Source organism: Pseudomonas sp. MT3 (assembly GCF_054720805.1).
Genome location: NZ_JBTVPY010000007.1, coordinates 111,984 through 168,570 on the forward strand (window position 1 = coordinate 111,984; position 56,587 = coordinate 168,570).

The 56,587-nt window shown below is 64.7% G+C and carries 51 protein-coding genes, 1 other RNA gene, 1 pseudogene and 1 riboswitch (2 of these 54 only partly in view); of the genes and pseudogenes, 40 read left to right on the top strand and 13 right to left on the bottom strand.

The genetic code is table 11. The annotated features are described in order from the left end of the window. A protein-coding gene (locus ACYCAX_RS09435) for a penicillin-binding protein activator (RefSeq protein ID WP_460247856.1) crosses the window boundary here: on the bottom strand, positions 1-949 show its 5' portion. 866 nt of this gene lie to the left of the window's left edge; only the first 949 of its 1,815 coding nucleotides appear in the window; its start codon is at positions 947-949; its stop codon lies off the left edge, out of view. 127 nt (positions 950-1,076) lie between these two features. On the opposite strand from ACYCAX_RS09435, the gene rsmI reads away from it, so the two are divergent. The 18 genes from rsmI to lpxC all read left to right on the top strand — a co-directional run bounded on the left by rsmI (position 1,077) and on the right by lpxC (position 20,394). Continuing rightward, positions 1,077-1,925: a 16S rRNA (cytidine(1402)-2'-O)-methyltransferase gene (rsmI, locus tag ACYCAX_RS09440; RefSeq protein WP_015475868.1), complete on the top strand. Its 849-nt coding sequence runs from the start codon at positions 1,077-1,079 to the stop codon at positions 1,923-1,925. A gap of 40 nt (positions 1,926-1,965) precedes the next feature. Next, positions 1,966-2,322, top strand: an RNA gene (gene rnpB / locus ACYCAX_RS09445) — RNase P RNA component class A. 308 nt (positions 2,323-2,630) lie between these two features. Continuing rightward, entirely contained in the window at positions 2,631-3,086 is a 456-nt protein-coding gene (mraZ, locus tag ACYCAX_RS09450) for a division/cell wall cluster transcriptional repressor MraZ (RefSeq protein WP_015475869.1), read from the top strand. 8 nt (positions 3,087-3,094) lie between these two features. Beyond that, positions 3,095-4,036 carry a 16S rRNA (cytosine(1402)-N(4))-methyltransferase RsmH gene (rsmH, locus tag ACYCAX_RS09455; RefSeq protein ID WP_015475870.1) on the top strand — a complete coding sequence of 314 codons (942 nt, stop codon included), beginning with the start codon at positions 3,095-3,097 and terminating at the stop codon, positions 4,034-4,036. After that, complete coding sequence (gene ftsL, locus ACYCAX_RS09460) at positions 4,033-4,326, top strand: cell division protein FtsL (RefSeq protein ID WP_015475871.1); 294 nt, start codon at positions 4,033-4,035, stop codon at positions 4,324-4,326. The genes rsmH and ftsL overlap by 4 nt, the downstream gene beginning before the upstream one ends. Then, positions 4,323-6,068, top strand: coding sequence for a peptidoglycan D,D-transpeptidase FtsI family protein (locus tag ACYCAX_RS09465; protein ID WP_460247857.1), 1,746 nt, complete (start codon positions 4,323-4,325; stop codon positions 6,066-6,068). Before ftsL ends, ACYCAX_RS09465 begins: the two co-directional genes overlap by 4 nt. Then, complete coding sequence (locus tag ACYCAX_RS09470; RefSeq protein WP_015475873.1) at positions 6,068-7,531, top strand: UDP-N-acetylmuramoyl-L-alanyl-D-glutamate--2,6-diaminopimelate ligase; 1,464 nt, start codon at positions 6,068-6,070, stop codon at positions 7,529-7,531. The genes ACYCAX_RS09465 and ACYCAX_RS09470 overlap by 1 nt, the downstream gene beginning before the upstream one ends. After that, positions 7,524-8,888: a UDP-N-acetylmuramoyl-tripeptide--D-alanyl-D-alanine ligase gene (locus tag ACYCAX_RS09475; RefSeq protein ID WP_294971306.1), complete on the top strand. Its 1,365-nt coding sequence runs from the start codon at positions 7,524-7,526 to the stop codon at positions 8,886-8,888. The genes ACYCAX_RS09470 and ACYCAX_RS09475 overlap by 8 nt, the downstream gene beginning before the upstream one ends. Next, entirely contained in the window at positions 8,889-9,971 is a 1,083-nt protein-coding gene (gene mraY / locus ACYCAX_RS09480) for a phospho-N-acetylmuramoyl-pentapeptide-transferase (protein ID WP_015475875.1), read from the top strand. A 13-nt stretch (positions 9,972-9,984) separates the two neighbouring features. After that, the gene (murD, locus tag ACYCAX_RS09485) at positions 9,985-11,343 is read left to right on the top strand and encodes a UDP-N-acetylmuramoyl-L-alanine--D-glutamate ligase (protein WP_015475876.1); all 1,359 of its coding nucleotides are present in this window, start codon (positions 9,985-9,987) and stop codon (positions 11,341-11,343) included. Further along, positions 11,343-12,542: a putative lipid II flippase FtsW gene (gene ftsW, locus ACYCAX_RS09490; protein ID WP_015475877.1), complete on the top strand. Its 1,200-nt coding sequence runs from the start codon at positions 11,343-11,345 to the stop codon at positions 12,540-12,542. Before murD ends, ftsW begins: the two co-directional genes overlap by 1 nt. Beyond that, complete coding sequence (gene murG / locus ACYCAX_RS09495) at positions 12,532-13,605, top strand: undecaprenyldiphospho-muramoylpentapeptide beta-N-acetylglucosaminyltransferase (RefSeq protein WP_294971316.1); 1,074 nt, start codon at positions 12,532-12,534, stop codon at positions 13,603-13,605. Before ftsW ends, murG begins: the two co-directional genes overlap by 11 nt. After that, a complete protein-coding gene (gene murC, locus ACYCAX_RS09500) occupies positions 13,598-15,052 on the top strand; it encodes a UDP-N-acetylmuramate--L-alanine ligase (protein WP_460247858.1) in 1,455 nt (484 codons plus the stop codon). Before murG ends, murC begins: the two co-directional genes overlap by 8 nt. Next, a complete protein-coding gene (locus ACYCAX_RS09505; RefSeq protein ID WP_294971323.1) occupies positions 15,049-15,996 on the top strand; it encodes a D-alanine--D-alanine ligase in 948 nt (315 codons plus the stop codon). The genes murC and ACYCAX_RS09505 overlap by 4 nt, the downstream gene beginning before the upstream one ends. Before the next feature lie 3 nt (positions 15,997-15,999). Next, positions 16,000-16,863 (top strand): cell division protein FtsQ/DivIB, encoded by an 864-nt coding sequence (locus ACYCAX_RS09510; RefSeq protein WP_015475881.1) that lies wholly within the window; start codon positions 16,000-16,002, stop codon positions 16,861-16,863. Positions 16,864-16,884: 21 nt separating this feature from the next. Then, positions 16,885-18,132, top strand: coding sequence for a cell division protein FtsA (ftsA, locus tag ACYCAX_RS09515; protein ID WP_015475882.1), 1,248 nt, complete (start codon positions 16,885-16,887; stop codon positions 18,130-18,132). Positions 18,133-18,185: 53 nt separating this feature from the next. Next, positions 18,186-19,370 (top strand): cell division protein FtsZ, encoded by a 1,185-nt coding sequence (gene ftsZ, locus ACYCAX_RS09520; RefSeq protein ID WP_015475883.1) that lies wholly within the window; start codon positions 18,186-18,188, stop codon positions 19,368-19,370. 112 nt (positions 19,371-19,482) lie between these two features. Then, on the top strand, positions 19,483-20,394 hold the full coding sequence (gene lpxC / locus ACYCAX_RS09525) for a UDP-3-O-acyl-N-acetylglucosamine deacetylase (RefSeq protein WP_015475884.1): 912 nt from the start codon (positions 19,483-19,485) through the stop codon (positions 20,392-20,394). A gap of 81 nt (positions 20,395-20,475) precedes the next feature. Here the strand turns inward: lpxC and ACYCAX_RS09530 are convergent, their stop codons facing one another. Then, entirely contained in the window at positions 20,476-20,931 is a 456-nt protein-coding gene (locus ACYCAX_RS09530; protein WP_460247859.1) for a DUF721 domain-containing protein, read from the bottom strand. Positions 20,932-21,231: 300 nt separating this feature from the next. On the opposite strand from ACYCAX_RS09530, the gene secA reads away from it, so the two are divergent. The 4 genes from secA to ACYCAX_RS09550 all read left to right on the top strand — a co-directional run bounded on the left by secA (position 21,232) and on the right by ACYCAX_RS09550 (position 27,099). Further along, positions 21,232-23,985 (top strand): preprotein translocase subunit SecA, encoded by a 2,754-nt coding sequence (secA, locus tag ACYCAX_RS09535; RefSeq protein WP_460247860.1) that lies wholly within the window; start codon positions 21,232-21,234, stop codon positions 23,983-23,985. 92 nt (positions 23,986-24,077) lie between these two features. Then, positions 24,078-25,295 (top strand): bifunctional glutamate N-acetyltransferase/amino-acid acetyltransferase ArgJ, encoded by a 1,218-nt coding sequence (gene argJ / locus ACYCAX_RS09540; RefSeq protein ID WP_460247861.1) that lies wholly within the window; start codon positions 24,078-24,080, stop codon positions 25,293-25,295. Positions 25,296-25,457: 162 nt separating this feature from the next. Beyond that, positions 25,458-26,087, top strand: coding sequence for a glutathione S-transferase family protein (locus ACYCAX_RS09545; RefSeq protein ID WP_460247862.1), 630 nt, complete (start codon positions 25,458-25,460; stop codon positions 26,085-26,087). A 61-nt stretch (positions 26,088-26,148) separates the two neighbouring features. Then, entirely contained in the window at positions 26,149-27,099 is a 951-nt protein-coding gene (locus ACYCAX_RS09550; protein ID WP_294971344.1) for a Nudix family hydrolase, read from the top strand. A 126-nt stretch (positions 27,100-27,225) separates the two neighbouring features. Here the strand turns inward: ACYCAX_RS09550 and ACYCAX_RS09555 are convergent, their stop codons facing one another. From ACYCAX_RS09555 to ACYCAX_RS09570, 4 genes and pseudogenes are all read right to left on the bottom strand, one after another. Beyond that, a complete protein-coding gene (locus ACYCAX_RS09555; RefSeq protein ID WP_460247863.1) occupies positions 27,226-27,798 on the bottom strand; it encodes a cob(I)yrinic acid a,c-diamide adenosyltransferase in 573 nt (190 codons plus the stop codon). A 3-nt stretch (positions 27,799-27,801) separates the two neighbouring features. Beyond that, complete coding sequence (locus ACYCAX_RS09560) at positions 27,802-29,853, bottom strand: sensor histidine kinase (protein WP_294971459.1); 2,052 nt, start codon at positions 29,851-29,853, stop codon at positions 27,802-27,804. 58 nt (positions 29,854-29,911) lie between these two features. Further along, entirely contained in the window at positions 29,912-30,823 is a 912-nt protein-coding gene (locus ACYCAX_RS09565) for a putative 2-dehydropantoate 2-reductase (protein WP_015475892.1), read from the bottom strand. A 39-nt stretch (positions 30,824-30,862) separates the two neighbouring features. Then, a pseudogene (locus tag ACYCAX_RS09570) lies at positions 30,863-31,882 on the bottom strand (response regulator); the annotation flags it as partial. A gap of 115 nt (positions 31,883-31,997) precedes the next feature. Here ACYCAX_RS09570 and ACYCAX_RS09575 point away from each other — a divergent pair. Both ACYCAX_RS09575 and ACYCAX_RS09580 read left to right on the top strand, forming a co-directional pair. Next, the gene (locus ACYCAX_RS09575) at positions 31,998-32,477 is read left to right on the top strand and encodes a YajQ family cyclic di-GMP-binding protein (protein ID WP_015475894.1); all 480 of its coding nucleotides are present in this window, start codon (positions 31,998-32,000) and stop codon (positions 32,475-32,477) included. Between the two features lie 152 nt (positions 32,478-32,629). Then, positions 32,630-33,472 (top strand): mechanosensitive ion channel family protein, encoded by an 843-nt coding sequence (locus ACYCAX_RS09580; RefSeq protein ID WP_015475895.1) that lies wholly within the window; start codon positions 32,630-32,632, stop codon positions 33,470-33,472. 54 nt (positions 33,473-33,526) lie between these two features. Here ACYCAX_RS09580 and ACYCAX_RS09585 read toward each other — a convergent pair whose 3' ends face one another. Then, entirely contained in the window at positions 33,527-35,332 is a 1,806-nt protein-coding gene (locus ACYCAX_RS09585; RefSeq protein ID WP_015475896.1) for an AmpG family muropeptide MFS transporter, read from the bottom strand. Positions 35,333-35,374: 42 nt separating this feature from the next. Then, on the bottom strand, positions 35,375-35,749 hold the full coding sequence (locus tag ACYCAX_RS09590) for an MGMT family protein (RefSeq protein WP_015475897.1): 375 nt from the start codon (positions 35,747-35,749) through the stop codon (positions 35,375-35,377). Between the two features lie 193 nt (positions 35,750-35,942). On the opposite strand from ACYCAX_RS09590, the gene ACYCAX_RS09595 reads away from it, so the two are divergent. Continuing rightward, positions 35,943-36,944, top strand: coding sequence for a DUF481 domain-containing protein (locus ACYCAX_RS09595; protein WP_015475898.1), 1,002 nt, complete (start codon positions 35,943-35,945; stop codon positions 36,942-36,944). 354 nt (positions 36,945-37,298) lie between these two features. Here ACYCAX_RS09595 and ACYCAX_RS09600 read toward each other — a convergent pair whose 3' ends face one another. After that, positions 37,299-38,057, bottom strand: coding sequence for an SDR family oxidoreductase (locus ACYCAX_RS09600; RefSeq protein ID WP_460247864.1), 759 nt, complete (start codon positions 38,055-38,057; stop codon positions 37,299-37,301). Positions 38,058-38,163: 106 nt separating this feature from the next. Here ACYCAX_RS09600 and ACYCAX_RS09605 point away from each other — a divergent pair, with 106 nt between their 5' ends. The 6 genes from ACYCAX_RS09605 (at position 38,164) to ACYCAX_RS09630 (ending at position 42,599) form a co-directional block, all read left to right on the top strand. Further along, positions 38,164-38,901 carry a HugZ family pyridoxamine 5'-phosphate oxidase gene (locus ACYCAX_RS09605; protein WP_460247865.1) on the top strand — a complete coding sequence of 246 codons (738 nt, stop codon included), beginning with the start codon at positions 38,164-38,166 and terminating at the stop codon, positions 38,899-38,901. A 98-nt stretch (positions 38,902-38,999) separates the two neighbouring features. Then, positions 39,000-39,467: an FxsA family protein gene (locus tag ACYCAX_RS09610; protein ID WP_015475901.1), complete on the top strand. Its 468-nt coding sequence runs from the start codon at positions 39,000-39,002 to the stop codon at positions 39,465-39,467. A 237-nt stretch (positions 39,468-39,704) separates the two neighbouring features. Continuing rightward, entirely contained in the window at positions 39,705-39,998 is a 294-nt protein-coding gene (locus ACYCAX_RS09615) for a co-chaperone GroES (protein WP_009617968.1), read from the top strand. Positions 39,999-40,046: 48 nt separating this feature from the next. Continuing rightward, a complete protein-coding gene (gene groL, locus ACYCAX_RS09620) occupies positions 40,047-41,687 on the top strand; it encodes a chaperonin GroEL (protein ID WP_015475902.1) in 1,641 nt (546 codons plus the stop codon). 64 nt (positions 41,688-41,751) lie between these two features. Continuing rightward, positions 41,752-41,814: riboswitch (Fluoride riboswitch) on the top strand. A 64-nt stretch (positions 41,815-41,878) separates the two neighbouring features. After that, positions 41,879-42,262 carry a fluoride efflux transporter CrcB gene (gene crcB / locus ACYCAX_RS09625; protein WP_294971373.1) on the top strand — a complete coding sequence of 128 codons (384 nt, stop codon included), beginning with the start codon at positions 41,879-41,881 and terminating at the stop codon, positions 42,260-42,262. Between the two features lie 16 nt (positions 42,263-42,278). Next, positions 42,279-42,599, top strand: coding sequence for a DUF190 domain-containing protein (locus ACYCAX_RS09630; RefSeq protein WP_015475904.1), 321 nt, complete (start codon positions 42,279-42,281; stop codon positions 42,597-42,599). Between the two features lie 7 nt (positions 42,600-42,606). Here the strand turns inward: ACYCAX_RS09630 and ACYCAX_RS09635 are convergent, their stop codons facing one another. Beyond that, on the bottom strand, positions 42,607-43,356 hold the full coding sequence (locus ACYCAX_RS09635; protein ID WP_460247866.1) for a phosphatase PAP2 family protein: 750 nt from the start codon (positions 43,354-43,356) through the stop codon (positions 42,607-42,609). 187 nt (positions 43,357-43,543) lie between these two features. Here ACYCAX_RS09635 and ACYCAX_RS09640 point away from each other — a divergent pair, with 187 nt between their 5' ends. The 7 genes from ACYCAX_RS09640 to ACYCAX_RS09670 all read left to right on the top strand — a co-directional run bounded on the left by ACYCAX_RS09640 (position 43,544) and on the right by ACYCAX_RS09670 (position 50,036). Continuing rightward, complete coding sequence (locus tag ACYCAX_RS09640) at positions 43,544-44,227, top strand: response regulator transcription factor (protein ID WP_015475906.1); 684 nt, start codon at positions 43,544-43,546, stop codon at positions 44,225-44,227. Next, on the top strand, positions 44,217-45,491 hold the full coding sequence (locus ACYCAX_RS09645) for a sensor histidine kinase (RefSeq protein ID WP_460247867.1): 1,275 nt from the start codon (positions 44,217-44,219) through the stop codon (positions 45,489-45,491). Before ACYCAX_RS09640 ends, ACYCAX_RS09645 begins: the two co-directional genes overlap by 11 nt. 83 nt (positions 45,492-45,574) lie before the next feature. Next, on the top strand, positions 45,575-46,246 hold the full coding sequence (locus tag ACYCAX_RS09650) for a class I SAM-dependent methyltransferase (RefSeq protein ID WP_015475908.1): 672 nt from the start codon (positions 45,575-45,577) through the stop codon (positions 46,244-46,246). 2 nt (positions 46,247-46,248) lie between these two features. Then, a complete protein-coding gene (locus tag ACYCAX_RS09655; RefSeq protein WP_015475909.1) occupies positions 46,249-46,953 on the top strand; it encodes a lipopolysaccharide kinase InaA family protein in 705 nt (234 codons plus the stop codon). Further along, positions 46,950-47,180: a hypothetical protein gene (locus tag ACYCAX_RS09660; RefSeq protein WP_460247868.1), complete on the top strand. Its 231-nt coding sequence runs from the start codon at positions 46,950-46,952 to the stop codon at positions 47,178-47,180. The genes ACYCAX_RS09655 and ACYCAX_RS09660 overlap by 4 nt, the downstream gene beginning before the upstream one ends. Before the next feature lie 91 nt (positions 47,181-47,271). Next, positions 47,272-48,465 (top strand): nicotinate phosphoribosyltransferase, encoded by a 1,194-nt coding sequence (gene pncB, locus ACYCAX_RS09665; RefSeq protein ID WP_294971389.1) that lies wholly within the window; start codon positions 47,272-47,274, stop codon positions 48,463-48,465. An 83-nt stretch (positions 48,466-48,548) separates the two neighbouring features. Then, positions 48,549-50,036 carry a helicase HerA-like domain-containing protein gene (locus ACYCAX_RS09670; protein WP_294971391.1) on the top strand — a complete coding sequence of 496 codons (1,488 nt, stop codon included), beginning with the start codon at positions 48,549-48,551 and terminating at the stop codon, positions 50,034-50,036. A 103-nt stretch (positions 50,037-50,139) separates the two neighbouring features. Here ACYCAX_RS09670 and ACYCAX_RS09675 read toward each other — a convergent pair whose 3' ends face one another. From ACYCAX_RS09675 to ACYCAX_RS09685, 3 genes are all read right to left on the bottom strand, one after another. Next, positions 50,140-52,029 carry a methyl-accepting chemotaxis protein gene (locus ACYCAX_RS09675; protein WP_460247869.1) on the bottom strand — a complete coding sequence of 630 codons (1,890 nt, stop codon included), beginning with the start codon at positions 52,027-52,029 and terminating at the stop codon, positions 50,140-50,142. A 423-nt stretch (positions 52,030-52,452) separates the two neighbouring features. After that, positions 52,453-54,348: a methyl-accepting chemotaxis protein gene (locus ACYCAX_RS09680; RefSeq protein ID WP_015475913.1), complete on the bottom strand. Its 1,896-nt coding sequence runs from the start codon at positions 54,346-54,348 to the stop codon at positions 52,453-52,455. A gap of 157 nt (positions 54,349-54,505) precedes the next feature. Further along, on the bottom strand, positions 54,506-54,697 hold the full coding sequence (locus ACYCAX_RS09685) for a Flp family type IVb pilin (protein WP_294971461.1): 192 nt from the start codon (positions 54,695-54,697) through the stop codon (positions 54,506-54,508). Between the two features lie 376 nt (positions 54,698-55,073). On the opposite strand from ACYCAX_RS09685, the gene cpaB reads away from it, so the two are divergent. Both cpaB and ACYCAX_RS09695 read left to right on the top strand, forming a co-directional pair. Continuing rightward, a complete protein-coding gene (gene cpaB, locus ACYCAX_RS09690) occupies positions 55,074-55,988 on the top strand; it encodes a Flp pilus assembly protein CpaB (protein ID WP_460247870.1) in 915 nt (304 codons plus the stop codon). Positions 55,989-56,003: 15 nt separating this feature from the next. Then, a protein-coding gene (locus ACYCAX_RS09695; RefSeq protein ID WP_460247871.1) for a type II and III secretion system protein family protein crosses the window boundary here: on the top strand, positions 56,004-56,587 show its beginning. 649 nt of this gene lie beyond the right edge of the window; the window shows 584 of its 1,233 coding nt (coding positions 1-584); it begins with the start codon at positions 56,004-56,006; its stop codon lies beyond the right edge, outside the window.

Genomic DNA, 56,587 nt, shown 5'->3' on the forward strand with positions numbered 1-56,587 from the left:
CGACCAGTTGGACGCCGTCGGCCTGGGCCTGACGATAGAACTCGTCCAGCGAGCGAACCTGGGTGCTGTCGTAGAGCTTGATCGCCGGCTGTGCCTGGCCGCTTTGCTGGGCCTGGTAGTGGGCGGCGAGGAAGCCGTCCTGCAGTGCGCGGGACACCGACGCCAATTGGCCTTGCTGCGGCAGCAGCAGGGCGATGGTATTCAGCGGCTGGGCGGCCAGCGACTTGATCTTCTGCAGTGCGTCGGGCAGCCGCTTGGCGGCCGGGTGGTCGGGGTTCCGGGCGACCCAGTTGTCGATGTTGGACTGCTGTTCCTTCAGCGTCGACGAGGTCTTGGTGATGCGCGCCAGTTCCAGCCAGCCATTCAGGTCGCCTTCGTTGCCGCTGGCCTGCAGTTGCTCGACTGGCAGGCTGGAGACCAGGCCCCAGATGGCCTCCTGGTTGCTCTTGCTGGCCTCGGCGTTCAGCAGCGGATCGATGAAGACGCGCTCGCGGGCAGCGCTCAGGGTCTGGCTGTCTGCCGCCAGGGTCTGGGCCTTGACCAGGCCTGCGCGGGCCTGCAGCTCCACCGGCATTTCGCCCAGGCGCTGGAAGTTCGGATTCTCGAAGGCTTTCAGGGCGGCTTTCGGCTTGTTGCGTGCCATCTCCAGCTGAGCCTTGAGGGTGCTGGCGAAGACCTGCTGGGCGGGCTTCAGGCTGTCCAGGGGGATTTGCTCGAGGATTTGCGAGGAGCGTCCGAAGTCCTTCTGCTTGTAGGCGAGGTCGGCGGCGGAGAGGCGCAGCACGTTGGCTTCGTCGGGCTTGGCGGTGGAAGCCTGTTGCAGCAGTTGTTCGATGCTGGCGTCCGGAGTGCGCGGCAGTTCGCCGAGGTTGGAGGACGGGGACGAGGCGCAGGCGGCGAGCATGCCGGCAAGGAGCAGGGCGGAAAGCGGGCGCAGGCGAGCGGTCATATCGGGCTTCTCGTGACGCATTCAAAGAGCTGCCGATTGTACCCAAGCGGCGAGGGTGACGCGATGGCGGCAACCGGAAAGGGGATACAATGCGGCTTTTCCGACATTCCTGGCGAGGTTCTTCCGCGTGACCTTCGGCACTCTCTATGTGGTGGCTACCCCCATCGGCAATCTGGATGACATCAGCGCCCGGGCGCTCAAGGTGCTGCGCGACGTCTCGCTGATCGCCGCCGAAGACACCCGTCACTCTGTACGCCTGCTGCAGCATTTCGGCCTCGAAACGCCGCTGGCGGCCTGCCATGAGCACAATGAGCGCGAGCAGGGCGGGCGATTCCTGGCGAAGCTGCAGGCCGGCGAAGACGTCGCGCTGATCTCCGATGCGGGCACACCGTTGATCTCCGATCCGGGCTATCACCTGGTGCGCCAGGCGCGGGCTGCGGGAGTTCAGGTGGTCCCGGTGCCGGGCGCCTGCGCGCTGATCGCCGCGCTGTCCGCCGCCGGGCTGCCGTCGGATCGCTTTGTCTTCGAGGGTTTCCTGCCGGCCAAGGCCGCGGGGCGGCGTGGCCGGCTGGAGGCGCTGCTGGAGGAGCCGCGTACGCTGATCTTCTATGAGGCGCCGCATCGTCTGCTGGAGTGCATCGAGGACATGGCGGCGATCTTCGGCAATGAGCGCCCGGCGGTGTTGGCGCGGGAGTTGACCAAGACCTTCGAGACCCTGAAGGGCCTGCCGTTGGGTGAACTGCGCGAGTTCGTCGCCGGCGACAGCAACCAGCAGCGCGGCGAGTGCGTGCTGTTGGTGGCGGGCAGGCCGGCGCCGGAAGGCGATGAAGCGGTGGATGCGCAGACGCTGCGCGTGCTCGATCTATTGCTGGCCGAATTGCCGGTGAAGCGCGCGGCAGCGCTGGCGGCGGAGATCACCGGGGTGCGGAAGAACCAGCTGTATCAGATCGCGCTGGAGCGCCAGGGTAAGGCTTGAGCTTGTCCTGAGCGTCGTCAGCCGCTAATCTTGCGGACTGAGAGTTGGTTGGACAGTCGCTGCTGCGTGATGTTCCATCACGGGGTGGAGGAAAGTCCGGGCTCCATAGGGCAGAGTGCCAGGTAACGCCTGGGAGGCGCGAGCCTACGGAAAGTGCCACAGAAAATAACCGCCTAAGCGCAACAGCGCCGGTAAGGGTGAAAAGGTGCGGTAAGAGCGCACCGCACGGCTGGCAACAGTTCGTGGCTAGGTAAACCCCACTCGGAGCAAGACCAAATAGGAATCCATTGGCGCGGCCCGCGTTGGATTCGGGTAGGTCGCTTGAGGCATTCAGTGATGAATGTCCCAGAGGAATGGCTGTCCTCGACAGAACCCGGCTTACAGACCGACTCTCTCCACATTCCCTCCACTTCTTCCCACCATGACCATTTGTCGCTGATCGGAAGAAGTTACAAAGTTAAGAAATCACTTTAAGTGTGAAAGCCCAGTGTTTTGAAAACACTGGGCTTTTCTCTTTCTGGTCGCGTCAAACTTCCCTCCGAAACCCTCCATAAGCACGCTAAATCTCGGTCCTGTAAGGATTTTTCGCCTCTGGCTCGCCTTGACGGTGGGGAGCGTGGATTTCTATAGTGTGCGAAAGTGGTATGAAGTGGGTAAAAGTGGGATCAACAGGCATGGATAGCCAACCACAGGGGAAGCGCTGACGTGTTTCGCGGAGCTAACGCCATCAGTCTCGACGCCAAAGGGCGCCTCGCGATGCCGAGTCGGTATCGTGACGAGCTCGTTTCGCGTTGCAATGGCCAGCTCATCGTCACCATCGATGCCGTCGATACCTGCCTGACCGTATACCCCCTCCCTGAATGGGAACTCATCGAAGCCAAACTGCGCGAGCTGCCGTCGTTGCGTGAAGAAACGCGGCGCCTGCAGCGTTTGCTGATTGGTAATGCCGTGGACCTGGAGCTGGATAGCGCCGGGCGTTTCCTGGTTCCGCCGCGGCTTCGCGAATACGCCGGCCTGGACAAGCGGGCCATGCTGGTCGGCCAGCTGAACAAGTTCCAGCTCTGGGACGAAGACAAGTGGAATGCGGTTGCCGAGGCCGACCTCGCAGCCATTAAAGAGCCCGGCGGCCTGCCGGACGAATTGCGCGACCTTATTCTGTGAGCCTGCCTGTGAATAGTACCTACCAACACATCACCGTTCTTCTCGAGGAGGCCGTCGACGCACTGGCCCCCCGCGACGACGGCCGCTATGTGGACGGTACCTTCGGCAGGGGAGGGCATAGTCGTGCCTTGCTTGGGAGGCTCGGTCCGGGTGGTCAGTTGCTCGGGTTCGACAAGGACCCCCAAGCCATCGCGACGGGAAAAGCACTGGCGGCCGAAGACGGCCGCTTCGTCATTGTGCAAAGGTCCTTCGCCGAGATGGCGGATGAGTTCACCGCGCGCGGCCTTCAGGGCAGCGTGAACGGCGTGCTGCTGGACCTGGGCGTGTCCTCGCCGCAGCTGGATGACCCGGAGCGCGGCTTCAGCTTCCTCAACGACGGTCCGCTGGACATGCGGATGAACCCGGACCAGGGCGTCAGCGCCGCGCAGTGGATTGCCACCGCCGCCGAAGACGAGATCGCCCGTGTGTTCAAGGACTACGGCGAAGAGCGCTTTGCCAGGCGCATGGCCCGCGCCATCGTGCAGCGCCGTGCGGAAAAGCCGTTCGAGCGTACCGCCGACCTGGCTGCGGTGATCACCGAGGCCAACCCGGCCTGGGAGAAGGGCAAGAACCCGGCCACCCGCGCCTTCCAGGGGCTGCGTATCTTCATCAACAATGAGCTGGGCGATCTGGAGCGGGGCCTCGACGCCGCGCTGGAAGGTCTTGCCGTGGGCGGTCGCCTGGTGGTGATCAGCTTCCACTCGCTGGAAGACCGCATCGTCAAGCAGTTCATGCGCAAGCAGGTGAAAGGCGAGGCGGACAACCTGCCGCGCAACCTGCCGATCCAGGTCAAACCCTTCGAGCCGCGCCTGAAACTGCTCGGCAAGCCGGTCTACGCCTCCGAGGCTGAGCTCAAGGCCAACCCGCGTTCGCGCAGTGCCGTCATGCGTATTGCGGAGAAGCTCAGATGAGCCGCCTCTTCGTCAAGCGCCTGCCGGCCGGCAGTTTCTTCATGCTGTTGCTGTTCATTGGTGTGCTGCTGTCGGCGATTTCCGTTTCCTACAGCGCGTACTGGAACCGCCAGTTGCTCAACGCCCTGTATGCCGAACTGAGCGTGCGTGACAAGGCGCAGGCCGAATATGGCCGGCTGATCCTGGAGCAGAGCACCTGGACGGCGCACAGCCGCATCGAAGCGCTGGCGACCGACCAGTTGAAGATGCGCGTGCCGGATCCGACCGAAGTCATCATGGTGGCGCCATGAAGAATCTCGCCGGAGCTCGCTACCCCTGGCGCTTCCGCGTCGTCGTCGGCCTGCTGATGACGATGGTGGCCGCCATCGCCTGGCGGATCGTCGACCTGCACGTCATCGACCACGATTTCCTCAAGGGACAGGGCGATGCGCGCAGCGTGCGCCACATCGCCATTCCCGCGCACCGCGGCCTGATCACTGACCGCAATGGCGAGCCGCTGGCCGTCAGTACGCCGGTTGCCACGCTGTGGGCGAATCCCAAGGAACTGGTGCTCGAGCGCGAGAAGTGGGGCTTCCTCGCCGACGCCCTCGGCCAGTCCAGGGCCGCTCTGTCGGAACGCCTGGAGGCGAACGCCGACAAGGAGTTCATCTATCTGGTGCGTGGCCTGACCCCGGAGCAGGGCGAGGGCGTGATGGCCCAGGTGAAAACCCACCGCATCCCCGGCGTCTATTCGGTCGAGGAATTCCGTCGCTTCTACCCGTCCGGCGAGGTTGCCGCACAGGTGGTGGGCTTCACTGACGTCGACGATCGTGGTCGTGAAGGCGTCGAACTGGCCTTTGACAGCTGGCTGGCCGGCGTGCCGGGCAAGCGCCAGGTGCTCAAGGACCGCCGTGGTCACCTTATCCGCGACGTGCAGGTCACCCGTAACGCCAAGGCCGGCAAGACCCTGGCCCTGTCCATCGACCTGCGCCTGCAGTACCTCGCCAACCGCGAGCTGCGCAACGCGCTGGTGGAAAACGGCGCCAAGGCCGGCAGTCTGGTGATCCTCGACGTGAAGACTGGCGAAGTGCTGGCCATGTCCAACCAGCCGACCTACAACCCGAACAACCGTCGCAACCTGCAGCCGGCGATGATGCGCAATCGCGCCATGATCGATGTTTTCGAGCCCGGTTCGACCATGAAGCCGTTCTCCATGAGCGCGGCACTGGAAACCGGCCGCTGGAAGCCGACCGACAAGGTCGAGGTCTACCCCGGCACCCTGCAGATCGGCCGTTACACCATTCGCGACGTCTCCCGCAGCGAAGGTCCGGTGCTGGACCTGACCGGCATCCTCATCCGCTCCAGTAACGTCGGCATGAGCAAGGTCGCCTTCGATATCGGCGGCGAAGCCATCTACAACCTGATGCAGAAGGTCGGTCTCGGCCAGGACACCGGCCTGGGCTTCCCCGGCGAGCGCGTCGGCAACCTGCCGAACTACCGCGAGTGGCGCAAGGCCGAAACCGCGACCCTGTCCTACGGTTACGGTCTGTCGGTGACCGCCATCCAACTGGCTCACGCTTACTCGGCGCTGGCCAACAACGGCCGCAGCGTGCCGTTGACGATGGTCCGCGCCGACCGTCAGCCGGACTCGACCCAGGTCATCCCCGAATCCGTCGCCAAGACCATGCAGGGCATGCTCCAGCAGGTGGTCGAGGCGCCCAACGGCGTATTCCGCGCCCAGGTGCCGGGCTACCACGTGGCCGGCAAGTCCGGTACCGCGCGCAAAACCGCAACCGGCACCAAGGGTTATGCCGAGAACTCCTACCGCTCCCTGTTCGCCGGCTTCGGCCCGATGAGCAATCCGCGCTACGTGATCGTGGTCGTCATCGATGAACCCAGCAAGGCCGGCTACTACGGTGGCCTGGTGTCCGCGCCGGTGTTCAGCAAGGTGATGTCCGGCACGCTGCGCCTGATGAACGTACCGCCGGACAATCTGCCGGCGACTCCGCAGCAGCAAGCCGATGCTGCGCCCGCCAAAGGAGGGCGTGGCTGATGCCGATGAGCCTCAATCAATTGCTGCCGCAGGCTGAAAGCGGCGAGCTGATCCGCGAACTGACCCTGGACAGCCGCACCGTCAAGCCGGGCGACCTGTTCCTCGCTGTACCGGGTGGCCGCCAGGACGGTCGCGCGCATATTGCCGGCGCCCTGACCCTGGGGGCCGCCGCCGTTGCCTATGAAGCCGAAGGCGCTGTCGATCTGCCGCCCAGCGATGTGCCGATGATCGCTATCAAGGGCCTCGCCAGGCAGCTGTCCGCCATCGCCGGGCGCTTCTATGGCGAGCCGAGCCGTGGCGTCGACCTGGTCGGCGTGACCGGCACCAACGGCAAGACCAGCGTCAGCCAACTGGTGGCCCAGGCGCTGGACCTGCTGGGCGAGCGCTGCGGCATCGTCGGTACGCTTGGTACCGGTTTCTACGGCGCGCTGGAAAGCGGCCGTCATACCACCCCCGATCCGCTTGCCGTGCAGGCGACCCTGGCGCGCCTGAAACAGGCCGGCGCCAGGGCGGTGGCGATGGAAGTCTCCTCCCACGGCCTGGAGCAGGGGCGCGTAGCGGCGCTGGGCTTCGACGTGGCGGTGTTCACCAACCTGTCCCGCGACCACCTGGACTATCACGGCTCGATGGAAGCCTACGGCTCCGCCAAGGCCCAGTTGTTCGCCTGGCAGGGACTGCGTTGCCGGGTGATCAACCTGGACGACGATTTTGGCCGTCAACTGGCCGGGGAAAAGCACGAATCCCGCCTGATGGGCTACAGCCAGATCGATCCATCGGCCTACCTCTATTGCCGCGAAGCCCGTTTCAGCGATGCCGGCGTCGAGGCGCAGGTCGTCACTCCGCAAGGCGAAGGCCTGTTGCGCAGTTCGCTGCTGGGCAAGTTCAACCTGAGCAACCTGCTGGCAGTGGTTGGTGCGCTGCTCGGCCTGGATTACCCGCTGGGCGACGTGCTGGCCGTGTTGCCGCAACTGGAAGGTCCGGTTGGCCGCATGCAGCGCCTGGGTGGCGGCGAGAAGCCGCTGGTGGTGGTGGATTACGCCCACACTCCGGACGCCCTGGAGAAAGTCCTGCTGGCCCTGCGCCCGCACGTGCATGGTCGTCTGCTCTGCCTGTTCGGTTGTGGTGGCGACCGTGACCGCGGCAAGCGTCCGATCATGGCGCGGATCGCCGAGCAGCACGCCGACCGTGTGCTGGTCACCGACGACAACCCGCGTACCGAGAAGAGCGAAGCGATCATCGCCGACATCCGTGCCGGTTTCGCCGGGCCTGAAACGGTGGAGTTCGTTCCCGGTCGTGGCGAGGCCATTGCTCGCTTGATCGCTTCGGCCGGCGTCGATGACGTCGTGCTGCTGGCCGGCAAGGGACATGAGGATTACCAGGAGATCGACGGCGTCCGCCATCCGTTCTCCGATCTGGATCAAGCCACCAAGGCTCTAGCTGCCTGGGAGGTGAAGCGTGCTTAAGCCCCTGTCGCTCACCGAAGTCGCCGGCGCACTCGATGGCCGCGTGGTGGGCGCGGATGTCGCCTTCGACGCCGTCAGCACCGATAGCCGCGCCATCATGCCGGGCCAACTGTTCATCGCCCTGACCGGCCCGCGCTTCGACGGCCACAACTACCTGGTCGACGTCGCCGCCAAGGGCGCCGTCGCCGCGCTGGTGGAGCGAGAAGTCCCCGCTGCTCCGCTGCCGCAACTGGTGGTGCGCGATACCCGCGTGGCACTGGGCCAACTGGGCGCGCTGAACCGCGCTGCCTTTACCGGCCGTGTCGCCGCCGTCACTGGCTCCAGCGGCAAGACCACCGTGAAGGAAATGCTCGCCAGCATCCTGCGGACCCAGGGCGACGTCCTGGCGACCCGTGGCAACCTGAACAACGACCTCGGCGCCCCACTGACCCTGCTGCAACTGGCGCCGGAGCAGCGGAGTGCGGTCATCGAGCTGGGCGCCTCGCGCATCGGTGAGATCGCCTACACCGTCGGTCTGACCCGCCCGCACGTCGCCATCATCACCAACGCCGGCACTGCCCATGTGGGCGAGTTCGGCGGGCAGGACAAGATCGTCCTGGCCAAGGGCGAGATTCTCGAGGGGCTGGCCGCCGATGGCGTGGCCATCCTCAACCGCGACGACAAGGCCTTCGACACCTGGCAGGCCCATGCCGCCGGCCGTCGTGTCTCCAGTTTCGGCCTGCACGATGCTCGCGCCGACTTCCGCGCCAGCGATGTGCAACGTGATGCCCGTGGTTGCCCGGGCTTTACCCTGCACAGTCCCGTAGGCGAGGCGCGCATCCAATTGAACCTGCTGGGCGAACACAATGTGACCAATGCCCTGGCGGCCGTTGCCGCCGCTCATGCCTTGGGCGTGCCGCTGGTCGGGATCGTTTCCGGCCTGCAGAACCTGCAGCCGGTCAAGGGCCGCGCCGTAGCCCAGCTGGCGACGAATGGCATGCGTGTGATCGACGACAGCTACAACGCCAATCCGGCTTCAATCTGCGCGGCGATTGATATACTCGCCGGCTTTTCCGGCCGGACCGTCCTGGTCCTCGGAGACATGGGCGAGCTGGGGGCCTGGGCAGAATCTTCCCACCGCGAAGTGGGAACCTATGCCATCGGCAAAGTCTCAGCGCTCTATGCCGTCGGTCCGCTGATGAGCCACGCCGTGCAGGCGTTCGGTTCCGCGGGTCGGCACTTCGCCGATCAGGCCAGCCTGATTGGCGCCTTGGCCGAAGAAGCATCGACCACCACCATTCTGATCAAGGGTTCCCGCAGCGCGGCGATGGACAAAGTCGTCGCGGCGCTCTGTGGTTCCTCCGAGGAGAGTCACTAAATGCTGCTGCTGCTCGCCGAGTACCTGCAACAGTTCCACAAGGGCTTCGGCGTCTTCCAGTACCTGACCCTGCGCGGCATCCTGAGCGTGCTGACCGCGCTCGCCCTGTCGCTCTGGCTGGGGCCGTGGATGATTCGCACCCTGCAGATCCGCCAGATCGGCCAGGCCGTGCGTAACGACGGGCCGCAATCGCACCTGTCCAAGAAAGGCACGCCGACCATGGGCGGTGCGCTGATCCTCACCGCCATCGCCATCAGCACCCTGTTGTGGGCCGACTGGTCGAACCGCTACGTCTGGGTCGTGCTGGCCGTGACCCTGTTGTTCGGCGCCATCGGCTGGGTGGATGACTACCGCAAGGTGATCGAGAAAAACTCCCGTGGCCTGCCGAGCCGCTGGAAGTATTTCTGGCAGTCGGTATTCGGCCTGGGCGCGGCGATCTTCCTCTATATGACCGCCGAGACGCCGGTCGAGACCACCCTGATCGTGCCGATGCTGAAGAGCGTCGAGATTCCGCTGGGCATCTTCTTCGTGGTGCTGACCTACTTCGTGATCGTCGGCTCCAGCAACGCGGTGAACCTGACCGATGGCCTCGACGGCCTCGCCATCATGCCCACCGTAATGGTCGGCGGAGCGCTGGGGATCTTCTGCTACCTGTCGGGCAACATCAAATTCGCCGAATACCTGCTGATCCCCAGCGTTCCAGGGGCGGGCGAACTGATCATCTTCTGCGCCGCCATTGTCGGCGCGGGGCTGGGCTTCCTTTGGTTCAACACCTATCCGGCCCAGGTCTTCATGGGCGACGTCGGCGCGCTGGCGCTGGGTGCCGCGCTGGGCACCATCGCTGTGATCGTCCGCCAGGAGATCGTGCTGTTCATCATGGGTGGCGTGTTCGTCATGGAAACCCTGTCGGTGGTGATCCAGGTCGCCTCCTTCAAGTTGACCGGCAAGCGCGTGTTCCGCATGGCGCCGATCCACCACCACTTCGAACTCAAGGGCTGGCCGGAGCCGCGCGTGATCGTGCGCTTCTGGATCATCACGGTGATTCTCGTGCTGATCGGCCTGGCTACGTTGAAACTGCGTTGAGGACTGATCGAGCATGAGCCTGATCGCTTCCGACCAATTCCGCATCGTTGTCGGCCTCGGCAAGAGCGGCATGTCCCTGGTGCGCTACCTGGCGCGCCAGGGTGTGCCCTTTGCCGTGGCGGATACGCGCGCGAATCCGCCGGAACTGGCGACCCTGCGCGAGCAGTACCCGCAGGTCGAGGTGCGCTGCGGCGACCTCGACGCCGATTTCCTCTGCCGCGCCCAGGAGCTCTACGTGAGCCCCGGCCTGTCGCTGCGTGTTCCGGCGCTGGTGGAGGCCGCCGCCCGTGGCGTGCGCATGTCCGGCGATGTCGACCTGTTCGCGCGTCAGGCGAAGGCGCCGATCGTCGCCATCACCGGTTCCAACGCCAAGAGCACCGTCACCACCCTGGTGGGCGACATGGCCAAGGCCGCCGGCAAGCGCGTCGCCGTCGGTGGCAATCTCGGCACCCCGGCGCTGGACCTGCTGGCCGATGACGTCGAGCTGTACGTGGTGGAGCTGTCGAGCTTCCAGCTGGAAACCTGCGAACGCCTGGGTGCCGAAGTCGCCACCTGCCTGAACGTCAGCGAAGACCACATGGACCGCTACGACGGCATGGCCGACTACCACCTGGCCAAGCACCGTATCTTCCGTGGTGCAAAGCAGGTCGTGGTGAACCGCGCCGACGCGCTGAGCCGCCCGCTGATTGCCGACACCGTGCCGTGCTGGACCTTCGGTATCAACAAGCCGGACTTCAAGGCCTTCGGCCTGATCGAACCAGATTCCGAAAGAGCAGGTGAGAAGTGGCTGGCCTTCCAGTTCGAGCCGCTGATGCCAGCCCGCGAGCTGAAGATCCGTGGCGCGCACAACCAGTCCAACGCCCTGGCCGCGCTGGCGCTGGGGCACGCCGTCGGCCTGCCGTTCGAGCCGATGCTGCAGACCCTGCGTGAATTCGCCGGCCTGGCCCATCGCTGCCAGTGGGTACGTGAACGCAACGGCGTGAACTACTACGACGACTCCAAGGCCACCAACGTCGGCGCCGCCCTGGCTGCCATCGAAGGCCTGGGTGCCGATATCGACGGCAAGCTGGTGCTGATCGCCGGTGGCGACGGCAAGGGCGCCGACTTCCATGACCTGCGTGCTCCGGTCGCGCAGCATTGCCGCGCCGTGGTGCTGCTGGGCCGCGATGCCGAGCTGGTGAGCGCTGCCATCGGCAATGCCGTGCCCAAGGTCCGCGTGAATACCCTGGACGAAGCCGTCGAACATGCCGCCGACCTGGCGCTGCCGGGCGATGCCGTGCTGCTGTCGCCGGCCTGCGCGAGCCTGGACATGTTCAAGAACTACGAAGAACGCGGACGCCTGTTCGCCAAGGCCGTGGAGGAGCTCGCCTGATGTTCTCCTTCCTGCGCCCCTATCCGTCCCCGCTGATCAGCCGCCACGGCATCGATCTGGACTTCCCGCTGCTGGCGGGTTGCCTGGCGCTGCTCGGTCTCGGTCTGGTGATGGTCACCTCGGCGTCGTCCGAAGTGGCGGCGGCGCAGTCCGGCAATCCGCTGTACTTCTCGGTCCGCCACCTGATCTACCTGGCCATCGGCTTCGTCACCTGCGGCCTGACCATGATGGTGCCGATGGAAACCTGGCAGCGCCTGGGCTGGAAGCTGCTGGCCATCGCCTTCGGATTGCTGGTGCTGGTGATCACCCCCGGCATCGGCCGCGAGGTGAACGGTTCGATGCGCTGGATCGGCTTCGGCCTGTTCAACATCCAGCCCTCGGAGATCGCCAAGGTCTTCGTGGTGGTCTTCATGGCCGGCTATCTCGTACGCCGCCAGGAAGAAGTGCGCGAGAGCTGGCTGGGCTTCTTCAAGCCCTTCGTGGTGCTGCTGCCGATGGCCGGCCTGTTGCTGCGCGAGCCCGACTTCGGCGCCACCGTGGTGATGATGGGCGCGGCTGCCGCGATGCTGTTCCTCGGCGGCGTGGGCCTGTTCCGCTTCGGCCTGATGGTCGCGCTGGCGGTGGGCGCCGTGGTCCTGCTGATCCAGACCCAGCCTTACCGGATGGCGCGCCTGACCAACTTCACCGATCCCTGGGCCGACCAGTTCGGCGCGGGCTACCAGCTCAGCCAGGCGCTGATCGCCTTCGGTCGTGGCGGCTGGACCGGCATGGGCCTGGGCAACAGCATCCAGAAGCAGTTCTACCTCCCCGAGGCGCACACCGACTTCGTGTTCGCGGTCCTCGCGGAAGAGCTGGGCATCGTCGGCGCCATGGCCACCGTGGCCCTGTTCGTCTTCGTCAGCCTGCGCGCGCTGTACATCGGCATCTGGGCCGAGCAGTCGAAACAGTACTTCTCCGCCTACGTCGCCTACGGGCTGGCGTTCCTGTGGATCGGCCAGTTCCTGATCAACGTGGGCGTGAACGTCGGCCTGCTGCCGACCAAGGGCCTGACCCTGCCATTCCTCAGCTACGGCGGCAGCTCCCTGGTGATCTGCTGCGCCCAGCTGGGAATGCTGCTGCGCATCGAATGGGAACGTCGCACCGTGATGGGCAGCGAGGAATATGAATTCAGCGAAGAGGACTTTGCCGATGAAAGGTAACGTCCTGATCATGGCCGGCGGCACCGGCGGACACGTATTCCCGGCGCTGGCCTGCGCCCGCGAGTTCCAGGCGCGCGGCTACAGCGTGCACTGGCTGGGCACGCCGCGTGGCATCGAGAACGATCTGGTGCCCAAGGCCGGTCTGCCGCTGCACCTGATCAACGTCAGCGGCCTGCGTGGCAAGGGCCTCAAGTCGTTGCTGCGCGCGCCGTTCGATCTGCTCAAGTCGCTGTTCCAGGCCCTGGGCGTGATTCGCCGGCTCAAGCCGGTCTGCGTGCTCGGCCTGGGCGGTTACGTCACCGGCCCGGGCGGCCTGGCCGCCAAGCTGTCCGGCGTGCCGCTGGTGATCCATGAACAGAATGCCGTCGCCGGCACCGCCAACCGCAGCCTGGCGCCGCTGGCCAAGCGGGTCTGCGAAGCCTTCCCGGACACCTTCGACAGCAGCGCCAAGCGCCTGACCACCGGCAACCCGGTGCGTGTCGAGCTGTTCCTGGAAGAGGGCGCCCGCGCGCCGCTGGCCGGCCGCCGCGTCAACCTGCTGGTGCTGGGTGGCAGCCTGGGCGCCGAGCCGCTGAACAAGCTGCTGCCCGAAGCGCTGGCGCAGGTTCCCGCCGAGATTCGCCCGGCCATTCGCCATCAGGCCGGTCGTCAGCATGACGAAATTACTGCGGAGCGTTATCGCGCTGCGGGTGTCGAAGCGGACGTCGCTCCGTTCATCGCCGACATGGCCGCCGCCTATGCGTGGGCCGATCTGGTGATCTGCCGCGCCGGAGCGCTGACCGTGAGCGAACTGACCGCCGCCGGCCTGCCGTCCTTCCTGGTGCCGCTGCCCCACGCGATCGATGACCACCAGACCAGGAACGCCGAATTTTTGCTGCGGGAGGGCGCGGCCCTCCTGCTGCCACAGAAATCTACCAGCGCCGCCGAACTGGCCGCGCAGTTGTCCGAGGTATTGATGCATCCCGATTCCCTGACCCGCATGGCCGCTCGCGCACGCAGCCTGGCCAAGCCCGAGGCTACCCGCACGGTAGTCGATGCCTGCCTGGAGGTGGCCCGTGGTTAAAGAACCCACCGGCGTCACCCGCACCATGCGGCGCATCCGCCGCATCCACTTCGTCGGCATCGGTGGCGTGGGCATGTGCGGCATTGCGGAAGTGCTGCTCAACCTCGGCTACGAAGTGTCCGGCTCCGACCTCAAGGCTTCGCCGGTCACCGAGCGCCTGGAGAAGTTCGGTGCCGAGATATTCATCGGCCACCGTGCGGAAAATGCCGACGGCGCCGACGTGCTGGTGGTGTCCAGCGCGGTGAACAAGGCCAACCCGGAAGTCGCCGCCGCACTGGACCGCCGCGTACCGGTGGTGCCGCGCGCCGAGATGCTCGCCGAACTGATGCGTTACCGCCACGGCATCGCGGTCGCCGGTACCCACGGCAAGACCACCACCACCAGCCTGATCGCCTCGGTGTTCGCTGCCGGCGGCCTGGACCCGACCTTCGTCATCGGCGGCCGCCTGAACGCCGCCGGCACCAACGCGCAGCTGGGCACCAGCCGCTACCTGGTGGCCGAGGCCGACGAGAGCGACGCCAGCTTCCTGCACCTGCAGCCGATGGTTTCGGTGGTCACCAATATCGACGCCGACCACATGAGCACCTATGGCGGCGACTTCAACAAGCTCAAGCGCACCTTCGTCGACTTCCTGCACAACCTGCCGTTCTACGGCCTGGCCGTGCTCTGCGTGGACGACCCGGTGGTGCGCGAGATCCTGCCGCAGGTCGCCCGTCCGACCGTGACCTACGGCCTGAGCGAGGACGCCGACGTCCGCGCCATCAATATCCGCCAGGAAGGCATGCGCACCTACTTCACCGTGCTGCGCCCCGAGCGCGAGCCGCTGGACGTCTCGGTAAACATGCCCGGTCTGCACAACGTGCTGAACTCCCTGGCGACCATCGTCATCGCCACCGACGAAGGCATCTCCGATGAAGCCATCGTCCAGGGCCTGTCCGGCTTCCAGGGCGTGGGTCGACGTTTCCAGGTCTATGGCGACCTGCAGGTGGAAGGTGGCAGCGTGATGCTGGTCGACGACTACGGCCACCACCCGCGCGAAGTCGCGGCGGTGATCAAGGCCGTGCGTGGCGGCTGGCCGGAGCGCCGCCTGGTGATGGTCTACCAGCCACACCGCTACACCCGTACCCGCGACCTGTACGAGGACTTCGTGCAGGTGCTGGGCGACGCCAACGTGCTGATGCTGATGGAGGTCTACCCGGCCGGCGAAGAGCCGATCCCCGGTGCCGACAGCCGTCATCTGTGCCACAGCATCCGCCAGCGCGGCCAGCTTGATCCGATCTATCTGGAGCGCGGTGGCGATCTCGCCTCGCTGCTGGGGCCGCTGCTGCGTCCCGGCGACATCCTGCTCTGCCAGGGGGCCGGCGATATCGGCGGACTGGCGCCGCAACTGATCAAGAATCCGATGTTCGGTGCCGCCGTTGCTGGCGCCGAGGGGAAGAAGGCATGAGTGACGTCCTCAAATCCACCCTCGATCCCCGCGCCTTCGGTCGCGTCGCCGTGCTCTACGGCGGCAAGAGCGCCGAGCGTGAGGTATCGCTGAAGTCCGGCGCCATGGTCCTGCAAGCGCTGCAGGACGGCGGTGTGGATGCCTTCGGCATCGACGTGGGTGACGATCTGCTGGAGCGTCTGACCCGCGAGAAGATCGACCGTGCCTTCATCATCCTCCACGGCCGTGGCGGTGAAGACGGCACCATGCAGGGGCTGCTGGAAATCGCCGGCATTCCCTACACCGGCAGCGGCGTACTGGCGTCCGCGCTGGCGATGGACAAGCTGCGCACCAAGCGCGTGTGGCTGAGCCTGGGCCTGCCGACGCCTGACCATGCCGTGCTCGCCAGCGAGGACGATTGCCGCACCGCTGCCGCGAGGCTCGGCTTCCCGCTGATCGTCAAGCCGGCCAGTGAAGGTTCGAGCATCGGCATGGCCAAGGTGAACAGCGAGCAAGAGCTGATCGCTGCCTGGGCGGGGGCCGCGAAATACGATTCGCAGGTGCTCGTCGAGCAATGGATCAGCGGGCCCGAATTCACCATCGCCGTCCTGCGTGGCCAGGTGTTGCCGCCCATTCGCCTGGGTACTCCGCACACCTTCTACGACTACGACGCCAAGTACCTCGCCAGCGATACCCGGTACCAGATTCCCTGTGGCCTCGACGCCGCCAAGGAAGAGGAACTGAAGGACCTGACCGCGCGCGCCTGCGATGCCCTCGGCATCCAGGGCTGGGGCCGGGCCGACGTGATGCAGGATGCCGAAGGGCGTTTCTGGCTTCTGGAAGTGAACACCGCACCGGGCATGACCGACCACAGCCTGGTGCCGATGGCCGCGCGCGCGGCCGGCCTGGATTTCCAGCAACTGGTGCTGGCGATCCTCGCCGACAGCGTCGAGGCAAGGGGGTAAGTCATGAACGGCGCGCAGCTTCGTCACCAGAATCCCGGACTCGGCCGTGCACCTGCGCGCAAGCCGGTGCCGCGCGGCGCCAGCCGCCTGGTGGCCAAGGAGCCGCTCAGCGCCCGCATGCCCAAGCCGAATTTCGGCTTCCTCAAGGTGCTGGTGTGGCCTCTGGTGCTGGGTGTGCTCGGCGTCGGTGCCTACTACGGCGCGCAATACGCGTTGCCCTATGCCGACCGGCCGATTGCCAGGGTCAGCGTGGAGGGTGATCTGAGCTACATCAGCCAGGCGGCGGTGCAGCAACGGATCAGCCCCTACGTCTCGGCCAGCTTCTTCACCATCGATCTGGCCGGTATGCGCCAGGAGCTGGAGCAGATGCCCTGGATCGCCCACGCCGAAGTGCGTCGCGTGTGGCCCGACCAGGTGGTCGTCCGCCTGGACGAGCAACTGCCGATTGCCCGTTGGGGGAACGAAGCGTTGCTGAACAACCAGGGCCAGGCCTTCGCCCCGAGCGAGGTGGCCAACTATGAGCACCTGCCGCGCCTGTCCGGTCCGCAGCGCGCTCAGCAACAAGTCATGCAGCAGTACCAGATTCTCAGCCAGATGCTCCGTCCGCTGGGCTTCACCATTTCCAGCCTGGACATGAGTTCACGTGGCGCCTGGACCCTGGGCACCGCGCAGGGCGTGGAGATCATGCTGGGCCGCGATCACGCGGTAGAACAGATTCGCCGGCTCGTGACCATCTACGACAAGGCGCTGAAAGAGCAGATTTCGAAAATTGCGCGCATCGACATGCGCTACCCCAACGGCCTGGCCGTGGCGTGGCGCGATCCGGTGCCGGAAGCGACGGTGGCCCAGACCACCGCCGCGCAGTGAGTTGAGGAGACTTCGATAAACATGGCAAGCGTGCAGAGCGGCAAAATGGTCGTCGGCCTGGACATCGGCACCTCCAAGGTGGTGGCGCTGGTGGGCGAGGTGGCCGCCGATGGCAAGCTGGAGATCGTCGGCATCGGGACGCACCCGTCGCGCGGCCTGAAGAAGGGCGTGGTGGTGAACATCGAGTCCACCGTGCAGTCGATCCAGCGCGCCATCGACGAGGCCCAGCAGATGGCTGGCTGCCGTATCCACTCGGCTTTCGTCGGCATCGCCGGCAACCATATCCGCAGCCTGAACTCCCACGGCATCGTGGCGATTCGCGACCGCGAAGTGAGCGGCGCCGATATCGAGCGCGTGCTGGACGCGGCCCAGGCCGTGGCCATCCCGGCCGACCAGCGTGTGCTGCACACCCTGGCCCAGGACTACGTGATCGATAACCAGGAAGGCGTGCGCGAGCCGCTGGGCATGTCCGGCGTGCGCCTGGAAGCCAAGGTGCACGTGGTGACCTGTGCGGTGAACGCCGCGCAGAACATCGAGAAGTGCGTGCGCCGCTGCGGCCTGGAAGTGGACGACATCATCCTCGAGCAGCTGGCTTCGGCCTACTCGGTGATCACCGAGGACGAAAAGGAACTGGGCGTGTGCCTGGTGGATATTGGCGGCGGCACCACCGACATCGCCATCTTCACCGAAGGCGCCATTCGGCATACCGCGGTGATCCCGATCGCCGGCGATCAGGTTACCAACGACATCGCTATGGCGTTGCGCACCCCGACACAATATGCCGAAGAGATCAAGATTCGATATGCTTGTGCCCTAGCCAAACTGGCCGGTGCGGGCGAAACCATCAAGGTGCCCAGCGTAGGGGACCGGCCGCCGCGGGAACTGTCGCGCCAAGCGCTTGCCGAAGTGGTCGAACCTCGTTACGACGAGCTGTTCACCCTGGTTCAAGCGGAGTTGCGCCGCAGTGGCTACGAGGACCTGATTCCGGCAGGGATCGTCCTGACCGGAGGCACTTCCAAGATGGAAGGCGCGATCGAGCTGGCCGAAGAGATCTTTCACATGCCGGTGCGCCTGGGCGTACCGCACAGCGTCAAAGGACTGACCGACGTCGTGCGCAATCCAATCTACTCCACGGGCGTGGGCCTGCTCATGTACGGGCTGCAGAAGCAGTCCGACGGCATCTCCATGTCCGGCAGCAGCTTCAGCAGCGACGAACCCAAGACACCGGTACTGGAAAAGCTTAAACGCTGGGTCCAGGGCAATTTCTGATTTACCACCGCGGTAAACGTAGGCGACACAACTAGAAAGGAAGGAGAGGGGAAATGTTTGAACTGGTAGATAACGTCCCAACTACAGCAGTCATCAAGGTTATCGGCGTAGGTGGCGGCGGCGGCAACGCCGTGAACCACATGGCCAAGAACAACGTTGATGGCGTCGAATTCATTTGCGCCAACACCGATGCGCAGGCGCTGAAGAACATCGCCGCGCGCACCGTGCTGCAGCTCGGCCCGGGTGTGACCAAGGGCCTGGGTGCTGGCGCCAACCCGGAAGTCGGCCGCCAGGCCGCCATCGAGGACCGCGAGCGCATCGCCGAGGTACTGGAAGGCGCCGACATGGTCTTCATCACCACCGGCATGGGTGGCGGTACCGGTACCGGTGCTGCGCCGATCATCGCCGAGGTTGCCAAGGAAATGGGCATCCTTACCGTGGCGGTGGTCACCCGTCCGTTCCCGTTCGAGGGCCGCAAGCGCATGCAGATCGCCGACGAGGGCATCCGCGCGCTGGCTGAAAGCACCGACTCGCTGATCACCATCCCCAACGAGAAGCTGCTGACCATCCTGGGCAAGGACGCGAGCCTGCTGGCCGCCTTCGCCAAGGCTGACGATGTGCTGGCCGGTGCCGTTCGCGGTATCTCCGACATCATCAAGCGCCCGGGCATGATCAACGTCGACTTCGCCGACGTGAAGACCGTCATGAGCGAGATGGGCATGGCCATGATGGGCACCGGCTGCGCCAGCGGCCCGAACCGCGCTCGCGAGGCTACCGAAGCCGCGATCCGCAATCCGCTGCTGGAGGACGTCAACCTGCAGGGCGCCCGCGGCATCCTGGTGAACATCACCGCGGGTCCGGACCTGTCCCTGGGCGAGTACTCCGACGTGGGTAACATCATCGAGCAGTTCGCTTCCGAGCACGCCACTGTCAAGGTGGGCACCGTGATCGATCCGGACATGCGCGACGAGCTGCACGTCACCGTGGTCGCCACCGGTCTGGGTGCGCGCCTGGAGAAGCCGGTCAAGGTCGTCGACAACACCGTGCAGACCCAGGCCGTCAGCACCCAGGCTCCGGTTCAGCGTGAGCACCAGTCGGTGAACTACCGCGACCTGGACCGTCCGACCGTCATGCGCAATCAGTCCCACGGCGGCGCTGCCACCGCGGCCAAGCTGAATCCGCAGGACGATCTGGATTACCTGGATATCCCGGCCTTCCTGCGTCGTCAGGCCGATTGAGTCGATTTATCAGGAGTATCAATGTGATTGGTGTTCAGCAAAGGGCGGTTCTGCTATCATCGCCGCCCATTGTTGAAAACAGTTCGCAACTTGCGCGAAAACGGCCAAAGCCATGATCAGACAACGCACCTTGAAGAACATCATCCGGGCGACCGGTGTCGGCCTGCACTCCGGGGAGAAGGTTTACCTGACCCTGAAGCCGGCTCCCGTCGATACCGGTATCGTGTTCTGCCGGGCCGATCTCGACCCGGTAGTGGAAATCCCCGCTCGAGCTTCGAACGTGGGTGAAACCACCATGTCGACCACCCTGATCAAGGGTGACGTCAAGGTGGATACCGTGGAGCATCTGCTGTCGGCCATGGCTGGCCTGGGTATCGACAACGCCTATGTCGAGCTGTCCGCATCGGAAGTTCCGATCATGGACGGCAGCGCGGGTCCCTTTGTATTCCTGATCCAGTCCGCCGGCCTGCAAGAGCAGGAAGCGGCGAAGAAGTTCATCCGCATCAAGCGCGAAGTGACCGTGGAAGAGGGCGACAAGCGCGCCACTTTCGTGCCCTTCGATGGCTTCAAGGTGAGCTTCGAGATCGACTTCGATCACCCGGTTTTCCGTGGTCGCACCCAGAAGGCCGTTGTGGACTTCTCCAGCACTTCCTTCGTCAAGGAGGTCAGCCGCGCCCGTACCTTCGGGTTCATGCGCGACATCGAGATGCTGCGTTCGCAGAACCTGGCGCTCGGTGGCAGTGTGGAGAACGCCATCGTGGTCGACGAGTATCGTGTGCTCAACGAAGATGGCCTTCGTTATGAGGACGAATTCGTCAAGCACAAGATCCTGGACGCCATCGGAGACCTGTACCTGTTGGGTAACAGTCTCATCGGCGAGTTCATCGGCTACAAGTCCGGTCACGCCCTGAACAACCGTCTGCTGCGTACCCTCATCGCAGACAAGGACGCTTGGGAAGTGGTGACCTTCGAGGACGCCAAGACCGCGCCGATCTCCTATATGCGACCCGCCGCGGCCGTATAAAGGAACCTCCTTCCTTCAGTAATATCTTCAAAGGCCACCTTCGGGTGGCCTTTTTTTATGCAGACTGTTTGCGCCTTCTGCCTATTCCGTCGGCTTGCGGCTACGGCTGGCAAGGCGCTCCAAGGCTGCCTTGAGCTGTGGATTGTCGATGCCTTCGGCGGCCTCATGAAGCGTGGCGGCGGCCGACTCCGTCAGCGTAACGCTGCGTACCGGCGCGCTGGCCTGACTGTGGGGCTGCACCTTGAGCAGGATGCGCGCAAGTCCTTTGAACTCATCGAAGGCGGCGAGCTGCCGCAGCAGGCGGTTCTGCTGGTAGCGCAGCCGCGTGGCCCAGTGGCCGTCGGTGACGATCAGCAGCAGGCTGCCTTCGCGCCAGGACGCGATACGGCAATAAGGGCGCGCGGCGGGCTGCAGCTGTGAGTCGAGCAGTTCTTGCAGGCGCGAGAGACGCTGGGCCTCGGCGAACAGCGATTGCAGGGGCTTGGCTTCGCGCAGCAGCTTGGTCGATGCCTGGGCGGGCAGGGGGCGGAAGGCCATGATGGAGAACCCGGGTGAATGAAGGACGATGGTAGCAGAAGGCGGATTCCTCCGGTTGGGGATGCTTGCCGCGGCGCAGCCTTGAAGTTGTGCGGCCGCGTCACCATATCCAGCACGCGGATCGAAAGTTATCTGTCCATGCATTGCCCGAAATGTCATGGAGTGCGAAGCTTCCAAGGATGACTTCGGCACTTTTTTCATACACGTTTCCGGGTAGAATGCCCGCTTCGTTGCCGTTCCGCGCCGCGGCCAGCCAGTCGGGCAGCCCTCCAATTCTCCAGTTCGGATGACCCAGTCGATATGTTTGCGCCTTTGTTGAAAAAACTCTTTGGAAGCAAGAACGAGCGCGAAGTGAAGCGCATGGCCAAGCAGGTCCAGGCCATCAATGCACTCGAGCCCCAGATGGTCCCGCTATCCGATGAGCAACTGAAGGCCAAGACCGAAGAGTTCAAGGCGCGTGTTGCCAAGGGGGAAACCCTCGACCAGATCCTGCCCGAAGCCTTCGCCGTCGCCCGTGAGGCCGGCAAGCGCGTGATGGGCATGCGTCACTTCGACGTCCAGCTGATCGGCGGCATGAGCCTGCACGAAGGCAAGATCGCCGAAATGCGTACCGGTGAGGGCAAGACCCTCGTGGGTACCCTGGCCGTCTACCTGAACGCCCTGTCCGGCAAAGGCGTGCACGTGGTCACCGTGAACGACTACCTGGCCCGCCGCGACGCCAACTGGATGCGCCCGCTGTACGAGTTCCTCGGTCTTTCCGTGGGCATCGTCAGCCCGTTCCAGCCGCCGGAAGAGAAGCGCGCCGCCTACGCCGCCGACATCACCTACGGCACCAACAACGAATTCGGCTTCGATTACCTGCGCGACAACATGGCGTTCAGCCTGGAGGACAAGTTCCAGCGCGAGCTGAACTTCGCCGTGGTCGACGAAGTGGACTCCATCCTCATCGACGAAGCGCGGACTCCGCTGATCATCTCCGGGCAGGCCGAAGACAGCTCCGAGCTGTACATCAAGATCAACAAGCTGATCCCGCGCCTGAATCGCCACATCGAGGAAGTCGAAGGCCAGGTGACCCAGCAGGGCCACTACAGCATCGACGAGAAGACCCGCCAGGTCGAACTCAACGAGCAGGGCCATGCCTACGTCGAGGAACTGCTGACCCAGAACGGCCTGCTGGCCGAGGGCGAGAGTCTCTACTCGGCGCACAACCTCAGCCTGCTGACCCACGTCTACGCCGCGCTGCGTGCCCACACCCTGTTCCACCGCAACGTCGAGTACATCGTCCAGGGCGACCAGGTCCTGCTGATCGACGAGCACACCGGCCGTACCATGCCGGGTCGCCGCCTCTCCGAGGGCCTGCACCAGGCCATCGAGGCGAAGGAAAACCTGCCGATCCAGGCCGAGAGCCAGACCCTGGCCTCGACCACCTTCCAGAACTACTTCCGCCTCTACACCAAGCTGGCCGGCATGACCGGTACCGCCGATACCGAGGCCTTCGAGTTCCGCCAGACCTACGGCCTGGACGTGGTGGTGATCCCGACCCACCGTCCGGTCGCCCGTAAGGACTTCAACGACCTGGTCTACCTGACCCAGGACGAGAAGTACGCCGCCATCATCACCGACGTGCAGCAGTGCCAGGCGCTGGGGCGTCCGATCCTGGTGGGTACCGCTTCGGTCGAAACCTCCGAGTACGTCTCGCAGCTGCTGCAGAAGGCCGGTATCGAGCACAAGGTACTGAACGCCAAGTACCACGAGAAGGAAGCCGAGATCATCGCCCAGGCCGGTCGTCCGGGCTCGGTCACCATCGCCACCAACATGGCTGGTCGTGGTACCGATATCCTGCTGGGCGGCAACTGGGAAGTGGAAGTCGCCGCGCTGGAGACCCCCACCGACGAGCAGGTCGCGCAGATCAAGGCCGACTGGCAGAAGCGTCACCAGCAGGTCATCGAAGCCGGCGGCCTGCACGTGATCGCCTCCGAGCGCCACGAGTCCCGTCGTATCGACAACCAGTTGCGTGGCCGTGCCGGCCGTCAGGGCGACCCGGGTTCCAGCCGTTTCTACCTGTCGCTGGAAGACCACCTGATGCGCATCTTCGCCTCCGACCGGGTGAAGAACTTCATGAAGGCCCTGGGCATGCAGCCGGGCGAGGCGATCGAGCACCGCATGGTGACCAACGCCATCGAAAAGGCACAGCGCAAGGTCGAAGGCCGCAACTTCGACATTCGTAAGCAACTGCTGGAGTTCGACGACGTCGCCAACGAGCAGCGCAAGGTGATCTACCACATGCGCAACAGCCTGCTGGCGGCCGAAAACATCGGCGACACCATCGTCGAGTTCCGCGAGGAAACCCTGAGCAACACCATCAGCCAGCACATTCCGCCGCAGTCGCTGCCAGAACAGTGGGACATCGCCGGCCTGGAAGCAGCGCTGTACAGCGACTTCGCCCTGAAGCTGCCGGTACAGCAGTGGCTGGACGAAGACGAGAAACTCTACGAGGAAACCCTGCGCGAGAAGATCCTCGCCGAGCTGGTGGCCGCCTACAACGAGAAGGAAGAGCTCGCCGGCGCCGAAGCCCTGCGCACCTTCGAGAAGCAGATGCTGCTGCGTGTGCTGGACGACCTGTGGAAGGACCACCTGTCCACTATGGATCACCTGCGCCACGGTATTCACCTGCGCGGCTACGCACAGAAGAACCCGAAGCAGGAATACAAGCGCGAGTCCTTCAACCTGTTCCAGGAACTGCTGGACTCGGTCCGGCGCGACACCATCCGTGTGCTGTCCTTCGTTCAGGTTCGCCGCGAAGACCCGGCCGAGGAAGAAGCCCGTCTGCGCCGCGAAGCCGAGGAAATGGCCAAGCGCATGCAGTTCCAGCATGCCGCCGCGCCGTCCATGGAGCAGGCCACCGCCACCGACGAAGAAGGTGAGCAGCCTGAAGGCGCCGCGAACGTGGTGCCGATGGAGCCGGTGCGCAACGAGCCGAAGATTGGCCGCAACGAACCGTGCCCCTGCGGTTCGGGCAAGAAATACAAGCACTGCCACGGTCAGGTGGAATAACCTCTCCCGACCCTGATACCGACGCCGCGACCGGCCTAGCCGCTCGCGGCGTTTTTCTCATCTGATCCACTGTTTCGATAGGAGCGCGTCACATGGCTGTTGGTCTCGGCCCCATGTCCACCCTGCACCCGGTTCCCGGTTTCGAACTCGGCATCGCCTCCGCCGGTATCAAGCGTCCCGGTCGCAAGGACATCGTGGTGATGCGCTGTGCCGAAGGCTCCAGCGTAGCGGGTGTGTTCACCACCAACGCCTTCTGCGCCGCGCCGGTGATCCTGGCACGCAAGCGTTTCCTGGGCCCGGTGCGCTACCTGCTGACCAACACCGGCAACGCCAACGCCGGCACCGGTGAGTCGGGCCTGGCCGCCGCTACCCGCACCTGCGCCAGGCTGGCCGAGCTTGCCGGTGTGCTGGAAAACGCCGTGCTGCCGTACTCCACCGGGGTGATCGGCGAGCCGCTGCCGGTCGAGAAGATCGAAGCCGCGCTGCCCGCCGCGTTGGCCAACCTGTCCGTGGACAACTGGGCCGATGCCGCCACCGGCATCATGACCACCGACACCCTGCCCAAGGGCGCCAGCCGTCAGTTCGAGCATGATGGCGTGACCATCACCGTCACCGGCATCAGCAAGGGCGCCGGTATGATCAAGCCGAACATGGCCACCATGCTCGGTTACATCGCCACCGACGCCAAGGTTGCCCAGGCCGTGCTGCAGGACCTGCTGCGCGACGCGGCGAACAAGTCCTTCAACCGCATCACCATCGATGGCGACACTTCCACCAACGACTGCTGCATGCTGGTCGCCACCGGCCAGGCCGCGCTGCCGGAAATCACCGCTGCCTCCGGCGCGCTGTTTGCCGCGCTGAAACAGGCTGTGCTGGAGGTCTCGATGGAGCTGGCCCAGGCCATCGTCCGTGATGGCGAAGGCGCCACCAAGTTCGTCACCGTACAGGTGAACGGCGGTGCGACTCATCAGGAGTGCCTGGACGTCGGCTACGCCGTGTCCCACTCGCCGCTGATCAAGACCGCGCTGTTCGCCTCCGATCCGAACTGGGGCCGCATCCTCGCCGCCGTTGGCCGCGCTGGCGTGCCGGACCTGGATGTGAGCCTGATCGACGTGTACCTGGACGATGTCGCCATCGCCAGCCGCGGCGGCCGCGCCGCCAGCTACACCGAGGACCAGGGAGCGAAGGTCATGGCCCAGGAAGAGATCACCATTCGCATCGACCTTGGCCGCGGAACCTGCAGCGAGACTATCTGGACCACCGACCTGTCCCATGAGTACGTGAAGATCAACGCGGAATACCGCACTTGAAAGCAGCGGCAAGCTTGAAGCTGCCAGCCACAAGCTAGAGCTTTCTGGCTTGCAGCTTTACGTCCGATTCCCGATTTTCATCGAAGGATGAAAATCGGGAATTTGTTTTCATGGCTCGCGCGCTCTAAGGTCTTCTGACCGACCCTCAAGAGCATCGCGCCCATGTCCCTCACTCTGATCATCGGCAGCAAGAACACCTCGTCCTGGTCCCTGCGCGGCTGGCTGGCCATGCAGCTCACCGGTGCCGACTTCGAGGAAATCCTGATTCCGCTGGGTGGCGTGGATACCGCTCGGCGCATCCGCGAGCACTCGCCCACCGGCAAGGTGCCGGCACTCAAGTGCGAGCACGGGGTGATCTGGGATTCCCTGGCCATTGCCGAATACCTCGCCGAGCGCTTCCCCGAAGCCCACCTCTGGCCCCGTGGCGAGGCCGCCCGCGCCCTGGCGCGCTCGGTCTGCGCCGAGATGCACAGTGGTTTCATGGCGTTGCGTTCGTACATGCCGATGGATATCCAGCGCAACCAGCCGCTGGCGGATGTGCCGGACACGGTGGAGGCGGACGTCGCTCGCGTCGTCGAAGTCTGGAGCCTGTGCCGCAAACAGTTCGGCCAGGACGGCCCCTTCCTGTTCGGCCACGCGAGCATCGCCGATGCCTTCTACGCGCCGGTCGCCACGCGCCTGCGCAGCTACTGCGTGACCCTGCCCATCGAGGCGCAGAACTATGTCGACGCGATCCATGCCTGGCCGACCTTCCGTCCCTGGCTGGAGGCGGCGATGGTCGAACGTGCTTGATCCTGACGGTAGAATGCCCGTCTGCGCGGGCCCTGCCTGAATCGGATTGAGGAGTAGCACTGTGAAACGAGTACATGTCGCCGCCGCCGTGATTCGCGGACTCGATGGCCGGGTTCTGATTGCCCGCCGTCCGGACGACAAGCACCAGGGCGGTCTCTGGGAGTTTCCCGGTGGCAAGGTGGAAGAGGGTGAGGCGGTGCCGGTCGCCCTGGCCCGCGAGCTGAAGGAAGAGCTGGGTATCGAGGTCGAGCAGGCGCGCCCGCTGATCCGCGTGCAGCATGACTACAGCGACAAACACGTGCTGCTGGACGTCTGGGAGGTTTCCGCCTTTTCCGGCATGCCGCACGGCGCCGAAGGCCAGCCGCTGGCCTGGGTTGCCCCGCGCGACCTGCCGGACTACGAGTTCCCGGCGGCCAACGCGCCCATCGTGCAGGCCGCGCGCCTGCCGGATCGCTACCTGATCACCCCGGACGGTCTGGACGTCCCGCAACTGGTGCAGGGCGTGCGTGCCGCGGTCGCCAGTGGTATTCGCCTGATCCAGCTGCGCGCGCCGAACATGTACAGCCCGGAGTACCGCGACCTGGCCGTGGATGTCCAGGGCCTGTGCGCCGGCAAGGCACAGTTGATGCTCAAGGGCCCGCTGGAGTGGCTGGGTGACTTCCCGGCGGCCGGCTGGCACCTGACTTCCGAGCAACTGCGCAAGTACGCGCCCAATGGCCGTCCGTTCCCCCGCGAACGCCTGCTGGCGGCGTCCTGCCACAGCGCCGAGGAACTGGAGTTGGCAGCCCGCATGGGGGTGGATTTCGTCACCCTGTCGCCGCTGCAGCCGACGCAGAGCCATCCGGGCGAGCCGGCGCTGGGCTGGGAGGCCGCGGCTGAATTGATCGAGGGCTTCAACCAGCCGGTGTTCCTGCTCGGTGGTGTCGGCCCGCAGGAAATCGAGCGTGCCTGGCAGGTCGGCGCGCAGGGCGTGGCGGGTATCCGCGCGTTCTGGCCGAAGACGGAAGGCTGATCCAGCGCCGAACTGACGGCTCTTCGTAGGCGCGAGGGGGACGCCATCGTTATTGCTCGCGAACCGTACGGCACCGTAGCTCGGCATGTTCGCGAGCAAGCTCGCTCCTACAGGTCGGTTCCCTGATCAGGCGGGCTTTTCGGCGGCCTGCCAGAGAATCTCGTCCACGCCCTGGCGTCGGGCGATGAAGCGGGCGGCGACGAACAGCAGGTCGGAAAGCCGGTTCAGGTAGCGCAGCCCGGCACCTTCCAACGGTTCCTCGGCATTGAGCTGCTGGCAGCGCCGCTCGGCGTTGCGTGCCTGGGCACGGCACAGGTGGGCCAGGGCCACCAGGCGCGAACCGCCGGGCAGGATGAAGTTCTTCAGCGGTCCGAGTTCGTCGTTCCAGCGGTCGATGACCTGCTCCAGACGCTCCACTTCGGCGTCGTTCAACGCGCGGTATTCCGGCATGGCCAGTTCGCCTCCCAGATCGAACAGACGGTGCTGGATTGGCGCCAGTACCCCGATGACCTCTTCCAGGGCGCTGCTGCGCGCTTCATGCAGCCCGGCCAGCAGCAGGCCGAGATGGCTGTTCAGCTCGTCCACGGCGCCCATTGCCTCTACCCGTGGGTGGTGTTTGGGCACACGGCGGCCATCGGCCAGGCCGGTTTCGCCATTGTCGCCGGTGCGGGTATAGATCTTGGATAGTCGGTTGCCCATGACTCAGTGCTCCGTGTCGTCGCCCGCCAGCAGGGGCGTGGGGGAAGTGACTTCGGCGCCCAGGGGCAGCCGCAGGGTGAAGCAGGTGCCCAGGCCCAGTTCGGACTGCACCTCCATCTGTCCCTTGTGATTGTTGGTGATGATGAAGTACGACACCGACAGGCCCAACCCGGTGCCCTGGCCGACTTCCTTGGTGGTGAAGAAGGGCTCGAAGATGCGTTTGCGCACCTTCTCCGGCATGCCGCAGCCATTGTCTTCCACCTGGACTTCCGCCCACGGCGGATTCAGCCGGGTGCGCAGGACGATCCGGCCCAGTTCGCCTTCTTCCTCGTCGTCACGCAGGTGGATGGCCTGGGCGGCGTTCTTCAGCAGGTTGAGCAGCACCTGCTCGACCTCGTTGGCGATCACCGGCACCGGGCCCAGGCGCGGATCGAACTCGTGGAGGATCTGTAGTGACTTGAAGTCGAAGCCGCCGGTGAGGTCGAAATCGTTTCCGGCGATCTCCACGGCCTGCTCCAGCAGCGCCGGCAGCTCGCAGGCGGTCATCTGGCGGTGGCTGCGGCGGCTGAAGGAGAGCATGTGGGTGACGATCTTCGCGGCGCGGGAGCCGGCGTACTGGATGCCATCCATCAGCTTGGGGATCTCCCGCGCCTCCAGGTAGTGATTGAGGTCTTCCAGGTGCACGCCGACTTCCCCGGCGACCTCCAGGTTCTTCGGCAGGTCCGGCGACAGGCGCCGGCGGATGTTCTGCACGTTGTGCAGGATGGCCCCCAGCGGGTTGTTGATCTCGTGGGCCATGCCGGCGGCCAGGCCGCCGACGGAGAGCATCTTCTCCGACTGTACCATCAGTTCTTCCATCCCCAGGCGGTCGGTGATGTCGTCGATGCGGATCACCGCGCCGCGCCCGGTGCCGCCCATCAGCGGGTAGAAGGTCAGGGCGTAGTGGCGAGGGGCATCGGTGAGGGCCCAGGTAACCCGTTCGACGCGCTCCACCTTGTGCTGCTCGGCGGCGCGGGTGAGCTGCGGCAGGAAGTGTTTCAGCGAGGGGAAGGCGAGGAACACCGGCTGGTTCACCGCGTCGTCCAGGCTGGTGCCGGAGAGCTGGCTGGCTTCCTGGTTCCATTGGGTGACGTAGAGCTGCTCGTCCACCGCGATCAGTGCCGAGGGCATCGAGTCGATGATGCTGTTGAGGTAGTGCTGGAAGCCGGTGAGCTTCTTCTCGATCTTGCTGCGCACCTGGACTTCCAGCTCCAGCTTGCGGTTCGAGCGGCGGGTTTCCTCGGCCAGCGACTGGGCCTGTTCCACGGCTTCCTGGGCATCGTCGCGGGCGCGCTTGAGCTGCTGCTCGCGGGCTTCGATACGGCTCAGCATGGTGTTGAAGGCGTCGGCCAGGCGGCCGATCTCGTCGGCGTTGCCGCGTTCGGCGCGCAGGGCGTAGTTCTCTTCGCGGGTGACCTGGCGGGAGAGCTCTTCCAGGCTGCGGATCGGCCGGGTGATCAGGCGGCGGATCTGCTGGGCGATGAGCAGCCAGAGCAGCACGCTGACCGCGAGGATCACCAGGCTGGCGGTCAGGGTGCCGGTGTAGAAGGCGCCGGGCAGCTCGCTGCTGGCGACCAGCAGCAGATAGCCGCTGTTGCGGCCGGGTTGGGGCAGCTCGAACAGGGCGTTGAGGCGGTACTCGTGCTGACGCCAGCGCTCCAGTTGGTCCAGTCGCTCGGGCAGGGCGACGGGGCCGTCACTGGGCGTCTGGGCGATGCGTTCGCCGTCGCTGTCGTAGAGCGCGGCGGCGCGCAGTGCCTGGTAGTCGTCGAGCTGGCGCAGCAGCACCTGGGCCTGGGTGGGAGAGGCCAGGGCCGGTTCGCTGAGCGCGGGGTTGGCGATCAGCCGGCCGATGGTCTGCAGCGCCTGGGGCGCCACGCTGTCCTGGGAGATCCAGTAGGCCGCGCTGATGAAGGCGAGGTTGGCGACCAGCATGACGGTGGCCAGCAGAACCAGCAGGGCGGCGAGGATCTTCTGGCCGACAGGCAGGTCTTCCAGGCGCTTGCGCAGGTTCAGGGGTGAAGGCATGGGCGGAACCGCAGGGAAACAGGGAGGCGGGCAGGGTAGCCCGCGATCAGGTGTCGGGCAATCCGCGCGCGCGCAGATGCTCGCGCAGCCGCTCGTGCAACGCCCGCAGTTGCGGCAGGGCCAGGTGCAGGCGGTCGCCCTCGCGGCAGGCGTGGCCGAGCAGGTAGGCGATTTCGCTGCGCCGGCCGTTGGCAACGTCCTGGTACATGGAGGAGAAGTTCGCGGCGGTGGCGGCGATCACGCGCTCGACGTCGCCCTGCAGTTCCCGGGCGGCGCTATCGAAGCCACAGGCGTGCAGCAACTGGCCCAGTTCGTCGCAGAGCCCGGCCACCTCCGCCGGATGGGCCGCCAGCTCGCCATTGCGGCACTGGTGCAGCACGGTCAGCGGATTGATCGCGCAGTTCAGCGCCAGCTTGCGCCACAGGCGCTCGAGGATATCCCCGCTCCATTGCGCGGGGATCTGCGCGCTACGCAGTTCCGTCACCCAGTCCGGCTCGGGACCGCCGGACTCGTCGCCCAGCCAGGTCTGTCCCTGGCCGGCGAACACCACGCGGAAATCCGCCGCGCGGAACGCACCTTCGGTACTGGATGCGTACAGGCAGCGGGCGCGAGGCAGGTGGGCGGCGACCGCCTGCTGGCTGCCCAGGCCGTTCTGCAGCAGGATCAGCTCGGCGCCGGGGACCAGCCGTGCGGCGACGCTGGCAACGGCCGGTTCGGCGTCGTAGGCCTTGCAGGCGAGCAGCAGGCGCTGGATCGGCCCGCCCTGGGCGGCGGTTTCCGCCGGAATCGGATAGAGGCTTTCCTGCCCGTCTTCCACCAGGCTGACGCCACCCAGGGCGCGGTAGGCGTTGAGGCGCTGGCGGTCGCGCAGCAGCAGGCGCACCGGCAGGCCGGCGCGGAAAAGGCGGGCGGCCCACAGGCAACCGAGGCTGCCGGCGCCGAGGATGTACCAGGTCATGGGGAGAACTTCGCGAACGTCGAGGGCTTACTGCGAAGTCTAGCGCAGCCCGGTCAGGCGGCTGGCGTTGATTCGTCCGCTGGCGTAGGCATCGGGCAGCAGCGCGCGGGCCTGCTGCATCAATTGCTCGGCGTCCACTGGCAGCGCCTTGGCGTCCAGGCCCAGCAGACCGATACCGGCCTTGAGCGTGATGAAGCCCTCGCTGGTCTTGAAGGCCTTGAGGTTGAGGCCGTCGTGCAGGCGCCGGAAGCTGCTCGGCGAGCACTCCTGCAGGTCTTCGAGCAGGGTGATCAGGGCGAAGTGCTGGTCGTCCAGGCGCGTCAGCACGTCGAGCGGTCGCACCAGCTGTTGCAGGCGTCGGGCGACGCCATGCAGCAGTTCGTTGTGGAAGGACGGGCCATGCTGGTGTCCGAGGACGGCCAGTTCCGGAATGCCGATCAGCATGTAGCACACCGCACCGCCGCGCGACTCCACCTGGCGGATGCTGTCGGCCAGTTTCTGCCGCAGATAGCGCAGGTTGCCCAGGCCCGTGGCGCTGTCCACCAGGTTGCGTTCTTCCAGGCTGATGATGTTCTCGGTGAGCAGGCGGTTTTCCATCAGCAGGCGCAGCAGGGTGTTGCTCAGGCGGTCGGCGGCCAGTACGCGGGGCACCAGTTGCTCGTTCATTGCGGACTTGCTGACGAAGTCGTCCACGCCACGGTCGAAGGCCTCGGCCAGGGCGCTGTCGCCTTCCTTGCCAGTGAGCAGGATGATGTAGGTGTAGTGGTCGCCGCTCTCGTCGAGCTGGCGCACCCGGGCGGTCAGTTCCAGGCCGTCCATCTCGGGCATCAGCCAGTCGGCGAGGAGGATGCTCGCCGGCTCCTGTTCCAGCAGTTGCAGCGCTTCGCTGGCGCTGCTGGCGAAACGCACGTTCTGGTAGCCGGCCTGGCTCAGCGCGCGGCCGATCATGGCGCTGGAGAACTTGGCATCGTCGACCACCAGGATGCTGAGATGGTTGGTAGGCATGGAAAGGCTCGCAAACGGGTGGGAAATGCCGGCACTTGTTCGGTTCTTTGTTGGACTGGGGGCCGGGCGCAGTCTTGCCGGTCAGTTATAATGACCGCGCATTTTTATCGTCAAGCCAGGCGCGAGTCCGATTGTGAACCGGGTCGCGCCGTCCATCTGGAGAGATGTCATGCCTTCGTTCGACGTGGTGTCCGAACTGGACAAACACGAACTGACCAACGCCCTGGACAACGCTGCCAAGGAACTGGACCGCCGTTTCGACCTGAAGGGCAAGTGCAGTTTCGAGGCCAAGGACAAGTCCATCACCCTGACCGCCGAAGCGGAGTTCATGCTCGAGCAGATGCTCGACATCCTTCGCGCCAGCCTGATCAAGCGCAAGATCGACAGCCAGTGCATGGAGATCAAGGATGCCTTCCCGTCCGGCAAGGTGGTCAAGCAGGAAGTGAACTTCCGCGAGGGCATCGACAAGGATCTGGCGAAGAAGATCGTCGCCCTGATCAAGGACAAGAAGCTCAAGGTCCAGGCCGCCATCCAGGGCGAGCAGGTGCGCGTCACCGGCAAGAAGCGCGACGACCTGCAGGAAGCCATCGCGCTGCTGCGCGGCGAGTCGTTGGGCATGCCGCTGCAGTTCAACAACTTCCGCGACTGACGCGAAGGGAACCTGACGTCGGACTGCGCCGTCTCAGGTAACGGCGCAGTACCGGTTCAAGCCGCCATGACCCAGGTCATGGCGGTTTCGTTTCCGGTAGTCGGAAATCGGCCGGCGGCGTTGCCGGCCCGCAAAAAAAGGGGAATCGATTCATGGATATCAATTACGACGCTCTGGTGAAGTCGGCCGAGGGCTGGCTGCCAGTGGTCCTCGCCTACAGCGGACAGATCGTTCTGGCGCTGCTCACGCTGCTGATCGGCTGGTGGCTGATCAATACCCTGACCACGCGGGTCGGCGGCCTGCTCGCCTCCCGCCACGTCGACCGCACGCTGCGCGGCTTCGTCGGCAGCCTGGTGAACATCATCCTGAAGATCCTGCTGCTGGTCAGCGTGGCCTCGATGATCGGCATCCAGACCACCAGCTTCGTCGCGGCCATCGGTGCCGCGGGCCTGGCCATCGGCCTGGCGCTGCAGGGCAGCCTGTCGAACTTCGCCGGCGGGGTGCTGATCCTGCTGTTCCGCCCGTTCAAGGTGGGCGACTGGATCGAGGCGCAGGGGGTGTCCGGCACCGTCGACACCATCCTGATCTTCCATACCGTGCTGCGCACCGGTGACAACAAGCGGGTGATCGTGCCCAACGGCGCGCTGTCCAACGGCACCATCACCAACTATTCCGCCGAGCCGCAGCGCAAGGTGGTATTCGATGTCGGCGTCGATTACGAGGCGGACCTCAAGCGCGCCCAGTCCGTGCTCCTGGATCTGGCCAAGGATCCGCGCGTGCTGCGCGATCCGGCGCCGGTGGCGGTGGTGAGCAACCTGGGCGAGAGTGCAGTCACGCTGTCCCTGCGTGTCTGGGTGAAGAATGCCGACTACTGGGACGTGATGTTCCTGTTCAACGAAACCGCTCGCGATGCCCTGGGCAAGCACGGCATCGGCATTCCCTTCCCGCACCGCGTGGTGAAGGTGGTGAGGGGCGAAATGGTCGATGTCGACTGAGGCGTTCACCGCTGCGTGAAAAAGGCCGGCATTCGCCGGCCTTTTTTCGTTGGCTCAGTGACGTTCCGCGCTGGGATGTGCCTGGGCTTCGGACGGCTCGTCCGGCGCGCCGTTGGTCATGTCGCCACGGTTGCGCAGCCAGAGCCAGCCGATCAGCACCAGGGTCGGCAGGCCCAGCAGGGCGGTGAAGAAGAAGAACCGTTCGTAGCCCATGCCTTCGACCATCGCTCCGGAGTAACCGCCAATGAAGCGCGGCAGCAGCAGCATGGTGGAGCTGAGCATGGCGTACTGGGTCGCGGAGAACTTCAGGTTGGTCAGGCTCGACAGGTAGGCGACGAAGGCCGAGGTGGCCAGGCCGCCGCTGAAGTTGTCGAGCATGATCGTCAGCACCAGCATGGTGACGTGCGGCTCGAGAACCTTCAGCAGGCTGAAGACGTTCTGGCTCATGAGGTGCGGATCGTCGATCGCTCCCATCTGCGCCAGCATGGCGAACAGGATGTTGGTCGCCGCGGAGGCCGCGCCGCCGATGAACAGGATCGGCAGGATGCTGAAGCGGGCGATCAGCACCCCGCCGGCGGCGGCGCCGATCAGCGTCATGATGACACCGAACAGCTTGCTGACGGTGGCGATGGTGTCCTTGGTGAAGCCCATGTCGATGTAGAACACGCTGGCCATCGTGCCCATGACGGTGTCCGACATCCGGTAGGTGGAGATCAGGCCGAGCAGCAGCAGCGCCTGCCAGCGGTAGCGGCGGACGAACTCGGTGATCGGCGTGAGCACCGGCGCCATCAGCAGGCGGCCCGGCGCGGAGATGCAGCTCAGGGCGACCAGCAGGTAGAGCGAGGCGAGCCAGTACTTGCCGTCGCTGACCATGTTGTAGAAGGCGGTGCCGGTCACCAGCAGGATGATCAGCACCATCACCGACACGGCCTGGTGGACGAAATCGAATTGCGGCAGGCCCTTGCCGTGCACGGCGAGCAGCAGCGGGCGGCGTACTTTCGACAGCAATTCGCGCACCGGACGGATCTGCCGGCGTCCGTGCGGGGTCATGCAGATGCCGATGAAGATGGCGTAGAGCGCGGCACGCGGCCAGGCCTGGTTGGTCAGCGCGGTGAGCATCGCCGGTATGGAGATCAGCAGCACCAGCAACTGCAGCACCGAGAACAACTGGTGGTTGAAGGCGAAGGCCGAGCTGCCGGCCTGTGGCTGCACGTTCACCGGAGGCTCGCTCATCAGCAGGGTGGTGATCAGACCGGGCAGGATCAGCAGGGCACACACCGTATAGGTCATGCCCCAGGCGCCCTGGCTGTAGTGCAGGGCGCTGGAGCCGCCCCATTCGGCGAGGAACAGCACGCCGGCAGTGGCCGTCAGCACGGCGACCCGGTAGCCGGTCATGTAGCAGGCGGCGAGGGCGGCCTGGCGGGTATTCTCGGCGATCTCCAGGCGATAGGCGTCGATGGCGATGTCCTGGGTGGCGGAGGCGAACGCCACCACCATCGCCAGGGCGATCAGCCAGTTCAGGTGCGTTTGCGGATTGCACAGGGCCATGCCGAGCAGGCCCAGGGCGATCAGGCCCTGGGAGAACACCAGCCAGGAGCGGCGGCGTCCGAGTCGGCCGATGATGGGCAGGCGCCACTGGTCGAGCATCGGCGACCACACCCATTTGAAGGCGTAGACCAGTCCGATCCAACTGGCGAAGCCGATGGTTTCCCGAGCGACACCCGCTTCACGCAACCACACCGAGAGGGTGGAGAGCACCAGCATGTACGGCAGGCCGGCGGCGAATCCCAGCAGCAAAAGCGCGAGGCTGGCGGGAGACTTGTAGGCAATCCATGCCTCTCGCCAGGAATGCTCTTTCATGGGGGTTGTTTTCCAGCAGGTCAAAAATTATCGCGAACTCTACTAGGACTGCTCGCCGCTAGGCCAGCCGTGCCGACGTATGTCCACCCGATCGTTATGGATTCTGACTCCTTCGGCCCGTAATCGTGCGCGCTGTTCGTTACCCGAGGGGCTGCCCAGCGGCAGACTGATGCGCCCACCGGCGGCGATGACCCGGTGCCAGGGCAGGCGGGTATCGGCCGGCAGTTGCCCGAGAATGCGCCCGACCAGGCGGGCCGCGCGGCCCAGGCCGGCCATGCGGGCCAGTTCGCCGTAGCTGACGACGCAGCCTTCGGGCACCTGGGCCAGCACCAGGAAGATCGCCTCGCGGCGCACCTGCAGGCTTTCCAGCCCGAGATCGGCGGGAGGGGCGGGGGATTCGGTCTTGCGTCTGGGCATGGCGTGATCACGTTTCGCGGCTTGCAGGGCAGCATATCGGGATGTCGGCGGCGGGCAAATGACCGGCCGAATCGGCGACCCATCTGTCAGTGCGGATGAACTCCCTGGGCAGGGGCCGGTCAGTCGTTGCTCCAGTGTCGGGTATCTGGATAATGCCCGGCTTTTTGCCCACTGAGCCCGTTGAACCTGACTCATGCTGTCCAGAAACCTGCTGTTTGCTGTCCTTGCCACCTGTTCATTCTCCGCCGCTGCCGACACCGTCTGGCTGAAGAACGGCGATCGCCTCACCGGTACGATCAAGCTCTACGACGGCGGCAAGTTGCTGCTGAGTACCAGCTACGGTGGAGACATCACCCTGAAGGGCGACCAGATCGCCACCCTCGAAACCGACCAGAACCTGCTGGTGAAGTACGACGAGGAGACGGGCGAGCACTCCAAGGGCCTCAAGGCGGCGGACCCCGGCAAGGTCACCCTGGTCAACGGATCGCCGCGCACGGTGGACGTGGCCAGCATCGAGCAGATGATGCCGCCCAAGCCGATCCTCGAGGACTGGGTCTGGAACGGCAACGTCGACTTCTCCCTCGACCACAAGCAGGCAGAGAACGATGTCGAGGACTACGACATCGACTTCAAGACCAATGCGCGCCACGGCCGCTGGCGGCACAACCTGCAGGGCGAATACAACCGCGAGAAGAAGAACGACTCGGTCAGCACCAACAACTACTCGGGCGAATATGCGCTGGACCGTTTCCTCGACGAGCACTGGTTCTGGCAGGGACAGGCGCAGTACAAGCGCGACTGGGTCGAGGACCTGAAGAAGAAGCGCACCGTCGGTACTGGCCCCGGCTACCAGTTCTGGGACAACGAACTGGGGGCGTTCTCCCTGGCGACCCTGATCAACCGCAACGACTACGAGTTCACCGATAACGAGAAGGACCACTTCTACTCCAGCAGTGTGAAATGGGACTACAACCGCTTCCTGCTGGCCAAGCAGTTCGAGCTGTTCACCAATGGCGAAGTCAGCAAGCCGTTGGCGTCCAACGTGGACTACGAGCTCGATAGCGAGGCGGGCGTGCGCTACAAGCTGACGTCCTGGGCGTCCCTGAGCCTGAAGGCCGAGTGGGACAAGCTCAGCGGCCACGACGGCGACGTCAACGAGCGTCGTTACACGCTGGGGCTGGGAGTGGGTTGGTAGGCCGTGTACCTGTAGGAGCGAGCTTGCTCGCGAACCTCCCAACGTCGGTAAGGGCCTGTTCGCGAGCAAGCTCGTTCCTACGCAGAGCCAAAAAAAGCCCCGCACATGGCGTAATGCCGTTCACTTAAGAAAAACGCCGCGACTCCTTCGCCAGGATCGCGGCGTTTCTTTGCTCCGCAGGTCGCTTCAAGCGGAGATTTTGAATGGGTTGTTCCCTCTGTGGCTCTGAAAAAGGAACAAAAAACCGATACCAGAGCACCTGGCATCGGTTTATCGGAGCTCGCGATTGTCCACTAAATGCTTAAGTGAACAGCATTACCGCACATGGCGGGGCTTTTTATTGGGGCGGGCGGATTACAGGCGCAGGCCGCCGTCCAGCTCCAGCACGCGGCCGGTGTAGTAGTCGTTCTCGAGGATGTAGGCCACCGAGTGGGCGATTTCCAGCGGCTTGCCCAGGCGCTTGAGGGGGATACCGGAGGTCATCTTCTCCAGGGCCTCGGGCTTCATGCTGGCGACCATGTCGGTCTCGATGAAGCCGGGCGCCACGCCCGCCACGCGGATGCCGTAGCGTGCCAGTTCCTTCGCCCACACCACGGTATCGGCGGCGACGCCGGCCTTGGCCGCGGAGTAGTTGGCCTGGCCCATGTTGCCGGCGCGGGAGATGGAGGAAATGTTGACGATCGCGCCTTCGTTCTTCAGCTCGATCATCTTCGCGGCGACTTCGCGGGTGCAGAGGAACACGCCGGTCAGGTTCACGTCGATCACCGCCTGCCACTGGGCCAGGCTCATCTTGCTCAGCTCGCCGTCCTTGACCTTGATGGTCAGGCCGTCGCGCAGGATGCCGGCGTTGTTGACCAGGCCGTTGATGGCGCCGAAGTCGCTGGCGACCTGGGCCACCATGTGGGTAACCTGTTCTTCGTCGGCGACGTTGCACAGGTAGGCGCGGGCGTCACCGCCGGCGGCCTTGCAGGCAGCCACGGCTTCGTCCAGTTTTTCGGCGTTGAGGTCGACCAGCGCGACGCGCGCGCCCTTGCCGGAGAGGTACTCGCCCATAGCGCGGCCCAGGCCCTGACAGCCGCCGGTGATGATGATGACCTTGTCTTTCAATTGCATGTGAAGAACCCCACGAGCAGTTTCTGGTGAGAGGCCTCGCCGGCAGCTGTGAACAGAGTCATCCTGCCCGTCCGTTTGCGACGGATTCTTTGCGAGGAGTCATAAGGTGAGCGTGAAAGCTGCCAAGCATGCCCGAGAATTACTGCTCAAGGAATACCGCGCGGTCCTCTCCACCCACTCGAAAAAGTGGCCGGGGTTCCCCTTCGGCTCGGTGGTGCCGTACTGCCTGGACCAGGCCGGTCGGCCACTGATCCTGATCAGCCGTATTGCCCAGCACACCCATAACCTGCAGATGGACGGCAAGTGTTCGCTGCTCATCGGCGAGCGCAGGGTCGACGACATCCAGGCCGCCGGCCGCCTGACCCTGCTGGCCGAGGCGCTGCTGGTCGAGGACGTCGACGCCATCGCCGATGCTGCCGAGCGTTACTACCGTTATTTCCCCGACTCGCGGGACTACCATATCGTCCATGACTTCGATTTCTGGGTCCTGGAGCCGGTGCAGTGGCGTTACATCGGCGGTTTCGGCGACATCCACTGGCTGGGCGCCGACAGCGTGCCGCTGGCCAACCCCTTCGTCGGCGAAGTGGAGCGCGGCATGGTCGGGCATATGAACAGCGACCATGCCACTGCCGTGGCGCACTATGTCGAGCTGGCCGGTCTGCCGGACGATGCGGCGCCGGAGCTGGCGGGAATCGATACGGAAGGTTTCCATCTGCGCATCGGCCAGGCCCTGCACTGGCTGCCGTTCCCCGCGCCGTGCGGCGATCCTGGCGAGGTTCGCCAGGCCCTGGTGCAACTGGCGCATGCGGAGGTCTGGCCGGGCAATGAAGTGATCCAGGTTTGAGTTGTCCCTGGGCAATCCGTTGAACTGTCCCTTGAAATCAGGGCGGGGCGTCGCCACCTAGCCTTTATCCGGGCAATCGCCCCGCTAAGGATTCATCGATGCGAGTTCCCCTGTTTCTGATTCTGTTGTTCCCGCTGATCGAGCTGGCCGTGATGATCAAGGTCGGCAGCGTGATCGGCGTGGGCTGGACCCTCCTGCTGATCATCGCCGGCGCCTTCATCGGCGCCGCGGTGCTGCGCGTGGCCGGCGTCGCCACCGCGCTGCGGGCCCGCGAGCGGCTGAATCGCGGCGAGTTGCCCGAGCAGGAAATGCTCGAAGGCCTGGTCATCGCCCTGGGCGGCGGCCTGCTGATGCTGCCGGGCTTCATCAGCGACGTCTTCGGTCTCTTCTGCCTGATCCCCTTCACCCGCCGCCTGATGCTCGGCCGCGTGCGTCAGCGCATGCAGGAGCAGGCCGAGCGCCGTCGCGCCTTCGCCGACGATCCGGCCGCCCAGCGCCGTAGCGGCCCCAGCGTGATCGAAGGCGAATACCAGCGCCGCGAGGAAGACCGCGACCGCCTGCGTTGAGCTTCGGGCGGTTTCAGCCACCCGAGGCACCCTCCGTTAGCAAAATTTTTTTGGTCACACACTTGAAATGCCTTGTGGCGACCTTATGTACCGGTCACCGCAAGGTCCCTGTCACACGGACAGGCTGCTCTTTACGCGTCTCGCCAGTCGGGACGCAAACCGGCACCGCCGGCTTCAATAAAACCCGCCGGGCACCGATCCGGCCGTTGGAAACCACAGTTTGGGAGAGTTACGACTATGAAGCTTCGTCCTCTGCATGACCGCGTCGTCATCCGTCGCAGCGAGGAAGAGACCAAGACCGCAGGCGGCATCGTGCTGCCGGGTTCCGCCGCCGAGAAGCCGAACCGCGGTGAAGTGGTCGCTGTTGGCGCCGGCCGTGTCCTGGACAACGGCGAAGTTCGCGCCCTGGCCGTGAAGGTCGGTGACAAGGTGGTCTTCGGTCCGTACTCCGGCAGCAACGCCATCAAGGTCGACGGCGAAGAACTGCTGGTGATGGGCGAGTCCGAGATCCTCGCCGTCCTGGAAGACTGATTTCAGTCCGTCCACTCCCCACCGAATTCGATTTAGAGGAAACAGAACATGGCTGCCAAAGAAGTTAAGTTCGGCGATTCCGCTCGCAAGAAAATGCTGGTCGGCGTAAACGTCCTGGCCGACGCGGTCAAGGCGACCCTGGGCCCGAAAGGCCGCAACGTCATCCTGGACAAGAGCTTCGGTGCTCCGACCATCACCAAGGACGGCGTTTCCGTTGCCAAGGAAATCGAACTCAAAGACAAGTTCGAGAACATGGGCGCCCAACTGGTGAAAGACGTTGCCTCCAAGGCCAACGACGCTGCCGGTGACGGCACCACCACCGCGACCGTTCTGGCTCAGGCCATCGTCAACGAAGGCCTGAAGGCCGTCGCTGCCGGCATGAACCCGATGGACCTCAAGCGCGGCATCGACAAGGCGACCATCGCCATCGTTGCCCAGCTCAAGGATCTGGCCAAGCCGTGCGCCGACACCAAGGCCATCGCCCAGGTCGGCACCATCTCCGCCAACTCCGACGACTCCATCGGCAACATCATTGCCGAAGCGATGGAAAAGGTTGGCAAGGAAGGCGTGATCACCGTTGAAGAAGGCTCGGGCCTGGAAAACGAGCTGTCCGTCGTAGAAGGCATGCAGTTCGACCGCGGCTACCTGTCCCCCTACTTCATCAACAAGCCGGACACCATGGTGGCCGAGCTTGAAGGCCCGCTGCTGCTGCTGGTCGACAAGAAAATCTCCAACATCCGCGAAATGCTGCCGGTCCTGGAAGCCGTTGCCAAAGCCGGCCGTCCGCTGCTGATCGTGGCTGAAGACGTCGAAGGCGAAGCCCTGGCTACCCTGGTCGTCAACAACATGCGTGGCATCGTCAAGGTCGCGGCCGTCAAGGCTCCGGGCTTCGGCGACCGCCGCAAGGCCATGCTGCAGGACATCGCCATCCTGACCGGCGGCACCGTCATCTCCGAAGAAGTCGGTCTGAGCCTGGAAGGCGCCACCCTGGAGCACCTGGGCAACGCCAAGCGCGTCGTCCTGAGCAAGGAAAACACCACCATCATCGACGGCGCTGGCGCCCAGGCTGATATCGAAGCCCGCGTCCTGCAGATCCGCAAGCAGGTCGAAGAGACCTCCTCGGACTACGACCGTGAGAAGCTGCAAGAGCGTCTGGCCAAGCTGGCCGGCGGTGTTGCCGTGATCAAGGTCGGCGCTGCCACCGAAGTCGAGATGAAAGAGAAGAAAGCCCGCGTTGAAGACGCCCTGCACGCTACCCGCGCTGCTGTGGAAGAAGGCGTGGTTCCTGGCGGTGGCGTCGCTCTGGTTCGTGCTCTGCAAGCCATCGAAGGCCTGAAGGGCGACAACGAAGACCAGAACGTCGGTATCGCTCTGCTGCGTCGCGCCGTTGAAGCGCCGCTGCGCCAGATCGTTGCCAACTCCGGCGACGAGCCGAGCGTAGTGGTCGACAAGGTCAAGCAGGGTTCGGGCAACTTCGGCTACAACGCTGCTACCGGCGTGTACGGCGACATGATCGAGATGGGTATCCTCGATCCGGCCAAGGTCACCCGTTCGGCTCTGCAAGCCGCTGCTTCCATCGGCGGCCTGATGGTCACCACCGAGGCGATGGTTGCCGAAGTGATCGACGACAAGGCTGTTCCGGCCATGCCGGACATGGGCGGCATGGGTGGCATGGGCGGTATGATGTAACCCCTGCTGTAAGAAGGAGCCCCGCCTAGGCGGGGCTTTTTCATGGGCGGCGGTTATGCCAGACTGCGCGGCAGGAGATGGCATTCCTCCTTCAACCGCCCTCGTGGCTGATGATGCCTACGCATAAACCTGGAAAGGCGCGTAGGCGCTCGCCTGCAGCCTGTCCAGCCCCCCTCCCCAAGGACAGGACCATGTGGAAATCCATTCTCGCCGTCTCCCTGGGAGCCGCCCTTGGCGCCGTGCTGCGTTGGGTGCTCGGGCTCAAGCTCAACTCGCTGTTGCCGTCCATGCCGCCGGGCACGGTGGTCGCCAACCTGGTTGGCGGCTACATCATCGGTGCGGCCATCGCTTTCTTCGCCAATATGCCCGGCATGGCGCCAGAATGGCGATTACTGATCATTACCGGCTTCTGTGGCGGCCTGACGACCTTTTCGACCTTTTCCGCTGAAATCGTGGTTCTGCTGCAGCAGGGGCGTCTGGTCTGGGCGCTGGGTGCGATCGCCACGCATCTGGCGGGTTCGCTGCTGATGACCATGCTGGGCCTGCTGTCGGTCCACTGGCTGATGGGCCGATAAGGGCGGGGAGATAGGCATGAACGGTTTCCAGTTGAAGTTCTTCACCCAGCAGGATCGCAAGCACGCCGGGCTGCCGTTGGCCCAGTGGTTGCTGGAAGAGGCGCGGCGCCAGGGCGTGCGCGGCGCCACCCTGATAACGGCGAGCGAAGGGTTCGGCAAGACCGGCCGGATTCACTACGTGCACTTCTTCGAACTGGCGGACCAGCCCCAGGAAGTCACTATGGCGGTGAGCGAGGATGAGTCCGAGCGGATATTCGAGGCGATCCGCCAGGCAGGGGTCCAACTGTTCTACGTGAAGACGCCGATCGAGTTCGGCGTCACCGGCGTGGACGACTGAGCCGCGCTCAGGGGCTGTCCGCTGTCGTCAGGTTGGCGGAGACGGCTGCGTCCGGCTGCGTGGCCGGCCGGTACAGCAGCAGGGCGTAGAAGCCCAGGCAGATCAGCCAGTCGAACAGCGCCGTCCAGATGTTGTGCGACAGGAAGTGCGCTCCCTGCAGCATGCGCGAGACGGAGAAGACGCAGCCAAGGCCCAGGGCGAACCAGAAGGCGTAGCGGGCCAGGCGCGGTTTGCGGTCGCGCAGGGCGAAGTACAGGGCGAACAGCACGAACCCCGAGGAGGCATGGCCGCCCGGCCAGCAGCGGCCCGGATGATCGGTCGGCGGGCGGTGGCTGAGCAGCGAGCTGTAGATTTCCTTGCCGCCGAACTGCGCCAGGTCCCAGGGGCATTGCACGGCGGTGAGCGCCTTCAGCGGCGTGACGATACTCGCCGCGATGCCCATCGCCAGGACCAGGTAGCCCAGCGTCCGGCGGTACGGGCGCAGCGGTGCGTAGAAGAAGCCACCCAGCCAGGCGACCAGCGCCGCAACGCTGAGGAGGATGACCAATTGCTTGGCGCGGTCGTGCAGGATGTTCTCGAGGAACCAGCTGTGGCGCCCGATGAAGCCTTCGCCGGGGCGATACATCCACTGGGCAAGCGTCAGGTCGAGGGTGACCGGCTCGAACATCAGCAGCAGGGCAACCAGTGCCAGGGGCAGGGCCAGCATCAGCCAGAGGTTCAGCGGACGAGAGCGGTACGAGGGAATCGAGTCAGGCATGGAGGCTCCAGGACGGCACGGCGGACCACGGCTTCCTGCCAGTGGATGATGCCGCGATATGGCGCGGCGGCTGTCATGCTCCTCCCGACGGTGTAACTCCGTCGTCAATCGAATGTGAAATTTGTGTCAAACCCGCTTAAGTTCCATTTAAGGGAGATAGGCTAGGGTGCACTTCGGAGGAGAGCACATGCGCATTCTGTTGGTTGAAGACAATCGGGACATTCTGGCCAATATGGCCGACTACCTCGGACTCAAGGGGTATACGGTGGATTGCGCGCAGGACGGGCTTTCCGGGCTGCACCTGGCGGCCACGTCCCATTACGACCTGATCGTGCTCGACGTCATGTTGCCGGGGCTGGACGGTTTCACGCTGTGCCGCCGCCTGCGCGAGGACGCCCGCCGCGACACGCCGGTGATCATGCTCACCGCCCGTGACCAACTGGATGACCGCCTGCAGGGCTTCCGCTCCGGGGCCGACGACTACCTGCTCAAGCCCTTCGCGCTCTCCGAACTGGCCGCCCGCATCGAAGCGGTGCTGCGCCGCAGCCAGGGTGGTGGCCGCCGCGAGCTGCAGGTCGGCGACCTGAGCTACAACCTCGACACGCTGGAAGTGATCCGCAGCGGCAAGCCGCTCAAGCTCAACCCCATCGGCCTGAAGCTGTTGGCCGTGCTGATGCAGAAGAGCCCCCACGTGGTTCGCCGAGACGTACTCGAAGAAGCGGTCTGGGGCGATGACTGTCCCGACAGCGACAGCCTGCGCAGCCATGTCCACCAGCTTCGCCAGGTGATCGACAAGCCTTTCGACTCCTCCCTGCTGCACACGGTGCACGGCGTCGGCTACAAGCTGGCGGAGGAAGCGCATGGAGTATAAGCAGAGCCTTTCCCGACGGATTGTCTTTGCCTTCGTACTCATGACCGCCGCGGTCGGCGGGCTCTTTTCGGTGGGAATCGTCGGGGTGGTCCACGTCGTCGAGGAGCGGCTGATCTCCCGCGATCTGGGCGGCGAACTCGATCGGATTCTCCAGGAAGACCTGGAAACCGGGCAGACACCCAAGCTCGATCCCGGCATGCGTTTCTTCATCAGCGATGGCCAGGGTGTGTATGCGATGCCACCGGCGTTGCGCCGCCTGGATGACGGTTTCCACGAGGTGTTCGACGGCGAATTGTCCTTCCACGCGCTGGTGCGCGATGAGGACGGCCGGCGCTTCGTGCTGCTGCAGGACCAGAGCGATTTCGAGGCGCGCGAGCAGATTCTCTATGCCGCCGTGGTGACCGGCTATGTACTCAGCCTGACGCTGGCCGGCCTGCTGGGCTGGCTGTTGTCGCGCAAGGTCATGGAACCCGTGGCCCGCCTGGCGCGTCAGGTGCGCCACCGCGACCAGTTGCTGGAGCTGGCGCCGCCGATGGCGCCGGACTACGCCAATGACGAAGTGGGTGAGCTGGCGGCGGCCTTCGATTACGCGATGGGCCGCCTGCACGACGTGTTGACCCGGGAAAAACTCTTCACCAGCGACGTCAGCCACGAATTGCGGACGCCGCTGATGGTAATCGCCACCAGTTGCGAGCTGCTGACCGAGGAGCCCGGGTTGAGCGCCAGGGCCCGCAGCCAACTGGCGCGGATGACCAGTGCCTGCGAGGAAATGCGCGACCTGGTGCAGACCTTCCTGTTGCTGGCGCGCTCGCAGCGCAAGGACATGGGGATCGTCCCGCAGGCCGGCTTGCGACAGATCGCCGAGGAACTGGTGGCGCAGTGGCGCGAACCGATTGAAGCGAAAGGATTAAGGCTGGAGTTCAGTGGCACGGATGCCATGCACGGTGAGTTCAATGCTCCCTTCCTGCGCTCCGTGATGAGCAATTTATTGCGCAATGCGATGCATTACACCGAAACCGGCAGCATCCGCTTACAACTTTCCACGACCGGATTCTGGGTCGAGGACACCGGCGCGGGAATTCCCGAAGAGCAGCGTGAGCGGGTGTTCCAGCCGTTCGTGCGTGGCTCGAACCCGCGTGGCGAGGGGCTTGGGCTGGGGCTGTCGCTGGTCAAGCGTATCTGCGCCTCGGAGAGCTGGGACGTCAGCCTCCGTCCGGTGGAGCCGCACGGCTGTCGCTTCGAAGTTCGCCTAGCCGTTGTTTGACGAAATCTTCACAAGTGCATGACCCGGCTGTGACAGGCTGGTTCATATCGTTCGACCTGAAAAATGGGATAGGTAAACACCCGATGAGCGAAAAAATCGTCGATCTGGAATTTTCCCAGAAATACGACCGTGAGCATGCTGAACGCTATCTGCGCAAGCATCAGGCCGGACTGTCGCGGAAACTTTCTCACTGGCGGGATGTCCAAGTCGCCCGCCAGGCACTCAAGCTCGCCGGTCAGCCCAATCTGGTGCTCGACCTGCCATGCGGTGCAGGGCGCTTCTGGCCGATGCTGGCCGAAAAGGAAAACCGCGTGATCATCGGCGCCGACAATTCGCCGGACATGATCGCGGTTGCGTGCGCCGGGCAGCCGGAAGAGGTTGTAAAACGCGTCCGACCTTTGCAGACTTCGGCGTTTGCCATCGATCTGCCGGACAACGCCGTCGACAGCATCTTCTCGATGCGCCTGATGCACCACATCGGCGACGTGAACGACCGACGGACCATGCTGCGCGAGTTCCACCGCGTCACTCGCGACACGGTGATCCTGTCGATGTGGGTGGATGGCAACTTCAAGTCCTGGAAACGCAAGCGTGCCGAAGCCTCTCGCAAGAAGCATGACTACCAGAACCGTTTCGTGATTCCGGCCAAGACCATCGAGGCGGAGTTCCGCCAAGCTGGTTTCAAGGTTCAGGATCACATCGATTTCGTCCCGTTCATCCACATGTGGCGGGTCTACATTTTGCGTAAGGAATAACAATGGCCGCTGATCTGGCATCTCTGCAGCAAATTTCCGGTGAAAACGCTATCGATCGCTGGTTGCAGATTCCCGGCAAATGGGTAGAGGAACCGAATCGGCGGCGCGGCGGCGAAAGCGGTGTGCAGCGCGTCCTGACTTCCGACGGGCGCATGCTGTACCGCAAGCAGCAGATGGGGCACATCTATCGCGACCTGCTGCACCCCTTCGGTTATCCCACTGCCATTCGTGAGCGTGACGCGCTGAAGGCCGCCGAGGCCCTGGGCGTGAAGGTGCCGACCCTGGTCTACGCCGGTTGCCGCAAGGTCAACGGCGAATGGCAGGCGCTGCTGGTCACCGAATCCCTCGACGGATTCGCCAGCCTGGAAGACTGCTACGCCCGCGGCGACCGCGAACGTTGGGGCGAAACGCTGCATCAACGCATTCTGCAACAATACGGTAGTACCCTCGCCAAGCTTAACGCCGGCCATTGGCAGCATGGCTGCCTGTACCTCAAGCACGTCTTCGTGCGGGTGGACGGTGACAAGATCGATGTGGCGCTGATCGACATGGAGAAGGCTCGCCGACGCTTCAGCGCCCAACGCGCCGCGCGTCACGACCTCCGCCAGGTGAAACGCCGTTCGTCGTGGACAGAGGCGCAGTGGCAAGCCTTTGTCTATGGTTACCAAGCGGCGTTTGGCAGCGCCATCAAAGGGTTGCAGACATGAAGTTAGAAATTACGCGAAGTTTGCTCCTGCTCGGCGCGCTCGGGGTGGCCACCCTTGCGGGGGCGGCTTGGCATGAACCCTCTCCCTCGGTCATTTCCAGCAGGGCCGATCTGGATACCTGTCCGGTTCCGCCCAACATGCGTGCAAAACAGGTCGTCCGTCCGGATCAGGACCTGCTGCTGTTCATGTTCGGTATGTCGCAGGGCGGAGTCGCGCAATCGCGCTGATTTCGCGTATCTGACGAGAACCCCGCTGCGGCGGGGTTTTTTATGGGCGACGGGTTTAGACTGCCGGTTCGAAGCCTGCAATGAGACGAGCATGAGCGACAGCGCATTTTCCCGGCGGATCGTGCAGAACCTGCTGGATACCGACTTCTACAAGCTGAGCATGATGCAGGCGGTGCTGCACAACTACCCCAATGCCGAGGTGGAGTGGGAGTTTCGCTGTCGCAACGACGAAGACCTGCGAGCCTACCTCGACCCCGTGCGTGAGCAGATCGAGTACCTGGCGGAGCTGTCGTTCGCGCCCCAGGAGCTGGCTTTTCTCGAGCGTATTCCGTTCTTCAAGCCGGACTTCATCCGCTTCCTTGGCCTGTTTCGCTTCAATCCCTGCTATGTGCAACTGGGCGTCGAGAATGGCGAGTTCTACCTTCGCCTCAAGGGCCCCTGGCTGCATGTGATCCTGTTCGAAGTGCCGCTGCTGGCCACCATCAGCGAGGTGCGCAACCGCCACCGTTATCCGGGCGCCTCGCTGGCGGCAGTGTGCGATCGCCTGCAGGAGAAGCTCGACTGGCTGCGTGGCGAGGCCAGCGCCGAGGAACTGGCCGGTTTCAAGATGGCCGATTTCGGCACCCGTCGGCGATTCTCCTATCCGGTGCAGGAGGCCGTGGTACGGGGCTTGCGCGACGGCTTCCCCGGTCATTTCGTCGGCACCAGCAACGTGCACCTGGCGCGCATGCTGGAGGTGAAACCCCTGGGCACTATGGCCCACGAATGGCTGATGGCGCACCAGCAGCTCGGCCCGAGGCTGATCGACAGCCAGGCCGCCGCACTGGATTGCTGGGTTCGCGAGTACCGTGGCCAGTTGGGGATCGCCCTGACCGATTGCATCACTATGGAGGCGTTCCTGGCCGATTTCGACCTGTATTTCGCCAAGCTCTTCGACGGCCTGCGCCATGATTCGGGCGATCCGCTGGCGTGGGCGGAAAAGGCCATCCGACACTACGAGCACCTGGGCATCGATCCACGGAGCAAGACCCTGGTGTTCTCCGATGGCCTGAACCTGCCGCGCGCGCTGGAAATCTACCGGGCGCTGCGGGGGCGTATCGATGTCAGTTTCGGCATCGGTACCCATTTCACCTGCGATGTGCCTGACGCGACGCCGATGAACATCGTGCTGAAGATGACCGCTTGCAATGGCCACCCGGTGGCGAAGATTTCCGATACGCCGGGCAAGACCCAGTGCAAGGACGAAAACTTCCTTCATTATCTCAAACACGTCTTCAAAGTCTGAGCACGCCGGTTTGCGCAGTGTTGCGTGACGCGCCAGTCTTAGCGGACGATCCACCGCGACCATCCATTGACGGGGAATGACGGATGCCAGCAACGAACGAACTGATCATTGGTGCGGGTCCGGACGGCCAGCCGGTCGGCCAAGCCTGGAAGCTTGCCAACCGTCACGGCCTGATCGCCGGGGCCACCGGCACCGGCAAGACGGTTACGCTGCAGCGCCTGGCCGAGTCCTTCAGCGACGCCGGTATCGCGGTCTTCGCCGCCGATATCAAGGGTGACCTGTGCGGTATCGCCGCCGCCGGCAACCCGCAGGGCAAGGTGGCCGAGCGCATCGCCAGCATGCCCTGGCTGAATTACACCCCCAAGGCCTACCCGGTGAGCCTGTGGGACGTCGCCGGCAAGTCCGGGCATCCGTTGCGCACCACGCTGTCCGAGATGGGGCCGCTGCTGCTGGCCAACCTGCTGGAGTTGACCGAGAGCCAGCAGGCCGCACTGTTCGCCGCCTTCAAGGTGGCGGATCGTGAGGGGCTGTTGCTGCTCGATCTGAAGGACCTGAAGGCGCTGCTCAACCACTTCAAGGAGCACCCGGAAATCCTCGGCGAAGACCGTGCGCTGTTCACCGGCGCTTCGTCCCAGGCCCTGCTGCGGCGCCTGGCGCTGCTGGAGCAGCAGGGCGCCGAGGACTTCTTCGGCGAGCCGGCGCTGCAACTGGAAGACCTGCTGCGCCCCGAGGCCGATGGTCGTGGCCGCATCCACCTGCTGGACGCCAGCAAGCTGGTGCATGACGCGCCCAAGGTCTATGCCACCTTCCTGCTCTGGCTGCTGGCGGAGCTGTTCGAGCAACTGCCCGAGCGTGGCGATGCCGACAAGCCGCTCCTTGCGCTGTTCTTCGACGAAGCGCACCTGCTGTTCAACGGCACGCCCAAGGCACTGCAGGACCGCCTGGAGCAAGTGGTGCGGCTGATCCGTTCCAAGGGGGTGGGCGTGTACTTCGTCACCCAGTCGCCGAGCGACCTGCCCGACGACGTTCTGGCGCAGCTTGGCCTGCGCGTCCAGCACGGCCTGCGCGCGTTCACCGCCAAGGAGCAGAAGTCGCTGCGCGCGGTGGCTGACGGCTTCCGCCCGAACCCGGCGTTCGACACCCTCAAGGTGCTGACCGAGCTGGGCATCGGCGAGGCGTTGGTGGGCACGCTGGAGGAGAAGGGCACGCCGGCGATGGTCCAGCGCGTCGCCGTGGCGCCGCCGCAATCGCGCATCGGCCCGCTGACCGACGCCGAGCGGGCCGAGATCGTCCGCCGCTCGCCGCTGGCTGGCCGTTATGACCAGCCGATCGACCGCGAGTCGGCCTATGAACGCCTGACCGGCCGCGCTGACGACAAGATGGCGCCGACGGAGTCCAAGCCGGAGGAGAAGGGCATCGGTAGTGACCTCGGCGGGTTGGCCGGCGAACTGCTGGGGACCCTGGCCAGCCAGACGGCGAAGACCGTGGTGCGTCAGGCGGCCAACCAGATTGGCCGGCAACTGGTGCGCGGATTGATGGGCGCGCTGCTGGGCGGCAGCAAGCGGCGTTGATGGGTTGGTTCGCGAGCTACAAGGCTCGCTGGGCCTGTAGGAGCGAGCTGGCTCGCGAACAACAAAAAGGCGCCCGAAGGCGCCTTTTTCATGTCCGTACCGATCAGATACGGAAACTGTCCACCAACTGCCGCAGCCGTCCGGCCTGGTTCTCCAGGTCGGCGCAGGCGCGCAGGGTGGCCTGGAGGTTTTCCACGCCCTCCTGGTTCAGGGTGTTGATTTCGGTGATGTCCATGTTCAGCGAGTCGACCACGGCGGTCTGCTCCTCGGTGGCGGTGGCGACCGACTGGTTCATCGAGTCGATCTCGCCGATGCGGTGGGTGACGCTGGCCAGACGTTCGCCGGCGCGGTTGGCGATCTCCACGCTTTCCAGGCTGTAGCGCTGGCTCTCGGTCATGGTGTCCACGGCTTCGCGGGCGCCGACCTGCAGCTCCTCGATCATCTTCTGGATCTGCTGAGCCGACTCCTGGGCGCGGTGGGCGAGGTTGCGCACCTCGTCGGCCACCACGGCGAAGCCGCGACCGGCCTCGCCGGCGCGGGCCGCTTCGATGGCGGCGTTGAGGGCCAGCAGGTTGGTCTGCTCGGAGATGCCTTTGATCACCTCCAGAATCTGGCCGATGTTTACCGTGCGGCTGTTCAGCGCCTCGATGTTGGCGCAGGCCGAGCTGATCTTGTCGGAGAGCTGGTTCATCGCGCTGATGGTCTGCTCGACCACCTGGCGGCCGTCGCCGGCCTGGTGCGAGGCATCGGTGGCATGGTGCGAGGCATCGGCGGCATTGCGGGCGATTTCCTGGGCGGCGGCGCCCAGTTCGTTGATCGCCGCGGCGACGCTGTTGGTGCGGTTGGCCTGCTCGTCGGAGTTGCTCATGGACGAGTTGGAGGCGTTGACCACCAGTTGCGAGACGTCATGCAGGTTGCGCGCGGTGGAGGCCACTTCGCGGATCGACTCGTGGATGCGCTCGACGAAGCGGTTGAAGGCGTTGGCCAGCACGCCGAACTCGTCGTTGCTGGCGACTTTCAGGCGCTGGGTGAGGTCGCCGTCGCCCTGGGCGATATCCTGCATGGCGCGGCCCATGTCGGTCAGCGGGGCCATCAGTACGCGGATCAGCATGCCCAGCAGGAACAGGATGGCGACGATGGCGATGGCCGCCGCGACGATGGCCGAGGTGCGGAACTTGCTCAGCATGGAGTAGGCGGCGCCCTTGTCGATGGACAGGCCGATGTACCAGTTCACCGACGACAGCCCCTTCACCTGGGTGAAGCTGAGGATGCGGGTCTGGCCGTTGAGTTCGGCTTCGCTGAAGCCGCCGCCGATCTTCGGGGTATTTTGCGGGTAGATATCGGCCAGGGTCTTCATCACCAGGCTCTTGTCCGGGTGCACGAGGATCTTGCCGTCGCCGCTGACCAGGAAGGCGTAGCCCATGCCGCTGAAGTCCAGCGAGTTGATGATCTGCACCAGGGTTTGCAGGCCCAGGTCGCCGCCCACTACGCCGAGGGCCTTGCCGTCGGCGCGGGCCGGGGTGGCGATGGTGATGACCAGTTGCTGGGTCGCCGCATCGATGTAAGGCTCGGTCAGGGTCGTGCCGCCGGCGGCCAGGGCGTCCTTGTACCAGGGCCGGGTGCGTGGGTCGTAGCCGTCGGGCATGGCATCGTTCGGCCGCATGGTGAAGGTGCCGTCCTGCTGCCCCAGGTAGGTGTAGTTGAAGGTCTTGCGCAGGGTGTCCTGTTCCAGCAGCCCGGCGAGCTGTTCGGGAGCGCTGTCGCGGGCGAGGGTCTGGGCGGTGCTTTCGATCAGCAGCAGCCGGCCGCTCAGCCAGTTCTGGATATTGCTGGCGGTCACTTCGCCCATTTCCCGCAGGTAGTCTTCGAGATCGTCGCGGATCGCGTTGCGCTGCAGGTAGTCGTTGTAGAAGGTGAAGAGGGTGAACGCGGAGAAAACCACAAGCGAGGCGGCCAGGAGGATCTTATGGCTGAATTTCAGGCTCTTGATCATGCTGCGTCGAGTCCGGAGGTAGTGGGATGCCAGAACGGCGTGGGGCCGGGCGACAGGTCCGATGTCGCCAGGGTGCGCCCGCCCGTGTGGTGATACGGAACGGACGAAGCCGGCTCGGCGGGTAGCCGGGCGAGCGGGGCCGGCACTCCCATGTGCCGGCGGTGATATCGGGTCCGCCTGGTTTCGTTGTTCTCGCGGACCTTCATCTTTGCTGTCGGCACGCCGGGGAAAAGCTTGAGACAGGGGGACGAACGGTAGGGCTGGGCGCCCCCATCGTTCCTGCGAGAGCGGATTTACTGGCGGCATTGGCGCTGGGCGGTTCGCGAGCAAGCTCGCTCCTACAGCTCAGGTTGAACCTCGTAGGAGCGAGCTTGCTCGCGAACAAAAAAGGCGCCGAAAGGCGCCTTTTCGTTTCCGTCGGAATCAGATGCGGAAGCTGTCCACCAGCTGGCGCAGACGGCCGGCCTGGTTTTCCAGGTCGGCGCAGGCGCGCAGGGTGGCCTGGAGGTTTTCCACGCCTTCCTGGTTCAGGGTGTTGATCTCGGTGATGTCCATGTTCAGCGAGTCGACCACGGCGGTCTGTTCCTCGGTGGCGGTGGCCACGGACTGGTTCATCGAGTCGATCTCGCCGATGCGGTGGGTGACGCTGGCCAGGCGCTCGCCGGCGCGGTTGGCGATCTCCACGCTTTCCAGGCTGTAGCGCTGGCTCTCGGTCATGGTGTCCACGGCTTCGCGGGCGCCGACCTGCAGCTCCTCGATCATCTTCTGGATCTGCTGCGCCGACTCCTGGGCGCGGTGGGCGAGGTTACGCACTTCGTCCGCCACCACGGCGAAACCACGACCGGCCTCGCCGGCGCGGGCCGCTTCGATGGCGGCGTTGAGGGCCAGCAGGTTGGTCTGCTCGGAGATGCCTTTGATCACCTCCAGAATCTGCCCGATGTTCACCGTGCGGCTGTTCAGCGCCTCGATGTTGGCGCAGGCCGAGCTGATCTTGTCGGAGAGCTGGTTCATCGCGCTGATGGTCTGCTCGACCACCTGGCGGCCGTCGCCGGCCTGGTGCGAGGCATCGGTGGCGTGGTGCGAGGCATCGGCGGCGTTGCGGGCGATTTCCTGGGCGGCGGCGCCCAGTTCGTTGATCGCCGCGGCGACGCTGTTGGTGCGGTTGGCCTGCTCGTCGGAGTTGCTCATGGACGAGTTGGAGGCGTTGACCACCAGTTGCGAGACGTCATGCAGGTTGCGTGCGGTGGAGGCTACTTCGCGGATCGACTCGTGGATGCGCTCGACGAAGCGGTTGAAGGCGTTGGCCAGCACGCCGAACTCGTCGTTGCTGGCGACTTTCAGGCGCTGGGTGAGGTCGCCGTCGCCTTGGGCGATATCCTGCATGGCGCGGCCCATGTCGGTCAGCGGGGCCATCAGCACGCGGATCAGCATGCCCAGCAGGAACAGGATGGCGACGATGGCGATGACCGTGGCGATGATGGCCGAGGTACGGAAGTCGCTGAGCATGGCGTAGGCGGCGTCCTTGTCCAGCACCAGGGCGACGTACCAGGTCACGCCTGGCAGGCCTTTCACCGGAGTCATGGACACCAGTTGGTCCTTGCCGTCGAGGCTGACTTCCTGCACGCCGGCCTGCACCTTCGGGGCACCCTGCGGGTAGATGTCGGCCAGGCTCTTGAAGATCGACTGGCTGTCCGGGTGCAGCAGGATCTTGCCGGCATCGCTGACCAGGAAGGCATAACCATCACCGTCGAACTTCAGGGAGTTGATGATGGCGGTGATGGTTTCCAGCTTCATGTCGCCGGCGGCGACGCCGACCAGTTGACCGTTGCGCATCACCGGCATGGACATGGCGAGGATCTGCTCGCCGGTGCCGGCGTCGAGGAAGGGCTCGGTGACGATCAGGCGGCCGGCGGCCACGGCGTCCTTGTACCAGCCGCGGGTGCGTGGGTCGTAGCCATCGGGCATCGGCGAGAAGGGGCGCATGGTGAACACGCCGCTGGCGGCTTCGCCGAGGTAGACCGATTCGAAGTTCTTCTGGAATACCGCCTGTTCCAGCACGTGCTGGATGCGCTCGGGTGTCGGTTCCTGGTCTGCCAGTTGCGCGGCTTCGCTTTCCACCAGTTGGATGCGACCCTCCAGCCAGCTCTGGATATTGCTGGCGGTGAGGCTGCCGAGTTCGCTCAGGTAGGCGTCGGTATCGGCGTGGATCGCTTCACGTTGACGGAAGTCGTTGAAGAGGATGAAGCAGGCGAAGGCGAAGATGACCACGAGGGAGGCCGCCAGAAGGATCTTCTTGGCGAAGGACAGCGAACGAAGCATCGGTAAAGCATCCTGCAGGTGGAACGAAGGGGTAGGCAGGATGTATCGGCCATGTGCGGCAGAACTTTAGGAAGGTTGTGGAGTTTTTTCAGGAACGCAAAGAAATATTCCCGCGACTATTCGCGGGAATATGGGTAAGCACTCTGGAGTATAAATTTCAGGGTGTGGTCAGTTTGGTGTGGGCGTTTTCGAAGATGCTGTTGACATCGCCACCGATTACTTTAACTGCTGCGATCATGACTACCGCGATCAATCCGGCGATGACAGCATATTCGATGGCGGTCGCACCCTCTCTGTCAAAAGCGAATGCCTTGGCCTTGCAATACAACTTCAGAGACAGGTCTTTGATACTCAGATTCATCGCGGTTGCTCCTTGCACAGACCACCGGGGCGGCGCCCCGACTTCACCGTCAGGCTAGGCGTCGTATGGCGGAATGCAATTGATCAAATAGCGCTAATACTAAAGTTATAGTCATGGCGAAGTAGAACTATCTGAGGATTGGAAATTTCTCGTCGGTATTTGACGCTATTACCGCAGCTACTAAATTCTGCTTTGGAACAAGCAGGAACCAATTATGAGGAAAGGTTCTTATCGAACCGCCTCGTCGGGTCGAAACAACAATAAAGGTCTGAAGGACGTATCTCGGCAACGGCCGGTGTCGTGACTTCCGATCAGCCAGTGGACCGCCAGGTTCACTCATCCCGATAACGCCAAGGATGTGGACATGAATAGCAAGGTGCTGATGGTTTTCGCCGGGCTGTTGTTGTTGTGTGCAGGTGTCGTGGGTTATCTGGGATTGTCGGTGGGCAAGTCGGCGGCGCCCGTCGCTGGCGCGGTGAAGGACGTTGCGCCGGCGGCGATGGCCGAGGCGGACAAGCTGCAGCGCACGCCCGTGGTGGTGGCTCGCCGCGACCTCCCGGCGTTGACGGTGATGGGCAACGATGACCTCGCCATCGAGATGCTGCATACCGCCCCGGCGGGCAGCTATCCCAAGCCCGAGGCGCTGATCGGCCAGCGGGTCTGGGTCGCGGTGCCGGCCGGCAGCATTCTTTCCGGGGCCCTGCTGGAGCCGGGCGGCCCCCTGGCGCGGACCATCCGCCCGGACGAGCGGGCTATGGCCATTGCGGTGGACGAGGTGATTGGCGGCGGCGGCTTCGTGCTCCCCGGCGATTACGTCGACGTCATGCTCTTCGTCCAGGACCAGCGGAACGCCGAGCGTGTGGTGAGTGCCCAGGTGGTGCTGCCCGGCGTGCGCGTCCTCACCTATGGCGAGCAGATCGCCGTCGCCAGCGATGGCCAGGCGCGCAGCGGCGCCGAGTCGAAGGACAAGACACCGCGCCCGCCCCGCACCGCCGTACTGGCCGTGCCGGCCGAATCCGCTTCCCGGCTGATGCTGGCCAGCCAGGCGGGCTCGTTGCGCCTGGCGGTACGCAGCAAGGACGAGAATCTCTACGAGAAGGAGCAGCAGGGGCGCTACATCCAGGCGTCGCTGAATGCCTCCGGCAGCCAGCCGATCACCCTCGAACAGTTGCTCGGCAAGGCCCGCTCCGCGCCGGTCGTGCGCCAGGTCTCGGCGCCGGCGGTGAGTCCGGGCGTCGTGGTCTACCGCGGCACCACCGTTACCCGTGAAGCACATTGAGCAAGGAGTGCATCGATGTCCAAGCGCTTCGTTCTGTCGCTGGCCGCGCTTCTGGCCTGTGCCGTCCACTCCGCCGCACAGGCGGTGCCGAGCGCCTGCGCCGGATTCGCCGGTCAGCCGTTGAACCTTGACGTCGAGCAGGGCGCCCAGCTCGACCAGCAACTGCCGGTACCGATCAAACGCCTGGCCATCGGCGATCCGAACATCGCCGATGTGCAGGTGATCGACAAGCGTGACTTTCTCGTTACCGGCAAGGCCGAGGGCCTGACCAGCCTGCTGATCTGGACCGGCTGCAGCGACAAACCCATGAGCAGCGTGGTGCGGGTCGGCGCGCGGGCGATTGCCGATGCCGGCGGTCTGCCGGGCAACCTCGCCGCCGGCCTGTCCAACCAGGTGCAGACCGACATCCGTTTCGTCGAAGTCAGCCGCAGCAAGCTCAAGCAGGCCAGTACGTCGCTGGTGCGCAGGGGCTCCAATACCTTCGTGCTCGGGTCGCCGGGCAGCCTGGGCGGCCTGGAGCTCGACAGCGCAGGCAACCTGGGCGGCAGGTTCGGCACGGCCAACAGCGGCTTCAACATCATCTGGGGCGGCGGCAGCAG

Excerpts from the sequence above, each read along its gene's own strand:
- ftsL (WP_015475871.1), top strand. The coding sequence starts at position 4,033 with ATGAGCCGCCTCTTCGTCAAGCGCCTGCCGGCCGGCAGTTTCTTCATG.
- ACYCAX_RS09465 (WP_460247857.1), top strand. The coding sequence starts at position 4,323 with ATGAAGAATCTCGCCGGAGCTCGCTACCCCTGGCGCTTCCGCGTCGTC.
- ACYCAX_RS09470 (WP_015475873.1), top strand. The coding sequence starts at position 6,068 with ATGCCGATGAGCCTCAATCAATTGCTGCCGCAGGCTGAAAGCGGCGAG.
- mraY (WP_015475875.1), top strand. The coding sequence starts at position 8,889 with ATGCTGCTGCTGCTCGCCGAGTACCTGCAACAGTTCCACAAGGGCTTC.
- murD (WP_015475876.1), top strand. The coding sequence starts at position 9,985 with ATGAGCCTGATCGCTTCCGACCAATTCCGCATCGTTGTCGGCCTCGGC.
- ftsW (WP_015475877.1), top strand. The coding sequence starts at position 11,343 with ATGTTCTCCTTCCTGCGCCCCTATCCGTCCCCGCTGATCAGCCGCCAC.
- murG (WP_294971316.1), top strand. The coding sequence starts at position 12,532 with ATGAAAGGTAACGTCCTGATCATGGCCGGCGGCACCGGCGGACACGTA.
- ACYCAX_RS09505 (WP_294971323.1), top strand. The coding sequence starts at position 15,049 with ATGAGTGACGTCCTCAAATCCACCCTCGATCCCCGCGCCTTCGGTCGC.
- ACYCAX_RS09510 (WP_015475881.1), top strand. The coding sequence starts at position 16,000 with ATGAACGGCGCGCAGCTTCGTCACCAGAATCCCGGACTCGGCCGTGCA.
- ftsA (WP_015475882.1), top strand. The coding sequence starts at position 16,885 with ATGGCAAGCGTGCAGAGCGGCAAAATGGTCGTCGGCCTGGACATCGGC.
- ftsZ (WP_015475883.1), top strand. The coding sequence starts at position 18,186 with ATGTTTGAACTGGTAGATAACGTCCCAACTACAGCAGTCATCAAGGTT.
- lpxC (WP_015475884.1), top strand. The coding sequence starts at position 19,483 with ATGATCAGACAACGCACCTTGAAGAACATCATCCGGGCGACCGGTGTC.
- ACYCAX_RS09530 (WP_460247859.1), bottom strand. The coding sequence starts at position 20,931 with ATGGCCTTCCGCCCCCTGCCCGCCCAGGCATCGACCAAGCTGCTGCGC.
- secA (WP_460247860.1), top strand. The coding sequence starts at position 21,232 with ATGTTTGCGCCTTTGTTGAAAAAACTCTTTGGAAGCAAGAACGAGCGC.
- argJ (WP_460247861.1), top strand. The coding sequence starts at position 24,078 with ATGGCTGTTGGTCTCGGCCCCATGTCCACCCTGCACCCGGTTCCCGGT.
- ACYCAX_RS09545 (WP_460247862.1), top strand. The coding sequence starts at position 25,458 with ATGTCCCTCACTCTGATCATCGGCAGCAAGAACACCTCGTCCTGGTCC.
- ACYCAX_RS09555 (WP_460247863.1), bottom strand. The coding sequence starts at position 27,798 with ATGGGCAACCGACTATCCAAGATCTATACCCGCACCGGCGACAATGGC.
- ACYCAX_RS09565 (WP_015475892.1), bottom strand. The coding sequence starts at position 30,823 with ATGACCTGGTACATCCTCGGCGCCGGCAGCCTCGGTTGCCTGTGGGCC.
- ACYCAX_RS09575 (WP_015475894.1), top strand. The coding sequence starts at position 31,998 with ATGCCTTCGTTCGACGTGGTGTCCGAACTGGACAAACACGAACTGACC.
- ACYCAX_RS09580 (WP_015475895.1), top strand. The coding sequence starts at position 32,630 with ATGGATATCAATTACGACGCTCTGGTGAAGTCGGCCGAGGGCTGGCTG.
- ACYCAX_RS09585 (WP_015475896.1), bottom strand. The coding sequence starts at position 35,332 with ATGAAAGAGCATTCCTGGCGAGAGGCATGGATTGCCTACAAGTCTCCC.
- ACYCAX_RS09590 (WP_015475897.1), bottom strand. The coding sequence starts at position 35,749 with ATGCCCAGACGCAAGACCGAATCCCCCGCCCCTCCCGCCGATCTCGGG.
- ACYCAX_RS09595 (WP_015475898.1), top strand. The coding sequence starts at position 35,943 with ATGCTGTCCAGAAACCTGCTGTTTGCTGTCCTTGCCACCTGTTCATTC.
- ACYCAX_RS09600 (WP_460247864.1), bottom strand. The coding sequence starts at position 38,057 with ATGCAATTGAAAGACAAGGTCATCATCATCACCGGCGGCTGTCAGGGC.
- ACYCAX_RS09610 (WP_015475901.1), top strand. The coding sequence starts at position 39,000 with ATGCGAGTTCCCCTGTTTCTGATTCTGTTGTTCCCGCTGATCGAGCTG.
- ACYCAX_RS09615 (WP_009617968.1), top strand. The coding sequence starts at position 39,705 with ATGAAGCTTCGTCCTCTGCATGACCGCGTCGTCATCCGTCGCAGCGAG.
- groL (WP_015475902.1), top strand. The coding sequence starts at position 40,047 with ATGGCTGCCAAAGAAGTTAAGTTCGGCGATTCCGCTCGCAAGAAAATG.
- crcB (WP_294971373.1), top strand. The coding sequence starts at position 41,879 with ATGTGGAAATCCATTCTCGCCGTCTCCCTGGGAGCCGCCCTTGGCGCC.
- ACYCAX_RS09630 (WP_015475904.1), top strand. The coding sequence starts at position 42,279 with ATGAACGGTTTCCAGTTGAAGTTCTTCACCCAGCAGGATCGCAAGCAC.
- ACYCAX_RS09635 (WP_460247866.1), bottom strand. The coding sequence starts at position 43,356 with ATGCCTGACTCGATTCCCTCGTACCGCTCTCGTCCGCTGAACCTCTGG.
- ACYCAX_RS09640 (WP_015475906.1), top strand. The coding sequence starts at position 43,544 with ATGCGCATTCTGTTGGTTGAAGACAATCGGGACATTCTGGCCAATATG.
- ACYCAX_RS09645 (WP_460247867.1), top strand. The coding sequence starts at position 44,217 with ATGGAGTATAAGCAGAGCCTTTCCCGACGGATTGTCTTTGCCTTCGTA.
- ACYCAX_RS09650 (WP_015475908.1), top strand. The coding sequence starts at position 45,575 with ATGAGCGAAAAAATCGTCGATCTGGAATTTTCCCAGAAATACGACCGT.
- ACYCAX_RS09655 (WP_015475909.1), top strand. The coding sequence starts at position 46,249 with ATGGCCGCTGATCTGGCATCTCTGCAGCAAATTTCCGGTGAAAACGCT.
- ACYCAX_RS09660 (WP_460247868.1), top strand. The coding sequence starts at position 46,950 with ATGAAGTTAGAAATTACGCGAAGTTTGCTCCTGCTCGGCGCGCTCGGG.
- pncB (WP_294971389.1), top strand. The coding sequence starts at position 47,272 with ATGAGCGACAGCGCATTTTCCCGGCGGATCGTGCAGAACCTGCTGGAT.
- ACYCAX_RS09670 (WP_294971391.1), top strand. The coding sequence starts at position 48,549 with ATGCCAGCAACGAACGAACTGATCATTGGTGCGGGTCCGGACGGCCAG.
- ACYCAX_RS09675 (WP_460247869.1), bottom strand. The coding sequence starts at position 52,029 with ATGATCAAGAGCCTGAAATTCAGCCATAAGATCCTCCTGGCCGCCTCG.
- ACYCAX_RS09680 (WP_015475913.1), bottom strand. The coding sequence starts at position 54,348 with ATGCTTCGTTCGCTGTCCTTCGCCAAGAAGATCCTTCTGGCGGCCTCC.
- cpaB (WP_460247870.1), top strand. The coding sequence starts at position 55,074 with ATGAATAGCAAGGTGCTGATGGTTTTCGCCGGGCTGTTGTTGTTGTGT.